The sequence below is a fragment of the Streptomyces sp. ITFR-21 genome (genome assembly GCF_031844685.1).
Classification (GTDB): Bacteria; Actinomycetota; Actinomycetes; order Streptomycetales; family Streptomycetaceae; genus Actinacidiphila.
Map to the genome: position 1 here is coordinate 1 of NZ_CP134607.1, position 53,160 is coordinate 53,160.

Below are 53,160 nucleotides of genomic sequence, written 5' to 3' on the forward strand. Positions count from 1 at the left end.
CCCGCGGAGCGGGTACCACATCGCTGCGCGATGTGCAAGCGAGACGCCTCGCTTCGCTCTGCGTGACCGCGCTCCGCGCGGTCTGCCCGGCGTAGCCGGGCCAACCCCTCCGCTTCGCTCCAGGGTTGACGGCCCGCCATGCGGCGGGCTCCGCCCGCCTCCTGGCGGGCCTTGGCCCCTCGCTCCGCTCGGGTCCTGGCGGTGCGCGTTGCGCCCCGCAACCGGTGCGGGAACAGCCGTTCGGCGCGGCCCGTACGGGGCGGGCAACAAGCAGGCTGGCTAGGAGGGGAGGGGTGGGCACGGTTGGCCGGCCCCGGGCGGGGACGGGGCCGGGGTGTGGGGGCGGTGGTGGCTGGGGTGGTCGGGTTCGAGCAGGGGTGGGTGGGGGGTGATCGGGTGTGCGTGGGGTGGGGGTCAGTTCCGGACAGTTCCGGTCGTGGGGGCGGATCGGTGGTGCGTCATCTTGGCAAGTGCGCTAGCCTCTGGACTCAGACACCACCCCCGGAGCACACCCGCCGGGGGCCGCGCATCGTCCCGGGATGGGGGAGCGTCAAACCATGGTGGCAGTAGTCACAGCAGAAGCGGAAAACACGGTCGTGGAGATGGACCCGCTTCCGCATCAGATCGAGGCGTCCGATGCAGCGGTGCGGAAACTCGAATTGCAGCCGGGTCAGGAAATGCCCGCGCAGGGTCTACGCACGCAGGTCATTGCGGCGACCGGATCGGGAAAAACCTTTATGGCGGTACTGACCGCACGGAAATTGCGGGCAGGTCGGGTATTGGTCCTGGTGCCGACTCTGGATCTGCTGACGCAGATGGCGGCCGCGTGGCGGGCCGGCGGGCGTACGGGGCCGTTCTACGGGATCTGCTCGCTGCGGGCGGATGAGGCGCAGGGGCTCGCGGCGTGCACGACGGACGTGGACGAGCTGGTGGCGTGGACCAAGGGCCTGGAGACCGTCACGGTGTTCGCCACGTACGCCAGCGTGGGTCTGGGGACGCTCCAGCGGGCGCATGAGGCGGGCCTTTCGCCTTGGTCGCTGGTGGTGGTGGACGAGGCCCACCGGGTCAGCGGCAGGGGCAGTAAGCCCTGGGCTGCGATCCACGACAACACCCGCATCCCGGCCGACCGCAGGCTCTACATGACGGCCACCCCGCGTGTGTGGGAGGCGCCGGAGGCCGAGGAGGGCGGCAGCGGTGCGCCGGTGCTGGTCGCGAGCATGGAAGACGACCCGGACGGGCTGTTCGGCAGTGTGGCGTACAAGTTGACGCTCTCGCAGGCCCGCAATTTGGGCTTGGTCGCGGCGTGGCAGGTGGTGTGCGTGGACGTGACCGACCCGGAGCTCCAGGCGGCCGCGCTGCTCGGGATCGAGGCCCGCTCGGACAACGTGCGTGGCTCCCGTCTCGCGGCGCTGCAGACCGCCGCGGTGAAGACCTCTGCGGAGCGGGGACTTCGCAGGATGCTCAGCTTCCACTACCGGACCAGCGAGGCGGAGGCGATGGCGGCCGGGGTGCCGGCCGTGGCGCAGAGGCTGTGGGAGGACGACCCCGAGACCTACCCGGAGCCGGATCGGGTGTGGTCGGACTGGTTGTGCGGTGAACACAGCCCCAAGCGCCGGCGGGCGACGCTGGCCACGTTCGCGGACCCGGTCGGCGAGCGCGTCGACGGCGACCTGGTCCCGATGCGGCTGCGGCTGCTGAGCAGTGTTCGAGTCCTTGGTGAGGGCGTGGACACGCCAGGTTGTGACTCTGTGTTCTTCGGGGACGTGCGCGGGTCCGCGGTCGACATCCTCCAGATCGTCGGCCGGGCGCTTCGGATGAAACCCGGAGAGGGCAAGGTCGCGTCCTTGGTGGTGCCAGTTTTCTTGGGCAAGGGCGAGGACCCGGACGCCATGCTGACGTCCAAGGGGTATGAGTCGTTGGCCCGGATTTTGGCTGCTCTCCGTAGTCATGACGCGGACACCGTGGAGGCTCTGGCGGAGCAGCAGTCGAACACCCGGAGTCGGAAGCCGTCGGCGGCGGAGCGTGACGCGGCGGGCCGGGGTGAGGAGCGCGGAACGTCGGCTCCCGCAAAGAGCCTGCTTTCCTTCTCCACCCCGCGTGATCCTGCCGTGCTGGCGCTGTTCATGAAACTCCGGATTCTCCAGCCGGAAAACACGTACTGGCGTCAGGGAATCCAGGCCGCGACCCGGTACGTGAAAGAGAACGGGGATCTGAAAGTCCCGTACAGCTTCACCACTCCGGAGGACTGGCAGCCCGCTGACTTTCCGCTGGGGACGTGGATTGCCGATCAGCGGAGGTTCTTCAATGCGGGTGAGATGAAGCCTTCGCGGGTCAAGGAACTCGAAGAGTTGCAAATGGTGTGGTCGCACTGGGACGTCGCTTTCCAGGAGGGGCTGTCAGCAGCGCAGGGGTGGGCGGCGGAACATGGTCACCTGCTGGCCCCCACGACAGCGGTCTTCAACGGCCATCCGGTGGGGGTATGGCTGAAAAATTTGCGGACTGCCGGTCGGCGGCTGGCGGAGATCGAGGCGCGGCGCGAGCAGGGGCTGCCGCTCGGCTCCACCACGGGTGCGCTGACCGAGGAACGCAGGGACGCCCTGGAGGCCATCGACCCATCGTGGTGCCCGGCGTGGCCGGTGACCTGGCAGCGCTGCTACAAGCTGTGCCGCAACTTGATCGAGGTCGGCGCCCCGCTGCCCGGGCCGGGCGAGGCCACGGTGCAGGGCGAGGACTTGGGCGCGTGGGTGCAGGCGCAGCGCCTGGACTGGGACCAGCTGCTGCCCGCGCAGGTCTGGATGCTGGAGAACATGCTGCACCTGTCCCCGGCAGAGGCGTCTGAGCGGCCGCCGGCACCCCGTACGCAGGCGGACAAGTGGAACGCGAACATGGCGGCGGCCCGGCAGTTCCACGCCCGTGAGGGCCACCTGCAGCCGTCCAGGAAGGCTGTGGAAGTCGTGGACGGCGTCGAACACAAGATCGGGCTGTTCGTCGACAACGCCCGGCGTAGGGCGGACAAGTTGAGCGCGGAGCGACGCCAGGAGCTGACCGAGCTGGGCATGCGCTGGTAGGACCGCGCGGCGAAGGGCCGGGCCCGGACTCCCTCGAGGGGTCCGGGCCCGGCCCTTGTGAGCGGCTGTGGCTGCCTCGCTGACGCGGGCTGACCAACCGGCCCGCGCTGCTGTCACCAGGCGGCCACAGGCCCGTACAGCGGCCCTGACGGGGTGTCCCGGTCGTATCGTCGGACCGGGTTACCTGTGTCCGATGCGGCTGAAGCCTGCGCCCGTCGGCGGTTGTGACCAGCGAGGTGAAAGTCTGTGCGCACGGTCGGCCGCTGCGGCTGCGCAGAGCTACTTTGCATGTTCGGCGTCAGGCTACGTGCCGATCACTGGTCCGCTCTCGCCTGCGACGGTCATGCCACTCCGCAAGTACCAGAAAAGCCGTGATGCCCACCGCCGGAAGCAGCGAGGCACGAACCCCTCGGGCCCAGCCGTCACCGAGCCACCACGGGCTGGTGAGCGTGCCCAGCCCCACGCACAGCACAAATCTGACCAGGGCCAACCCCCACACACGTGAACTCCCCACCACGACCCCGTCTCACCCGAAACCCATGACAACAGCGACATCCGAATGGCGGCCCGCTCCCGCCAAGGATGCGCAGCTGCCCCTGGCATCAGCAACCCCGTACCAGAGACAACAGCCTGCCCATCCGGTCAGCCGGTCCGGTGCGGCTGGAGTCTGCATCCGTTGGCGGTCGTGACCAGCGAGATGAAGGTCGTGTTCTGCGACTGGCCCAGCGGATGGTCAACCCGACTTGCATCTTCGGTGACCCACGGCCTACTTCGCGCTGTTCGACCACCACGACGGAGCCGACGTCACACGATTCGCAAGGTCACGCCAACGCTCGCAAGCCCCTTCGCAAGGTGGAACTGCAATCCGCAAGGTTCAGCCGTAAGGGACAACCTGTCGCAGACCTGGACAGCCCTTGACGCCCCCGCTACGCTCCAGGACCTCCCCCGAGCGGACGCGAAGGCTGGAGCGAGCAGCTCAGCGGCACTGTCGCGGCAGTGACACATCCGGCCCCCGCCACTGTCACCAGGCCGACATGCGCGGGCCCGAGGTTCACCGCTCGTCTCCGGTGGCGGCGTCGTCCCACAGGCGGGCGAGCTTCTTCATCTTCTTCTCCCGCTTGTCGAACCACTCCGAGCGCGCCCACTCCTCATCCAGCCGCTTCTGCTCGGCTGCCTCACGGCGCTGTTGCTCGGCTTCGGCGGCGCGCTCACCCTGCTTGCGGCGCTGGCGGTACTCGGCGGCTGTGTGGGTGTCGGTGAGCGCCTGGAGCAGCGGTTCGGGCTCGCCGCCGCGTTCCTGCGCGACGCGGAACCACACCGGCCCCATGGGCCCGTGCTCCTGGAGGCGGTCCAGGGTCGTCATCACCAGCGGGACCTTGCTGGTGAAGTCGAGGTAGAAGTCTTCGTCGATGGTCGATGCGTAGCCGTGCAGCCCGTAGCCCTGGTCGGCGTGTTTCTGCCCGGTCCAGTGCTCGCGGGACAGGTCGGCCACGGTGCGCATGCGGTTGGTCAGCGCGGTGGGGCCGGCCCCGGTGAGCACGATCGCCAGCGGCGGCAGTCCGGGCAGGCCGGTGCGGGGGTAGAGCGTGGTCCAGAACGGCACCGTGTTCATCTCGCCGCGGATCGTGCCGCGGCCTGTGCTCGAGGGCAGTGCCGGGTCGCGGACGCGGCGGGCGTAGAAGTCGGCGTAGGCGCCGACCTTGTCCGCCAGGACGTGCGCGGGCTCGGTGTAGCGGTCGACCTCCACCATCAGCAGCGGCAGCCCGGCGTCCTTGTCCTGGAACACCGCGTCGGCGCGGACGTTGCGCTTGCCCGAGGACGACAGCGGGTGCGGGACCTCGGTGCGCCAGGAGGTGACGCTGCCGATCCCGGCCGGGACGCCCGGCGACCTGCCGCCCCGGGTGAACGCCACGATCGTGGCGTTCACCGCCATCGCGTGCGGAGCGCCCCCGGTGCCCGCTCCCCGCGCGCGGCCGCCCATCACGTCCGGCTCGCGCTTGAGGTGGGTGGCTGCGGAGTCCAGGCCGACCGGGGTCAGGCCCCACAGCTTCTGTGACGGCTCACCGCGGCGGTCCGGCGCACCGAACTTCCCCGCCGGGCCCGCCGTGCTGCCCTCCGAGAGCACCTTGCCCTGGGCCTGGAGCACCAACAGGGCGTTGCGGATCGCCTTGTTGTCGGACAGGTGCGGGCGGACCAGCTCCATGATCTGCGTCGCGGTCGCCACCTTCAGCACACCCAGCACCCGCAGCACGTCCTCCTGGTCGCGCACCGTCGACCGCGGCCGCCGCGCCTTGTTCTCCCCCGGCTTGGTCACCGGGCCTGCCGTGTCCGCCACTTGCGCCTCCCCTGCGCCGTTGTGCTGTGGAGGCTGTCCATGGTCGCCCGAGCCGCCGACAGCCCGGCGGCGCCCCCTTGGTCGGCCGACGCATCAGCGGCGGCCAGCGGCCCGGCCAGGGCCCGCCGGAGGCCACATCCGCGCCTGGACCCCTCGCGCCCTTCCACCCGCCCCAGCCGCGCCGTCTCCTTTTCATCGGTGCGGCCAAGGAGGGTGGAGGGCAGAGGGGTTGTCGGCATCACCGGTGACCTCGGGGCAAGGGGCCTGACCAGGGGCAACGATCCGTCCGGGCGTGAAGGGGTCGGGTGCACTCGCGGGTGCTGGCTTGGGGACACCCATGAGGAACCGGCGGTAGTCGACCCCGCGCACCTGCTCCCGAGACCGGCCGACCGCGCACACAACCGCCGCCGCCGGCCGCCAGCCGGTGCCCGCCGTGCCGTTCGACCCGACCCCCGTGCACTTGACCCAGCCCGCTGACCTGCCCGAACCCCGGCCCGCGCCGCTCCCCCGTACTTTGCCGCGCCGCAGCAGTGCACTTCCGTGCCGCTGCGCGGGTCTCCCCAGCCTGCACCCCGCGCCAGCCCCGCCGACCACCGCCACGCACCCGTCACCGTGTCCACCACCGCGACTCCCTTCCGGCCCGCCGGCGGCCACCACCGTCGGGCCGCCGCAGCCTGCACGCGCACCCCTTGTCCGCGACCTGTACCCACCCCGCAACCCCAGCGGTCCAGGACAAACGCGGGCGCCGGCCGCCCACGGCGCGGCGTGGTCAAGGGGTCGGACAAGGGGTGGCCTGCCGTGGAAGCCCGCAGCGCGAGGTCCGCCCGAAAGTCACACCAGTCACGCCAGCCTCAAATTTGTTCACTGCCGCCGGGAAACGCCGCCGGTTGCCACGGGCGGCCTATGGGCGGGGGCGCAACCGGCTCCCGCTACCCGGCCAAAGGAGACGGCCATGAGGCGCAACCCGAGGATCGACCACCTGGCGCGACTGGTGGACAACCTGCTGGACGGCCTGGCCGCGCACGGCCGCCCCGCACCGACCGCACCCCAGATCCGCGCGGCGCTGCGGGAGCTCCAGCACGGCGGCCGCCGCGGCCGCCGCGCCCGCCGGCGGCCGGGCGCCCGCCGGTAACCGATACGCCGCACTGTTCCTTCGCGCCGCGATTGCCCAATTCCCCGCCCATACCCACCGTTCCCCACCGTTCCCCACCGATTCGGGCGGTTCGAGTGCACGCAGGTGAGCAGCTGGGGCGGTTGCCCACCTGCGTGCCCGGGTCACCGCTTTCCACCGTTCCACGGCTGTGACCTGCGGTAGTGATGTTCGTGGAACGCGCGATGGGTCCGTGGGAACGCGCCGTTCCACCGTGGAATCGAACGGGGAATCGAACTAGGTTGGAGGGGTGAGCGACGACCAGGAGCAGGAGCACGGCGTGGGGCAGCCGGCTGCGCTGCCGAAGGCAGACGGGCCGCTGGTCGACGTGACCCTGCCGGACGGGCAGCACCTGTTCGCCGTGGTGAAGTCCCGGATCCGGGAGCCGGACGGCTGGTGGTACGACCTGCAGATCCACGTGCCCCACCAGAGCAGCGAGCGGGGCCGGCTCCTGGCTCTCCCGGCCGCCGTGGACTTCCGCGCCCCCGCCGCCCTGTGCGAGCCGATCGACGGCCAGCCTTACGACCAGATCCCCACCGAACGACCCGGGGTCACCCCGGCCTGGAAGGTCGAAGAGAAGGTCTACTTCGGTCCGGAGCGGGGACCTGCCCGCATCGTGCACCGCGGCGACTGCCGCGCCGCCCGCGACCTCGCCCGCCCGGCGAGCACCGAGCAGGCCCGCGCCGCCCTCGAGCGGCCCGACGCCGCACCATGCCCGCTGTGCCGGCCCGACCGGCCGCTGCGCAGTGCGGCGTAGCCGCGCCCGGTGCCGTCAGCCGTCGTCCAAGGCCGGGAGCTGGAGGCCGTCCGGCAGCGCTGTAGTGGTGGCCTGGCCGTGCCAGGACCGCGCTCCCCGCGGGACCACCGCGCGGCGCAGCCGGAATTTCGCGCGGGCCCAAGAAGGGACTTCCTCGCAAAACGCTTCTCGCAGTCACACCGGGGCGTCGTCCTCAGGCCGTCGTCGACGGAGATGTCGCCTTGGCAGGGTCCCCCAGTTTCAAGGGCGCCGTTTTGCTGCAATGATCCGCATCCATGACAGTCGAAAGCCCCTCCCCCACTGACGAGTTCGCGGACGACACGCAGACCGCAGAGCGCGCCTCCGAGGCGATCAAGGTGATGGTCACCGCGTTGGACACCATGGTCAGCGCGGATGGAGTGCTCATAGCTCCGGGGGTGTCACCGCGCGTCTTTCCCATCGCCTACGGCTGGTTCGCCGCGGTCGTCCGCAACAGCCAGCTGATCGCGCTGGCACACCACCACGGGCTGCGCCATGAGTGCGCGGCCAACGCGCGCTTGATCCTGCAGCACACGCTCGCCCTGCAATGGCTTGTGGAGGGCGGAGAGCCGGCTGCCGCCGCAGTCGAGGACGCTCAGCACCGCCAGATGCATGCCCTGATCAAGGAGGTCGTGGACACCAAGTGGCCGGTCCCGGCCGGTCTGGAGGTGCCGTCCGGATCACCCCCGCCGAAGAAGGGCCGGCTCGCGGAGGATTTCGAGAACTTCAAACATATGTGCCAGCTTTACGACGGCGGGCCCCAGCTGTACGTGCCGTACAAACTGACCTCCAGCAACGCCCACCCCAGCTACACCGGCGCCATGGCGTATCTGGTGCCCGACACCGGCCAGCTGTCGACCACGGCCGTGACCGACACCTACGCTCATCTGATCGACTCCACCCGCTGTCTGATCCAGGCTGGACACGCTTTCGCGCCTCTGCTCGCCGACACAGCGGTGGCGGACGCGGTAGGGGAAGCCGAGAGGACGCTCGGCATGCAGTTTGGTCTGTGGCAGCGCCTGCCCTAGACACGGACGTGGGTCCGGCCTCGCCACAGCTGTGGCGACCTCAGCGGGCCGGCTTGGTGTTCGAAGGGGAGGCGCCCATCCTCCAGTCCGAAGGCTTGCGGGAGCGAAAGGTCTCTCCAGCCTCGATGCGCGCCTTGTTCCGGGCGAACTCCAACTCGGCACTGCTGGGAGCGCACTTCGGATGCCCCCAGCCCAGCCCGACTTTCCGGATCAGCTCACCCCGGCCGTACTCGCGCATGCAGGCCGGGCACGTCCCGCCGAACTGTGCCCGGATCGTGCCCCGCGGCACGGGTGCCTTCCCTGGCTGCTTGGCTGTGGTGACCGCGCTGCGACCGCCTGCTTTCTTCTTGCTGGCGGTAGTGCGCCCGGCCTCTCGCCACTGTTTGCCGGTGCGTTTCTTCGGCTGTACGGCCCGGGCGGCCTTGGCGGTCTTCTGTGCCGGGGTCTGTCCCACGTTCGTGAGCGTAACGGGGCCGACCGGCTGGCCGCGCTCGGCGCACCGCGGATCCACCGGATCCGGTGAACGTTGCGAAAGGCATCGACGTAAAGCTGGCGACCGCCGGCCCGCCTCGGAGGGATGATGCCGTTGGACATGGAGGCACACAGTTGATCATCTTCGATACGAATGCCGTGAATCTTCTCCCGACCGACGGGCCGAGAGCCGACATCCTCCGCAAGCTGCGGGGATCGGGCCACCACCGAGTGGTCGTGCCCTGGATGGTGTTGGAAGAGATGGCTGCCCATCAGGCGTTCTTCTATCCAGCCAGGTACCAGTCCGTCGAAGCGGTCCTGCATAAGTTGCAGGAGGTGCTCCCCTGGAAGGTGCAGAGCAATCTGGAACCGCTGGACGTGGAGCGTCTCCTCGAGCACTGGCGGCAGCTCTACAGGGAGATCTTCGAGGTCATCGAGACCAGCGGTGAAGCCGCGCAGAAGGCTCTGCAGCGCGAAGCCATGGCTCTTCCGCCGGCCAAGCGGGTCCAGCGCGGCAAGGATGAGTTTTCGATCGGCTCTCGCGATGCGGCTATCTGGTTTTCCGTCCTCGAATACCTGCGAGCCAACCCTGACGAGCACGTCTACTTCGTCACCAACAACAGCAGCGACTTCGGCGACGGGTCGCACTACCCGTATCCGATGAACGAGGACGTTGCGGGCATGGAGGACCGGCTCACGCGACTCACTGACTTCGATGACGTCGTCGCTGAGTTCACCAAAGAGGTCTCCGGTGCGGAAGCGGAAGCTGCGGCTGACCGGCTGCTGAGGTCGATCGCCATTCGGTCACAGGTGGCACAAACAGCGGTGGAGGTCTTGGATGCAGCGACAGGGTTCGTGGGCCTGGGCGGTACCGACAGCGCGGTGAGATGGCGCGCCTGGGTGGCGGCGCCTGAGACTGAACTGCTTGGCCTCAGTGGGGTCACCGGCCATGAAATCGAAGGTGAGATCTGGTACACCGCCAAGGCCCGGTGGCTGCTGTACGGGGCCGTGGACGGCGACAGCGACGATGCCGAATACATCGCGTGTGTGTGGGAGACGAAGATCCTTTTTTCCGCCGGGGAGGAGGACCAGACTCCGACCCTGCTCACGCAGGATCAGCCCTCACTGCCCGACACGGGTGATCAGCAGTGCATGGAAGTCCTGCGGAGGCTGAAAGCCACGACGGCTGAGGCTGCCCAGCGCGCCTTGGATGCCCTTACTACGCGATCTTCCGGTGCTGCCGCCTACATCGCTCAGCAGATGGCGGCCAAGCCGACCGCAACCATCGCGCAGATCGCGGGCGCTAAGCACGTCAACACGCTCATGGAGCAGGTGGCGGCCACCAACCTCAAGCTCGGCAGTGCGCAGTCGCTGTTCGGCCCGCTGCCGAAGTCCATTGACATCTCAAGCATCGGGATCGGCAAGACAGCGGCCGAGCAGGTCTTCGGGAGCATGCCGAAATCCACGCTCGACATCGCCAGCATCATGCCGAGCGTGAAGCTCGCGCAGTCGGCCATCGGCTCCCTACCCAAGTCCGTCATCGCCGACCTCGGGATCGGCAAGACAGCGGCCGAGCAGGTCTTCGGGAGCATGCCGAAATCCACGCTCGACATCGCCAGCATCATGCCGAGCGTGAAGCTCGCGCAGTCGGCCATCGGCTCCCTACCCAAGTCCGTCATCGCCGACCTCGGGATCGGCAAGACGGCAGTGGAACAGGCTTTCGGGACCATGGCAAAGGACAAACTCGCCGGCTACTCCTTCCCTTCCGAGGCGAAGCAGGCAGAGTCACAAGATGAGCAGGAACCTGACGATGGTGCCGAGGAAGCAGACCAACCCGAGGACCACAACTGAGGGGTCTGACTAAGTTGCGGTCTGCACCGATGCCGTCAGTCATGGCTGTGGGCTCGTTACCAGGCGCCGGTGTAGACGGATCCCAGCGGCCGCTGCGATGTGGCGATCCGATTGTCCAAGGCCGGCACCGGCGCGGCGGCCGCGCAGCTCGCGGGCAAGGTGACGGCCGGTCTCGGACCGAAGGTGCCCGCAATGCGCCGCGGAGCGGGACGGCACGAAGCGCCTTACCGGTCTTCAACGATGAAGCACGCCCGCTGGTAGAGCTCGTCGAACGTGATGATCTCGACGTCCTGGATCGATGTCCGGTACAGCTCGAAGGAACTGATCTTCTCTGAGTTCACGGCGCCGTTGTCGGTGAACTCGCGCAGGCTCCCGATCACCAAGACCTGCCGGGGCCTTGTGGTGGACAGTTCGACACCGGTCAGGGCGCCGTCCTCGTCGCGCATCCGGAAGAGGAACTCGTGGGAGATGAGCTGCAGGGCCCTGGAGACGGTCTTCTGCACCTGCGCCACGCCGCCGCCTAGTTCTTTCGACGCCTGGAAAACGCCCCGGCGGTACGGGGCCTTGGCGAGCAGCTCCGTGTCGTGGGTCTTGATCTCGCAGAAGAGCATGCTGCTGATCAGGCCCTTGGACCGCATGATGGCGTCGATGCGTTTTCCGGCTCCGCCGAAAATGTTGGCGCCAGCGGTGATGCGTTCCAGTTTGCCGTCGTCGATGGATTCGCAGGCGATGAGGTTGAGCCCGTAGCCGAAGATCCACTGGTTCGCCTCGAAGAATGCCTGCCAGACCGCTTCCGCCCCGCGTGTCGTTGCCCGGCTCTCCTCCTGCTGGAAGTAGTCCGGATCGTTAAGCAGCTGCTCGAACCTCTGGAGCTGTTCCTTGCGGTTGCTGATCAGCCGGATGTCCTCCTCGGTGAGGCCACCGCCGATCGCGGTCCGGACCGCCCCGAGGACCGTCGTCCGGTCATGGCCGGTCAGCAGTTGGGTCAGCTGGGCCTCGTCTGTGGCCACGAGCTGGAGGGAGTCGCCGGGTGTGTTCAGCCCGGCGCAGCCCTGGAGGAAGTTGATGACCTTCCAGAAGTTCTCGTGGACGTCCCCGGTATCGACGATCGCCTTGACGGCTCGGGTGATCCCGGTGTCGGGCACCGTCTGCTCGGCGGAGACCTCCCCCGGCTTCCTCTTGTCCTTCTTCCACAGCTTGATCCTCGGCGTGAAGGTGTCGCCCTTCTTGATGATGGTGACGCTGCACAAGGTGGCCACCCGGGGCCGGTCGTCGAGGACGAAGTCGGTGATCATCCGGCGTGCGCGGGTGTCGTAGAGGTAGTGGAACCCGCTGCTGTCCTGCGAGCTGCGGATCTCCAGGTCGGCGAAGTCCCTGCGGGTGACGTCGAACTCGGTGGTGGAGAAGGGGAGGCGCAGACCGCGAATGATGGGCGTAGCGGGCGCCGCGCCCTGGGTTCGCCAGTCCGGCGAGATGTTGGGCAGCGGCCGGGTGTCGCCTTCGACCACGAGGCCCCGGACGTCGGTGCGCCCGAGCTGGCTGAGCAGGGTCTCCAGTGTCCGCCAGATCACCTCCTTCACCTCCGGGGTGCAGGTGGGCTGGAGCTCGCGCTCCAAAGTCAGGACCGCCTCGTAGGTGTCCGCCGTCCAGTTGTCATCGGGCATGGGGTGGAAGAAGCCGCCGTCGCGGCGCAGCGTCAGGACAGCGGTGCGCAGCAGGTCGCGTGCGGTCTCCTCGCCGGTGCAGTCCAGGAGGCTGTAGGTCTGGCCGAGGACCAGGTCGAGCTTGCCCGCGTCGTCGTCGTTCAGCGGCAGTGGGACCAACGGGCCCGTGGGCGGTATTCGGACCGCTGTGTAGATGGGGCGGCCAGAGAGGGAGTCGTGGGGACGCAGGCTCCACCCGTCTGGTGCCAGCAGCCGGTTCAGCTCCTCGACCTGCTTCATCGCCTCCCCTACGTCGGCTGCGACCTCGGGATGGACGGTTCGTGCCAGGAAGTCGAGCAGCACCTTGTCCGGCCCGTCGCGCAGCTCCAGCCGAGGGTCCTCGAAGATCCAGTCGTCGTCCAGGTCGGGGTTGTTGAACCGGTGCTGCTGGATGTCGGCGCGGACAGTCGGGAGCCGGCCATTCAGGGACGGAGGTCGGTCCAGGTCGTAGAGGCCTTCCAGGAACGTGACCTCGTCTAGCTTCCCCCACCAGGGCCTCGATATCCCGCGCAGGTAGTCGAAGATGTCGCGCCGCGTCACCGCAGTAATCGATAGCTGCGCGGGTGCCGGGGCGGGGGCGCTGGACGTCATGCGCCCAGGATGGACGGCAGAGCAGCCAGCCGCCGGTCGATCGAGACTTTCCATCTCCCCGGACGCGCCGTCGCCCCACGTAAGCGGCCTGCTCCGGCGGCCGATGTCACTCCGGGAGTTCGCCCTCATCGACCATGCGCAGCAGCTGCTCGCGGACCTCTGCCAGCTTCACCGGATCGTCGGCGACCTCCGCCGTCACCACAGCCCAGCCCACGCTGGGGTCACCCTCCACGACCTCCACGACCCGGTCGTCCGTACGCCCGGTGGCCGCCATCGCCAGGACCGTCGCGAACTCGCGGCGCACTTCGTCGGTGAACAGCTCTTCGTTGACTTCGTAGCCCGTCCCGTCGAAGCCGGCCTCCGAGGCCTTCTTCATCCCCTTCAGCGCATCGGCCAGGGCGCCGAACTTGTCCGACTCCATACGCAGGCGCAGCGTCTCCAGGTACATCGCGCTCAGCGCACCCGCGTCCGGTCGTTCCATGCTGTCCTCATCGCTCATCTGCCCACCCTTCCCCCGGCGCCGCGGCGCGTCCAGACCAACTGCAGAGTGACGTGACCGGCCCGGTCTCGTCTCGTTGGTCAGGGCGGTGCCGCTCGAAGCGCTGCGACGGTGCCCCGGCTGAAGCACACCCGCACGCCGTGAGGCGGGAAGTAGGCCCCAGCTGCTCCGCGGCATCGCAGCACGCCGACGTGGCCTGCCCGGCCACAGTCGCAGATCACGGCGGCGGCACCGGAACCGGAAGGTTCACCATGTCCTCTCACGCACGCCACAACGACGCCCGCCGCTACCAGGAGACGTTCGGGGGCTCACACGCGCAGGCGCTGCGCCAGGTCCGCGAGCAGCTCCCGCCCGTCCGCGAGGCTTCCCGCGCCCTGACCAGCTCGGTGGGAGATGGCAAGGTGGTGCCGCCAGTGCTCCTGGTCGCTCAGAGCCTGTGTCTGAACCTCGGATTTGGGTAGCTTTGCGTCCTAGGCTGGGTTGATGTCGGATGGCGCCGGGGAAGTCGCTGAGCGGTTCTGTGAGGGCTGCGGGAGGCGGTTGTCGTTGGAGGCTCAGGCTTGGGCGAGGTTCTGTTCGTCGGCCTGTCGCGGCCGGAAGTGGCGGCAGGACCAGCGGTTTCGGAAGCGTGTGGCGGCGGAGTTGAGCGGGGCCGGGCGGGCTGAGTGCCCGGAGTGCGGGGCGACGTGGGTCGTCGGGGTGGATCGCCGTTCGAATGCGGTCTACTGCTCGCGGCGGTGTGTGACGCGGGCCTGGCGGGCGCGAAAGGAATCGTTCGGTGAACGGTCACAGTGACCGCATCGCGAACGCGCCTGAATCGCCTCTTCGGTCAGAAGTCGGTCATCTGCGGTCGTTCGTTGTGATCTTCGTATTTGCGGTCTGACGCTCGGTGGGAGAAGCGGGCCGGGTCTTGTCACGGCCGCGGGGCCGCGCCCCGGCTCCGCGGTAGGTGGTGGATGCCATGCCCGAAGAGACCGAAGTCGCCGACGACAAGGTCGGCAGTGTCAGCGCGAGCCGGTACGCGCAGATCGTGGCCGAGCTGCGGAAGCTGGTGGAGACCGCCACCGTCATCCAGTTCGCGATCGGCGACGCCGCCCTGGAGGTCGAACCGATGCGGGGCCGCGGCGGATCGGCCCCGGCCGACGAGCTGTTCACGGTCAGGGACTCCCTGCACCGCCTGGCCGAGGACATCGGCGTCTCCTACCGCACGGTGGAGGGCGCACGCTGGGCGGCGTCGAAGTGGCCGGCCGAGCACCGGGCGGCGGGGGTGTCGTTCACGATCCACAGGACGCTGGCCGGCATCTCCGACCCGGACGAGCGGTTCGCCGCGATCCACACCCCGCCCGAGGGCAAGGCCCGGTGGACACCGGACGAGGCCAGCCGGCGGGTCGGACGCCAGGTCGCCAAGCCGGTCACCCCGCAGGAGAAGATCAGCGCGATCCACACGCTGGCGAAGGACGAGGACGTCGCCGCGGCCGTCACGGGCGACCTGCTGCGGCGCCCGTCGGTGGTCGCGCAGGTCAGGCACGAGGACAAGGTCCGGGCAGTGACCGAGCTGACCCGCGAGGACCAGGTCGCGGCCGCGGTCGCCCCGGACTTCCTGCGGCGCCCGGCCGTCGTCGCCCAGGTCGCCCCGGCGGACAAGGTCCGCGCCGTCGAGGAACTCACCCGCGACGAGACCGTGGCGGCCGAGGTCACCACCGGCCTGCTCCGGCGCCCGGACGTCGCGTTCAAGGCGATGTCGGACGACACCGCCCGTCACCAGGTCAACCACGCCCAGGTCGAACGCGGCCGACAGGCCCGCGAGCACTTCGAGGACACCAGCCCCGTCGCGCCGGCGGTGAAGAACATCGACCGGTCGGTGGAATTCCTGGACCTGATCACCGCCTGCCACGCGTTCGTCGCCGCGGCCGGCCGGGTCGTCCCCGGCATGCGCGACCGGCAGCTCGGCGATGACGAACGCGTCATCGTCCACGAGAACGTCGCCCGAGTCCGCGCAACCCTGGACTGGATCGAGACCGCGGTGGACACCGGCAAGGTCGACGTCGACGGCGAGCTGGCCCGACTCCTGCAAGGCGAGTAACCGTGCCGCGCGCCTCCGAGCGCAGATCGCCGGCCGCCCAGCGACACGCCGACACCGTCCGCTTCGTGCTGTTCGAGGCACGGCCGGCCGGTCTGACCTTCCCCCAACTGGTCAGATCCAGCGAGCTGTCACCCAGCCAGACCCGATCTGGCCTTGCCTGCCTGCGGGACACCATCACCGAACGCAACTGGCCGCCGCTGATCTGGACCCTGAAAGACGGCTACCAGTTCTGCGCCGACCCCGACCAGCTCCAGGCATACGAGGTCGCGGTCATCCGCGGCAAGCTCACCGAGATCCGCCGGTTCATCACCGGCACCGTCGCCCCGCACGCGGCCCTCCAGCCCAAGGGCCGATGGATCAAGCACCTGAACACCCAGCTCAGTTCGGTGGAATCCACCCTCGACGTCATCGCCGACTACACCAGCGCCTGACCGGTGGGCCCGGCCGCGAAGAGGCCGGGCCCACCCCGTCGCGAAAGGGGAGGCAAGCCGATGCCGCGCAAGCGCTGCTACCCCTCGGATACCTGGGATGACGAGTGGGCCCTGATCGAACCGCTACTGCCGGTCCCGGCCTGCGACACCCCCACCGGCGGGCGGCCGGAGAAGCACCCGCGCCGCGAGATCGTGGACGCCATCCGCTACGTCGTGGACACCGGATGCAAATGGCGGGCCCTGCCCAAGGACTTCCCGCCCTGGCGGACCTGCTACGGCTTCATGGCCCGCTGGGCAGCCGCCGGTGTCATCGGGCAGATCCGTGACCAGCTCCGCAAGCGCATCCGCCGCGAGATGGGCCGGGCCCCCGGAGCGGTGGCCACCGTCATCGACTCCCAGTCGATCAAGGCCGCCGACACCGTCGGCAAGGACTCCCGCGGCTACGACGCGGGGAAGAAGATCAATGGCCGCAAGCGGCACCTGGTCGTGGACACCAAGGGCCTGCCGCTGTTCGTCATGGTCACCCCGGCCGACGTGACCGACCGCAACGCGGCCAAGGAAGTCCTCTTCCGGCTGCGGCTGATGCACCCCGAGATCACTATCGTCTGGGCCGACTCGGCCTATGCCGGACAGCTCGTGACCTGGGCGAAGACCTACCTGAACCTGACGATCAAGACTGTCAGCCGCCCGAAGAACACTCCCGGGTTCGTCGTCCTGCCCCGGCGCTGGGTCGTGGAGCGCTCGCACGCCTGGGTCATGCACGCCCGCCGGCACGCCCGCGACTACGAACGGCTCATCCAGCACTCGGAGTCGTTGATCACCTGGGCCGCGATCACCCTCATGACCAGGCGAATCACTCAACGGCAGTCCCGCAGAACCGGACAGCCGACCTCCCGCGAAGCCCAACGCGACTGATCATCTTCAATACGGCGGCCGCCGTATTGACCAATACCCCGCCGAAATCCCAACCGGTCCCATTGTCCCACCACGGGCGTCGGACTGTCTCGTACTCACCCCACCTCGCGGCCGAGATGGGGGCGATCGGCAACGGAGTCAGGCACTTACAGAAGGGGGGAGGGGTCATTGTGGAGGCAGTAGTCCGTCCAGGCCCTGAGATCGCTGCCCGATTGAAGTGAGTAACGTTCTTTGCCGCTCGGGTCTTGGCGTTCCAAGGCGTCGGCGAAGTTGTAGTTGTCGGCTGAGTCGGCCTTGAGGAGCTTGGCGAGCGCGGGGTCGCTGCTTGCAGTTGCGGCCTCGCCGAGCTGCTGTGCGTAGGCCCTGTACTGACCTATATGAGCGCTCAGGCTGTCCGTACTCGCGTTGCTCTCGATGTTCTGGGTTTGTGCCTGGTGCGCGCGGTGGCAGGCGTTGTGTATCGAGGCGGTTCTGGTGCTTTCCTGGGCCTTTCGCTGGTGGATCTGGTGATCATGGTGATCTTGCCAGAGCACACCGAAGACCACCGCGGCCGTCACGGCGAGGGACACAAGGGTGTTCTTTACCGTGATGCCGATCTTGCCCCACGGCAGATCCCTGAGCCACGAGCCTCCCCCCACGGTGAAGTTGTTGTGCTGAACGCCGTGGTCACCGGTATGGATTGCGGTGGGGCCATTGAACTCGGCCCGATCCTCTCCCTCGTTGCCGGCTCGGTCCGGCCTCTGGGCGGTCATACGCTCGGGCCGAAGTTGTTGTGCTGAACGCCGTGGTCTCCGGTATGGATTGCGGTGGGGCCGTGAAAGGTATTACCTACGACTGTGCCTTGGTCCGGTCGGCCCTGGGCGGAGTAACGCTCGGTAAGCGCTTGGAGTCCGGCGACCGCCTGGGCACGCTCAGTACCCTCCAAGCTCTCTAAAAGCGCCTCGAAGTGGCTTTGCCACAGGGCCTCCTGCCGAGTGACTGCCGCTTGTTCGGGCGCTGCCGCGAGTACGGTGGCAGTTCGGTCCATCTGCTGCAGCTCGACCAGTTCACGCTCAGGATTCCCCCGAGCCAGAAGGCGCGCCACGGCCTGTCGGATCTCCGCCCACCCATCGGTACCCGCCGCTTGGACCACTGCAGTCCCACCGGCCGCAGCCAGCGCCGCCAACGCCTCCGTGAGCATCCCGCGTCCCCCTTCGCAGTATGTCGATTACGACTGGTCACAAGGTTAGCGTCGGCCTCCACACGGCACCGCAATTACCGCCAGTCGTGCCCCGCACACTTGGCCGCCGCCCGCCGAAACTGCGAACCACTCAAGGGCGCCGACAGCCACAGTTACGCCGACCCTCGCGGCGACCAGGCGGTCGAAGTTTCACGCGTTCGATTTCTGGGCTTCGGAAGATGCCCATGCCTGGATCGAAAACAGGCACTCAAGCCGACCTGGCCCGGTGGGCTATCAAGCACCTCAACGAGGTGATCGCGCTCGGACAGCGGCTCCCCCACAACCTGTGCGAGTGGGCTCGCCTGTCCTCCTACGCCATGACCGACGCCCACGCCTACACGCAGATGATGGCGGGCACCAACGGTGCTTTCTTCCAGATGCTGGGCTGGGACGACGACCGGATCCGCCGCCACCTCCAGGACTGCGACGCTGACCGCTACGTCACCCGGGACGCGGTTGCCCACGCGGCCGGCCTGTTCGGTCAGCCCCTCCCGCCGGGCACCGACCTCGGCAGCTGGTGGACCATCGGCAGCCAGTACGCCGCCGAACGCCCCTGACCAACGCCTCCAGTGCCCCTGCGGTTCAGCCGCGCCCCCGGTAGCCGGGTCGGCGCGGCGGTGTCGCGGCCTGGTCGCGGTGCTCGCTCGGCTTGTGCTTCGGTGTCCCGCGGGCGAGTTCGCCGATCCGGCGCCGCAGTTCCTCGAGCCGGGCCAGCCGCTCCGGTGAGAGCACCAACTGCTGCTCCTGGTCCTCCTGGCCGTCGTCCTCCGCGTCGGCCGGATCGGCGAACTGCAGCTGCTCGTACAGCGCCGCGGCGGTCGCCTGGTCAGTCGGCGACGGCCGGCCCGCGCGTGCGGTGGGGGCCGGTTGGGCGGGTCTGGCCGGGGTCCTGGAGGCCCGCACAAGGGCCTGCAGGCTGATGCTGGTGGCCACCGCCCGGGCGTGGACGCTCAGCTGCGGCACGGCATCCTCCGCCAGCTCGAAGCGGTCTCGCCCGGCGGACAATGGCGGGTGCCAGCTGGCGGTGTAGAAGGTGTGCCCGGGCGGGCGCGGCCGACGGCCCGGCAGCTGGGGCGCGGTGACGTCGACGCAGTGCGCCCCGATCGCCGCGTCCACGATCCGGCTCTCCAGGCCGGGGGCGGCGCGGCGGCCCCGCAACTCGCGGGCGAGATGGCGGCGGGCTTCCGCCAGGAGGTGCCGGCGGCGGAAGTGCTCGCGGTGGGTGTAGACGGTCGCGGCGACGTCAACGGCCGCCAAGTCCACGTCGACGTCGTCGACAACAACCGCTCCGGGATCGGCCGGAGCGGGCCAGGCAGCGCGGATGGCGGCCGCGGCGCGGCGGCACAGCTCGAGCAGCCCGTCGACCAGCTCGGCCCCGAAGCGGCGGATCGCGTCGGCCCGCCAGCGACGGCGCAGCTCGGCAAGCGGCAGCGGCGTCTTCTTCGCCGGGCGGCTGTCGTCCGCGGCCCGCTTCATCAGCCGGCTGCGCACCCGCGCCGTGGGCGGGTACCCGTGGTCGGCGATGTAGTCCGCCTCCGCCTGCTCCAGCAGTACGGCAGTGTCGCGCTGCCGGGTGGACGTCCAGTCGATCAGCTCCGGCGGAACCCCCGCGATCTCCATCACCGGCCGCCGCCCCGGCGTGGGCGTGCGCGGCTCGGTCGCCAGCCCGAGCCGGTCGCAGACCTCCTCCAGCACCCGCTGGTTGTACAGGGCGCCGGCCGCCACCACGTGCGCGTACAGACGCCGCGAGTCCAGATGGCCCCACTTGCCGTCGGCGCGCAGCACCTTCACCGACACCACCAGGTGGTCGTGCAGCAGCGGCATCCGGTGCCGGGAGTCGTGGTGCCGGAACCGCGCGACGACCAGACCGCCCACCGGACGCTCCCACCGGATGCCACCCGGCCCGGAGTACACGACGATCGCTTCGTCCTCCAGCCACGCCAGCACGTCCGCGACCGCGACATCGTGGCTGGCGTCGATCACGGCGACGGTCGCATCGTCCCCCAGCGCCCGCAGCAGCGACACCGACGCCGGCGGCCGCGGCACCAGATCGAACGCGGCGACCGGCCCCCGCTTCATCTTCCGCCGACGCGCCGACCGCGTCTTGCCATCTTCGTCCGGCACCACCGCTTCCGGCTCCTGGTCGTCGTCCTGGTCGTCGTCCTGGTTGTCGACGTCGACGTACGTTGGCCGGATGAACTTCCGCCCCAACCGCACCGCCGGAACCTTCCCGGCCGGGACGCCGGGGGCCAGCAGTTCCGGGTGCGGGTGCAGGCCCTGCCCGAACAGCGCCTCCATCTCCGCCTCCGTCACCTCACCCGACAGACCCAGCAGCGGCGCCCCACGGCCAGTCCACTCCCCCGCCGGCACCCCAGCCAGCTCCTGGCCGACCGGGAGCGGCACCTTGCGGTCCCGGCCGCCGTCGCCCACTGCCACGCTCTTCAAGTAGTACCGGCGCATCCCCGGTGAAATCCGCGCTATCGCTGCTGTCACCCAGTCACCACACCCGGTATGGGCAGGGCAGAACAGCGCGGCCGGCATCAGGTCCCGGCAGACGGAAGGGACGGCCCGAAGACTTCTCGGACCGTCCCGTGGGGCGGGATCACGGCACGGCACGCGGGCAGGCCGACGAGGCCGTGTCCCAAAGCTCCGCAGCACCGGTCATGAACTACACGTCCCGCTCCGGACAGGCGGTGGGGGTGCCCTACAACCCGGGCTCGGCTCGACAAAACGCCTCCGCCCGAAGGCGCTCATACAGAGCAGCGTTTCGAACAGGGCTCGTCTGGTCGCTGAGGAAGCGCTCGTACATGCCGACGTCATCCCCTGGAACCGTCAGGCGTGCTTCGTTGTCGTGGAACCCGGTGACCCAACCGTGAGCCTCGGCAAGGTAGACGCTGAGACATGCGGCCTCGATGTCGAGACCAGTGGCTTCCGCTAGTTCCGACATTGTGCACCGAACTGCCTGGGGGTCGATGTGGGCGGCCGTACCGAGGTAGTCGGTGAGCACGTAGAGGCAGACCATGACCGAGTCCGGCAGATCGGCTTGGAGCATCTCACCGAGGTAGTAGTCGCGGATATCGGCGAGCTCTCCGGATTCACGTGCGGCTGCGCGCCAGCGCTCAACGCGCTGCGTGCGCAAGTCTTCCGTCGTCTTTGCTGCCTGCGCGCTGGCGCGGGCGGACTGCCGGTAGGTCAGACCCATACGGGCAGCCCTGGTGCGGACCCGCGTCTTGCCCCCGTTGGAACCGTTTTTCGTCACGTGCTTCTCCAGGGGGCCACACTCCGCCCGGGTCAGCAGAACACCATGAAGTGGAATCGTTGACACGGGCCCGCACCGGCAAGTACCGGGGGACCTTGGCCGAACTGGGTCGCAAGCGGTGTGGACGCTGTGCGACAGCGGCGAGCGGCGTTCGTGGCATGCCGCAGGAACAGTGTGAGCCTTGGGAGGGGCCGCATCGCCGCGGTCACCCGTAAGTGGGCGCGGCGCGTCCGGGTGTCCCATTCCACTTCGAACGGTCCCGGACCAATTGGTCCGGGACCGTTCGAAGGTGTACGAGTGCCTAGCCGTCAGGCGAGCGCGCACACGGTGGCCGACTTCACCGGCTACCGCCGCGCCCCCAAAAGACGCGGGACTTCCCCAATTGGGGAAGTCCCGCTCAACCCCGGGCTCAGTCCTCTACGAGTTCGGCATCCACGATGACTTCCCCGTCGACCGCGCCGGCGTCGGCGTCGACCTTCACCTTACTGAGGATGCGGCCAATGCGACGGATGGCGGCTTGCTGACGCTGTGCTTCCTCGCTGGTGCGGACTCTGCGGGCGGCCTTGTCCTCTGTGGCGTTCTCGATTGCCTGCCGTGCACGGTTCAGCAGCAGCACCGCAGCGTCCACCGGGTCTGAGCTCAGGTCGGACGTGTTGCCATGCTCGCCCTCCGCTTCGCCCCTTTGTGCAGGCATCGGTGCTTCGGGGGCGGTTGTCCACGCGGCGCTGACAGCCTGGCTGCGCTCAGCCGGATCGGCGACACCCTTGGATGCCGCCACTGCCTTCCTCACCCGCTGCTGGACCTGGTTGGCTACGAGTCGAACTCCGCCTTGCTGGTGGGCCCAGTACAGCCCGGCGTAGGCGCGCGCGGCCTCCTGGTCACTGGTGCGTTCCGCGTACGGCAGCAGCTTGCGCAGGTGACTGTCGGGCAGAGGTCGGCCCAGCTCTTTCTGCACGGTCTGCGCCAGGCGCCAGCTCTTCTGGAGTCGGTCGGCCTCGCTGGTGGAGAGACCGTCGTGCTCTGCGTTCAGGTACTCCTCCCAGGTGCGGGTGCCGTCGCCGCGGTACAGGCGGCGCCGTCGCACCACTTCCAGGGAGAAGCCGAGCATCCAGCGGGCGGAACGAGCGTTGTCGACCGCTCGGTGTGCCTCGGAAAGGAGACGCTGCTCCTGCTCATCGAGCGGGCCGTGTGCAGTCTCCGGCGTAGCGTCTACGTCCGGAAGGGACAGTCCCCAGTGCTCCATCGTGAAGGGCTGAGCGCGCATCTGTGGAGGGTCAGCGGGCCGGTCAGGCACAGCAACGCTGTCTGACACGGGGGTCGCGCTGCCGGCGGAAGACTGCTGGGCGCCTTGGGCGGCTGCCGCTCGGAAGTCACGACGCTTAGGCACTCTTGATCAGCCCCCGCGCCTGCAGCTCGGTGACCAGCTCACCGAACGGGCCCCGGCCCGCGTTGTCGACAGGAAAGCCCGTGGCCTGCTTGATGTCGTCCAGGACCGGGATCTTCACCGTGAGCACGTTGTAGTCGGCGTCGGTGAGCAGGCCCCGGATCTCGCCTTCGCTGCGGACGTTGGGACGCACCCGGTTGAGGAGCACCCACATCGGCGGGGCGGTACGCGAGGGCCTGTCGAACGCGGAGCGGCCGACCATGGTCTTGACCGGGGTGGAAGTGCGCGGCTGGTGGACGCGCTGGTAGTCGGCCATGGAGGGTTCCATGTGGACGAGGACCAGGTCGGCCACCTTGAGCACGCTGTCGGCGATGTGCGGGTGGTTCTCGGTGTGGCCGACGTCGACGATGTCGATCCCGTCTTCTCCGAGCGGCGTGTACTCCTCAGCGAACTTGGCGGAGGCGTTGTGCTCGACAGGGAAGGGGAAGCCGGCGAGTTCGGACCACTGCGTGAGGTGCTCGGATTCGTCCGCGTCCCACAGCTGCACGCGGTATCCAGCCTCGTGGAATGCGTGTCCCATCATGCCGGTGTCGGTCGTCTTGCCCATACTTCGTGGGCTGATGTTGGCGATGAGCACGGCGGGGTCTCTCCTCATGCGGTGGCTACCTTCCGCATGATGCTGCCACGTCTCCCGCTCCCCGAGGACGGGCACCACGTCACAAGTTGTGACCGCGCAGCATCAACCCGGCCCTGAACGCACGAAAGGCCCCGGCCCGCAGCAGAGTTGCTGCGGTCCGGGGCCTCGTCAGTGCTGGGTCAGATGCCGTAGAGCTTCTGCAGGGCGTTGGCGACTGCCCGCGGCTTGCGGGCGATGTCTCCGACGTTGATCGCGTCCGGACGTACGGGGTCGGCCTGGCGCGGGATGTTGACGGTCGGGCTGGGGGAGGGGGCGGGAGCGCTGTCCGGGGGGTCTTCGGCGGCGCGTCGGATGCGGATCATGGGTGTGCACTCCGTGTGAGTGTGGGGGGTGCGTGCTGGCTGTCCAGGCGGGGCACGCACCCCCGTTCGGTGTCAGGTGCGGGCGGCGGGCTTGGCGAGGTGGGTGCCGAAGTGGACGTCGCGCAGATACTCCAACTCCGCCCTGGTGCGGCGGGTGGCGGTCCAGTCGCCGGCCGAGCAGGTCGCGGTGTACGCCGCGCGGCCCGTGCACCCGGAGGCGGCGTCGCGGGGCTTGCCGGTGCTGGTGACCGGGTGGGTGCAGACGGTCTGGTCGACGTCGTCGTGGACGGGCCGGATGGTGGCGGTGATGCGGGCCACGGCGTTCCCTTCGGGTCAGGCGTCGCCGTAGGCGCGGCGCTGGTGGGTGTCGATGAGGTCGGTGCAGGTGTCGGGGTAGACGGCGGTGCCGAGCAGGTCGCCGTCCTTGGTCCACACGGTGTCGGCGCACAGGTCCGGGTCGGACCAGACGATGTACTGGCCGAACCGCTCCAGCCTCCCGACGTCGGACAGGGTGTCGCTCGAGGGCGTCACCGGACCGGCGGCGGCCGCCGTGCTGTCGTCGGCGTCGTCGTCGGGGTCGTCGTCCGTGGGGTCCAGGGGCAGGGTGCCGAGCAGTTCGAGGGTGAGGACCTGGAGCCACATCGGGTGTCCGCTGATGCGGGGCAGTCCGAGGTAGCCGGTGACGCGGATGTTGTCGCCGGGCCGCAGTTCGTGCAGCACGGCATTGGTCAGCTCGGGGTCGGAGACGCTGCACGGCAGCACCATCTCGTCGACGAGTTCGTCGGTGGGGGAGACGATCAGCCGGAAGCGGGCGCGGGTGCCCACCGTGTCGTCGGCGGCGACCTCTTCGTCCAGGTAGCCGTCCAGGACTATGCCGTCGGTCGTCATCGCTCAGCCCGCCTTCGCCAGCGTGGCCGGCTGCTGGTGGGCGGCGTCGTAGGCCTCCACGATCGAGGCCTTGATGACGCCCGCGGTGCCGACCTGGTGGCCGTTGGCGCGTGCCCAGGTGCGGATCGCGGCGAGCTCCTCGCGTGAGCGCTTCCCGCTGGCCGGGCGGATCGGGGTGGGCGCCTCGATCACCGCGGCGGCCCGGGGGCCGCCGGCCTTGAGCTGCCGCAGGCGCTCCTCTTCGGCCCTCAGATCGGCCCGCAGCTTGGCGATGCGGTCCTCGGCTTCGGCGGTGGCCTGCTCGGTGGCGAGGCGCTGGGTGAGGTCGGCGAGGTCCTGCCGTATGCGGGCGGCCTTCGCACGGACGCTGGCGAGCGGGTGCTGCTCCGCCCACGGCAGCAGCACGTCGGTGTCGGCGATGTCCGGCGCGGTGTGCTCGGGAGCGGTGGCGGCCGTGTCGCCCGTGGCGGTGTCGTCGGCGGTCACGGCGTCGGGGGTGGTCTCCGGCTCCGGCGCGTCGGCGGCCGGTGCGTCGTCGGCGGTCTGCGCGGGGGAGTGGGGCATGACGGGCTGGTCTCCTGACGGTTCAGGGTCGGCCGCGTCGGCGGCCGGATCGGGCGTGGGGATGAGGGGGAGCAGGGGAGTGGTCGCGTCGGGGTCGGCGGGCAGCCCGAGGGCGTCCAGGAGGACCAGGAGGTCGTCCTTGTCGCGGGAGTGGCGGGCCGTGAGCCGGGACGCGAGGATGTCCGCGCCTGCAGGCAGCTCGGAGGTGCCGAGGGCCAGGGCTTCGTCGGCGGCGCTGAGTTCGTCGAACACGGCCGCCTCCTAAGCGCCGGCGCGGCGGCGGCCGCGGGGCAGGTCGGAGACGAAGCGGTCCTTGCCGGGGTTGCGCTGGACCCAGCGTTCGGCGCAGACCTTGTGGACGTCCTCGCCTGCATGGGACCGCAGGACCGTGTGGCGGTTGCAGAGCACGCAGCGGCCGCCGCCGGTGAAGTGCCAGCCGTCGTGCCAGTCGAGCAGGACGGGGGGCGGGGCGGTGGCGGGCGGGTGTGTCGGGGTGGTGCCGGGCAGGCCGGCGGTGGTCATACTGGGCGTCCCTCCTCTTAGGTGAGGTGTGGAGCCCGGGACAGCCGTCAGCCGCCAAGCAAGGGCGGCTGTCCCGGGGCGTAGCTACTCCCGCTCCCCGGCCGGGTGCAGGGTGCGGGTGGCGTAGTGCAGGCGCAGGCCGGCGGAGTCGATGACGAACGCGGCCGCCTCTTCGAGCAGGCCGGACACCTCGCGGTCCTGGTCGTCCTCGATGCGGTCGGCGGCGCTGCCGGCGACGGCCAAGAGCTGCGCGAGGCTGCCGAACACCCCGGCCTGCGGGTCGTCCTCGCGGAAGAACTCGCGCGGGATCTCCGCCAGCGTCTCCGGTTCAGCGAGGTCGGCCAGGTCGTCCTCGATCTGCTGCAGCGCCATCAGCGCGATGCCGACCGACGCGCGAGCGCGGCCGATCCGCGGGTCCTCCGCCCCGTCGCCGGGACCGGTGGCGGTCACCGGGCGGCCCGGGTGGCGAGCCAGGTGGTGACGAGCGCGGCGGCGACGCCGATCGCGCGGTGCGCGGCCTCATCGAGCTCCATCAGCGCCGTGCCGGGGCCGGAGAGCTCCGGGGCGGCGTCGCCGGGCTTGCGCACGGCGGTGGCGTGCTGGATGTAGCCGGCCTTCCCGGCCCGGCCAGCCAACCACAGCAGCGGTTCCCTGCGGTCCAAAACGGCATGGGTCAGGCCGTTGATGGCGGCGCCGACCAGCAGCGCCCGGACGGGGACGCGCACGCCGAACGCGCGGGTGACGCCGATCGCGGCGAGCAGCTGCACGCCGCTGTAGGAGGCGACGTGGCGGGTGACGCAGGCACGGCCGTAGGCGCTGGCGGTGCAGGTGCGGCCTTCCTTGCCGTGGCGCCAGGGGTCGTCGGCGACGGGCTTCCCGTCCGCGGCGTACACCAGGTGCGTGCCGTGGGCGCCCTTGCCGGATGCGTCGCGGGACTGCTGGATCCAGTGGTCACCGAGTCCGTGCAGGGCCTCGAAGGTGGCGGTGAGGGCTGCGAACAGCGCGAGGCGTTCGCCGCGGGTGGGGGTGGTCATGAGGTGGGGTGGTCCCTTCTGGTGGGGGAGTGGGTCAGCCGACGAACAGCACGTCGTCGCAGCGGCCGCAGACGGCTTCGTCGTCGGGTTCGTCGCGGTAGGCGGCCAGGAGTTCGACCGGGGTGCCGACGGGGACCCACAGGTCTCCGCCGCAGTCGCAGGTCCCGCCGACGCGGGCCTGCCAGGTGCGGTCGTAGGGCTCGCCGCCGACGTAGCGCAGCTCGAGGTCGCGGCCGGCGATGGTGAAGCGGCCGTGCTCGCAGCCCGCGTCGGTGTACGCGAACGCCGCGGCGAGGTCGTCGCCGAACTGGACGCGGATCTCGTGCACCGGGTCGGGGTCGGCGGCCGCGGTCGCGGCGCGCTGCAGGGCGAGGTGGAGCAGGTCGATGGACGCGGCGTCGTGGACCTGGTCCCAGCCTTCGGCGAGCAGCTGCTCGTGGGTCGGCACGGCGGCGTGCTGCCAGGTGACGGCGTCCGGCGGTACCTGCTTGGTCTTGGGCCTGGTGTGCTGCCGGGCCAGGCATTCGTCCAGCGGGGTGCGGCACACGATCGCCACCGTGGGCACGCCGAAAAGTCCGCGCGCGCCGCAGAAGGTCCATGCGCACGGGGGTGTCGGTGTTGGTGGAGTCCACCACCACCGACAAGCCGCGCTCCAGGCGGGCGTCCAGCAGCACGCGGAAGGCGGCGACGGCGGCCGGGGTCGCGGACTGCTCACCGGGCGAGCCGGCCGCCAGGGCGCGCAGGGCGTCAAGCTCCAGCCGCCAGCTGGCGGGGAACGCCTTCGCAGCCGTCGACTTGCCGCTGCCGGCGGCGCCGACCATCGCGATCAAAGCCGGTTCGGGGAAGTGCACGGGAATTCTCCTTGGGAACGAGAAACGGCCCGCCGGGATGGCGGGCCGTGCGGGGTGCGGTGCTGTCAGCGGGTGCGGCCGGTCTTCTGCAGTTCCTGCGCGTGGCACAGGACGGGCGCGATCAGCGGGCTGATGCCCTTGACGGTCCAGCGGCCGCCGGTGAGCGGCCCGGGGGCGACGTCGTCCACGATGACGCCCGTGCGTCCGGCGGCGCGGGGGTCGTCCGCGCAGGAGGTGATGAGCACTTCGTCGCCTGCGGTGAACACGGCGGTGTCTCCTTCGGTCATGCGGCCAGGTGGTGGCCGGTGCGCGGGAGCGTGTAGTGGGTGGGGTCCGCTGGGACGTCGTCGTGACAGGGCACGCACATCCCGAGGGTTCTCAGAGGCAGGCAGTAGTAGTACCTGCGGCCGCAGAGCGGGCAGGTCTGCCTCGCGGCCATCGCCTTGTCCAGCGCGACTTCCTTCGCCAGCGTCATCGGCCGGACTTTCTTGGCGAGGTCGATGCGGAACAGCAGCGCCTTGTGCCGGCACTCGGTGCGCGGCTTGAACGAGCACTTCCGGCACTTCAGCTCCGCAGCCGGCCCGTGGCCGCCGGGGCGCAGACCCATCGCCCGCAGCTGGCGGCGTGTGGCGAGCTCCGCTTTCGGTGCCGTGTTCCAGTCGTACACCGGGATCCCGCCAGAGGTGCCGTTGCCGTACGGGTCGACGTCGACCAGGCCGCCGGCGACGTCGCTGGCCTTCCCGGCCGGGGCGGCCGCGGGCGCGGTCACCGTAAGCGGCGGGGCCAGGGCGCCGGGGTGCGGCGCGCGCGGTCGTTGAGGGCGGCGGCGGCCTTGCCGCGGTGCAGCTGCACGCGCAGGATCCGCGGCCGGGGCCGGCCGTCCTTGACGCGGCGGGTGCGGAAGGGCATCACGAAGTTCCCCCCGAGGGTGGTCAGCGGTTGACGACGGGCTTGTCGAGGTCGCGGTGGAAGACGTCGACCGGCCAGCCGTACGCGCGCACGGCGGCCGCGACCTGCTCAGCCACCACGGGGGCACGGTGCCGGCCGCCCGAGCAACCGGCCGCGATCGTCACGTCGAAGCCCTCGGTGAGCTCGAGGTGGGCGTGGAATGCGAGGCCGGTGATCTGGTCGGCGATGCCGGGGGTACGCAGCACGGTGTCGACCACCGCCTGGTCGCGGGCGGTCATCTCGCGCAGGGCCGGGTCGATGTGCGGGTCCTTGTATTCGCGCAGGTCGATGATGAGGTCGGCTTCGATGGGCGGTTCGGCGTGCAGGAAGCCGAAGCTGATGACGCACAGGCGCAGTTCGCGCTCGGACACGGTGTCCTCCTCAGCGATGAGCCGGGCTGTCCGGCCCCGTGGCCCGTCCCCGGCCCGCAGGCGCGCGGTACGGGGAGGGACCACGGGGCCGTCAGCGGCCGGTGCTGCGATGGACCGGGCGATGGAGGCGGGCGAACCTCCCGGTGATGCGGGCGACGGTGGCGGTGTTGCCGAGTAAGGAGGCGACGACGGCGACTGTCGCCAGGACCGGGATGTGGTGGGTGTGGAGCTGGACGGCGAAGGCGCCGGTCACGGCGAGGCCGGCGGTGAAGATGACAGCGCGGATCATGTGTTCCTCCTGGAGAAGGGGCATCGGTCGCAGGGCTGCGCGGGTGTACGCCGCGTGGGCTGGTGTGGGGGCCTGGCGGTACGTCAGGCTGGTGCCACCGCGAAATAAGGCGACGCAAGGTGAGCGAAGGGGGCGACGGCTATGGCGGTGGAATTCGAGTCCGTGATCGCGGACGGAGTGATCTGGCCCGCCTACACCGACGATGACGGCCGGTTGTTCATCGACGTCGACTACGAGGTCGACGTGCCGGTCGACCACGCGATCGTGGACGGTGTGATCTACCCGGCCTGGATCGACGACGACGGCCGCCTGCTGATCGACCTGGAGGGCTGACCGCCCCTGCTGCGAGCGGGGCGGTGTGGCCGGGCGGTCTGTCCCGCATCCGATCCGCCGCCCGTGCGGGCGGGGTTCGGATACGAGGCGGGCGGCCGGGTCACCGGTGGTGCGAGGTGTTGGCGCTGGCGTTGCTGGTGGTGGACTTCCCGAACCACCGGTTGTGGTTGGTCACGGTGGTGTGGGTCTCGTTGTGGATGTGTGTGCTCCCGCCGCTGCGGCCGGTGAGCTTGGCGAGCAGCAGCCCGGCGAGGATGACCGCCAGGGCGCTGCCGCCGGACAGCGCGCCGATACCGGCGGCGGCCTGGCCGATGCCCCAGCCGATGCCGGCCCCGGCGACTCCGGCACCGACGCCGGTCGCGGCGACCATCTGCGCGCGCGGATCGAGCAGCGGGACCGGGGCAAGGTCGCGGGGCTGCGCGGCGGGCATGACCTGCGTGTGCAGGTACCCGGCCGGGAGGCTGTCCTTGGGGACGCCGACGTAGCCGCTGCCGTGGGGCACGAAGACGATCTGTGCGCGCTCGCCGGACAGCTCCACCTGGCCCTGCAGGGGCGTGGCGTAGTGGACCAGGTCGGCGACCGGGGCCGGGTAGGCGGGGCCGGTCGGGGTGTGGGCGGTGGTGGTCTCGTACTCGTACACGGCGGTGGCCTTTCGGGGCGTGCCGCGTCCCCGCCGTGGCGGGGACGCGACGGACGGCGGGGAGTGGAGCGGAAGTTCAGCGGGCGGCTACAGCGAGGACACCCAGCCGGAGATCGACTCCAGGGTGTGGGTGATGCCGGGCGCGGCGCCGGTGGAGGCGATCGAGAAGCCGAACAGCGCGGTGGCGATGCCGGGCCACAGGCGCTGGTAGCCGAAGCGCCAGAGCAGGAAGATGATGATGCCGAGCAGGAGCGTGGCGGAGATCGTGATGACCACGGCGGGTGGCCTTTCGTGAGAAGGGCGGGCCGCCCGTGCGGCCCGCCGTCGACGTCCAGGGGTGGTCAGCCGCGCAGGTTGCTGAGGGTGTTGCGGACCGAGCCGAGCTTGACCTCGCGGCCGCCGTCGGCGTTGACGAGCTCCAGGACTTCCTTGGCGTCCAGGTGGTCGTCGTGGGCGTCCAGGACGGCCTGCACGCGGTCGGCGATGGTGCGGGACCGCTCGCGGGTGGCGGCGGGCATCGCCGCGGCGCGGGCCGGTGCGGATGATCCGGCCCGGCGACCGCCACCTCCACCGCCTCCACCTCCACCGCTGCCACCGGCGCCGGCGCCTTCCTCGCCTTCGTCCGGTTCGGGGAAGACCGCGGCGTAGGCCTCCTGGCCGTCCAGGCGGCCGGTGTAGGCCTCGCCGATCGCGTCCCATGCGGTCTGCTCGATCTCGGCGGGCTTGCCGTCGCCGTACAGGGCGAGGATTTCCGGGTCCAGGCCGTCGGTGGGGACCGGGGAGCCGGTGCGCCAGAACCGCATCCGGGAGCTGGGGTAGCGGCCGTTGACGAGGTAGCCGGTGCCCTGGGTGCCGGGCAGGTCTTCGTCGTCGACGTCCTCGTCGAACTGGCTGCGCAGGTCGACCTGGCCGGCGTACTTCGGAATGGGTGCGAGGGCCTGCCCGGCGGGTAGCAGACCGTCGGTGACCAGCTGCCGCATCATGCTGGACGTCCAGCGGAGCAGGACGACTTCGCCCTCCTTGAGCATGGATCGCAGGGTGTCGGAGCCGCCCATCTCCTCGAGGTGGCCAGCCTGCGCGAACAGTGCGATGCCGATGCCCAGCGAGCGGCCGGTGCGGCCGATGTCCTTGATGTAGAAGGTGGCCTCGTTGCGGAACGGGGCGCCCTTCTCCAGCAGCCGGTTGGCTTCGTCGATGACCTGGAAGACCAGCGGGTCGGGGCGGTCGCGCAGGAACTTGGAGCGGCCCATCGCGGCGTAGCGCTCCTGGCGCTCCTGCATGAGCGTCCAGGTGGTGTGGAGCTGCGCCATGGTGCCCTCTTGGGTGGTCACCCGCCAGCCGGTGTTGCCGTCGGCCCCGGACTCGGTCTGGCCGAAGGCTTCGGGTGCGGACTGGCCGCCCTTGAGGTCGGCGTAGTTGACCGCGATCCCGGCGCGCTTCATCGCGGCGAGGATGATCTGCCCGGCCGTGGACTTGCCGGCGCCGGTCGTGCCGAACAGCAGCAGCCGCTGCGCCGACCCGGAACTGGGGTCGTACAGGCGCAGTAAAGCGGGGCGGCCGTTGTGGTAGCGGCCGACCCAGATGCGGCCGCGGGCGTCCATGAGCAGCTGCTCGGGGTCGTTCAGCAGCACTTCGGCCAGCGGGTCGTCGGGGTAGATCGTCACCAGCGCCTTGGACGCGCCGTTCGTCTCGATCGCCAGGCGGTTGACGTCCTTGATGCCGAGCGCGTCGGCCAGGCGCATCGGGTGGTACTGGATGAGGTCGCCGGGCGGCGCCTCGACGGTGAGTTCGTAGATGGTGCGGCCGGTGGTCATTGGCTTCCTTCCTTGTCGAACGTGATGCCGCCGTCCGAGCTGACGTCGACGGTGCGGATCGAGGTGATGACGGTCCCGGGCATCCCCTTGGGGGCGATGTGCTGGGTCCAGCGCTCGAACAGGTCGCCGCTGTCGGCGGCGGCCTGGCCGACGGTCAGGCGGCGCTCATCGGCGCCGCGGCCGGGCACCGGGGAGACGGTGATCTCTTCCTCCGGCCAGTGCAGCAGCGCGGACAGGTGCGGGATCGAGATCACCGGCACCGGGGTGCCGTCGACGGTGGTCCGGATGATCGCGCGCAGCGCCTTGGGGCCGGTCTGCTCGACGTCGACCAGCGCGGTGCCGGGGGCGACGCCGCCCTCGACGGCGACGCGCTGCGCCCACCACGCGGTCATCGGGTGCTGCACTCCGGCCTGCCCGGCCGCGGCGGCGGCCTCGCGGGCGGCGCGGATCGCTTCCTCGGTCAGGTGCGGTTCGCGGCCGGCCAGGATGCGGGCGGTGCGGGCGGGGCGCAGCCACCACACGGCGGCCGCCCACGCGGCGTCGGCGACCAGCTGCCACCAGGTCGGGCCGTGGATGGCCCGCTCCACCGTGGCGATGACGCCCATGGTGATCGACGGGGTCAGGTACAGGGCGGCCGCGGTGTCGCGGACCCGGCCGGGGGGCAGGGTCCAGGCCCACAGCGCGCCGTAGGCGGCAGTGCCGATCGCGGCCAGGCCGGTGAAGGGGAACGGGTCGGGCATGAACGCGCCCGCCGTCAGCGCGGTGGCGCCGGCCAGCGTGGCGAGGCGGCCGACGCGGTCGCGGGCGACGGCGATGTGTCCGCGGATGTGTGCGAGGGGGATCACGGGCGTTGCTCCTCACGGGGGTTGGGCAGCGCGAAGGGCGGCAGGCCCGGTGGGTCTGCCGCCCTTCGGCGTGCTGCTGGTCAGCGGTTGCTGTAGAACTCGCGGTCGGCCATCTCGGCGTCCATCGCGTCGGCCGCGGCGGCGACGGTGCCGTAGTCGGCCTGGTGCGCCTCGGCGGCCTGCTCGAACAGGGTGCTGAGTTCGTCCAGTTCGTTGGCCATCGCTTCGGCCTCTTCAAGGACGGACCGCATGGTGGTCGCGGCGTCGCGGTGCTCGCCGACGGTGTCCTTGTCGACGTTGAGCGCGGCGGCCTGGTCGGCGAGCCGGTCGACGGATGCGGAGCAGTCCTCCACGTACTTGTACGTGGCGCGGACCTGCGCGGAGACGTGGGCGAGCTGCGCGCCGGCGGTGGTGAGCTGCACCAGGACGACGCCGTACCGGACGCCACTGGCGATGACGCTGCCGGCGGCCTGGATGACTCCGGCGGTGCGGGGGACCAGATCGGACACGGGGGTGTCCCTCCTACTCGTTGTGGTAGTCGCGCTCGGCCGGGGCGGTGTGCCCGGCGTCGCGGACCGCGTCGGCCAGCGGCTTGTGTCGCACGGCGGCCTTCTGGCCGGCCGACGCGATGGCCTCCGAGGCGGCCGGGATCGTCTCCGCCACCGCCTCCGCCCGGGCCTTGACGGTGCCGGCCTTCTCGAACAGCAGCAGGACCAGGCCCTCCAGTACGCCGGGGACCTTGAGGTCCTGGATCTTGGCGTGCAGGGCCTCCAGGCGGTTCATCAGGACCTCGCAGTCCTCGGCTGCCTGCCGGGCGTCGTCGGCGCCCTGCATGATCTCTTCGGCCATGTCCTCGTCGGACTCGATGACGTCGTAGATCGTCAGGTCGGCGTCGGCGTACTGGGTGTTCGGTGCGCCCATGGGCCGTGCTCCTCTCGTTGGTGCTGCGGCGGCCGGCAGGCCCGGCCGGGCCCGCGGGATCACGCGGGCGGGGCGGGCCGGCCTGCCGGGCTCGCCGTCCGCGCGTTCGACGGTGTAGGTGGCCGGTTCGGTGTAGCCCCAGCCCGGTGGCGGCCCGAATCCCGGCCCGCCACCGGCGGTGCTGGCACCGCCCGGACCGGTCGGCCCGGACGCGCCGGTCGACGTCCCGGCCGCGCCGGAACCGCCAGGGGAACTGGCGGGACCCGGCGGGGCACCGCCTGGTCCCGGTCCGGCGCCGGCCCCTGCGGTCGGCGTTGGGGGAGCGGTGCCCGGCCCTGGCGGCGGCCCCGCAGGACCACCGCCGGCCGAACCGGCCCCCGCGCCCGCCCTCGGCTTGCGCTTCTTGGTCAGGTCGACCTTGTACGCAGCCGCGGGCCTGGGCTTCTTGGTCAGGTCGACCTTCGGCCCGGGAGCTGCTGCCGCCGCCGGGGCGTCCGGCTTGGCGGGCTTGTTCGGCCAGTTGGTGATGTAGTCCGCGGCCCGTGCCCGCAGCGCGCCGCGGATGGTGTCGGGTCGCTTGGGTGTCTTGGTCAGCGACACGCCCGTCGTGCCGCCCTTGGCGGCGACCGGCTCCCAGGAGCCGGTGCTGATCCGGTCGGCGACCCGGTTGCGGACCGCGCCGCGGACCGTGTCCGGACCCTTGAGCGGCTTGTTGGCTGCCGGGGTTCGAGGGGACTTGCCGGGGGTGACGGAACCGCCGGCGGGCTGCCACGAACCGGAGGTGATCCGGTCGGCGACCCGGCCCCGGGCGGCGGCCCGGATTCCGCCCGGGGAGCCGCTGCGGTCCGGGCGGGACGGGGCGGTCTGGCGAGGCGCCGGGCCGTTGCGGATGCGGTCCGCGGCGCGGTCCCGAACGGCCCCTGAAACGCCGGAATTCCGGCCCCCGAGGCCATTTTTGACGCCGCTCGTACCGGACGCCCCCAGGGGGGTTCTGCGACTATCGGCGGCCCCGCCCCGGCCCAGCGTGCCTCCAGCGCCCGAACGGCCGCCAGAGGCCCCGCCAGGGGCCGTGTTGCGGCTGCCGGGGCCGGTGCCGCCCGGTGTCCTGCCGGGTGTCGCACCGGAACGGAAGGTGGCCGGAGTGTTGTTCCGGGCGGAATTCATCCGACCGCCGGAACCGCCTCCCATACCGCCGGAATTACGCACCTGATGCCGTCCGAATTCAGCTCCGGACTGCATACGCGGGCGAATGCCGCCCGCTCCGGTATTCGCTCTTCCATTGGCCCGGTCGGCGATTGTCCGGTGGTGCTCCTGGCGGGCGCGGAAATACGCGGCGACGTGGTAGGCGCCGCGCAGGGCGGCTACCGCGACCCCGGCCATCATGACCGTGGACATCACGCCGACGCCGTGCGCGGAACTGCCGGAATCGTCGGTGATTCCCGGCTGGTGATTGCCCGCATCGTCCTGTGTCGCGGCGGAGATGTCGGGCGCGGCGGCCAGCGAAAGCGAGGCGGGCGGGGCCAGCGGGGTGGACAGGGGAACCAGGGCCGGGATGGGGTCGGCCGCCGGCGGCGGGTCGTCGCCGACGGCTCCCGGGAGGGTGATCCGGGGGAAGCCCAGGACCGTCCCGGCCTCCGCCCCGGTGTCGTCATCGGCCATCGGCCGACCTCCGTTCGTTCGGTCACCGAGGGTGGCCCCGGACGGGGGCCCCTCGCGTGCGCGCACGTGTGCGCGCACCATGGGACCCCCGATTCACGGCCTCGCGGTGATGATGATGAGCAGTGATGTGCACGCGGTGTCACAGGCCGTTGCGCTCGGACCAGCCGCTCAGCAGGCGGACCAGGTCCGCCCACTTCGCGTCGTCGTCGCCGGCCAACTTCCGCGCCAGGTCCCACAGGGCACTGGCGCGGTCCTTGTTGGTCGTCGTCGACGCGATGCGCGGCTTCCAGTGCGCCGCCTGCCCGGGAGTCAACGGCACTGCCTCACCCCTGCTTCTGCAGGAAGTCCAGGAACGTCGGCTCCGGACCCTGCGCGGGCACCTGCTGCGCACCCGACTTGGCCAGGGTCTTTCCGTTTCCGTCGGCGTCCTGCATTCCCGTCGAGATTCCGGCGATCTGCTCGGCGGTGTTCAGTACGCGGCCGTTCACACCGCCCTTCCTGACGGACTTCTCCAGGGCCTTGTTCTCCGCCTTCTTCTGCCGCTTGGCGGGCAGTTCGACGTAGCGGCGCTGGAATTCCTTGTCCAGGCGCCCGATGGAATTCACCGCGTCCCGCAGGTCGCTTTCCAGTCGGGCCAGCGGACGCGAAGCGAGAAATGCCCGGATCTTGCGCTCGAACGGCTTGTCGCCGTCGATCCGGACGCCTTCCAGGTCCGCGCGGTACTCGCGCAGCAGCGCCTGGACCTCGTCGGCCATCTGCCGCAGCCGCTCGCGCTGCTGCGCGGCGTACAGGGCGGTGCCGCCCGGCGCGGTCAGGTGGTCCGAGGTCCACCGCGTGGTGTTGGTCTCGGTCATGCCGATGTCCTCCAGAGGATCGAGAAGGGGGGTTGCGGGGGATCGGCCTGCCGGCCGTGGCCGTCACCGGACCGGCGCCCGCTGGCTGCGGGCGCGGTCCGGTGGCGACCATGAGCGGCAGGGTGATCGGTGTACGGCGAGTGCTCACGCTCACGAACCCGTGAGCGCTCACCGAGCGCTCAGGCTGCTTCGGTCTCCGCCTGAGCGCGCAGTCGCTGAGCGGTCGGGCGGGACATGTCCGGCTCGGCAAGCCCGGCTTCCACGAGCGCGCTCACGATCTCCGTCGACGTGGGGCGGCGACCGAGCTTGGCGGCCAGGACCCGGATCGCGGTCACCCGGCGCTCAGTAAGCGCGGTGGCCTCACTGCGTGAGCGCCCGCCGTCCGCTCGCTCACCGCTCGCGCTCGCCGACGCACGCCCACCTTCGTGAGCGCCCGCCGTGAGCGCCTTGCGCTCGCGCTCACCGTGAGCGCGAACGGGGGTGAGCGCGGGCGCGCTCGCGCTCGCGTTGCCGTGAGCGCCGGGGGTGAGCGCGTCGGCCCGCTCGACGGTGAGCGCGCTCGCGTCGTCGGCGAGTGCGGTGGAGTCGGCCGCGGGGGCGAGCGCGTCGGCCAACTCCGCCGGGGCGGACCCGAGCTTGAGCGCCATCCGGTCGGCGAGCGGGGCCTTGCTGCGCCACCGCCACCCGTACTGCTCGCGGAGCTGGGCTCGCAGCAGCGTCTGCTCCTGCAGGCGGGTCAGCGCCTCGGTGTAGGAGGTGATCTCCCACAGGATCATCCGGCGGCGCAGCCGCGCGGTGGGGATCGGGGCCAGGACCCAGCGGGAGCGGCGGATCGACTCCATGCGCTCCTTGCCGGTGACCGCGCCGATCCGCGTGGCGTACACGTGGGAGGCGATCTCGGAGAAGGCCACCCACAGCAGCGTCAGGGCGGCGTGACCCAGACGCCCCGACATGCTGTTCGAGGCGTGCCAGTTCAGGTACACCGTCACCGCCGTCAGCCCCCGCGGCACCCAGCGGACCCAACGCAGCTCCATGCCCATGCGGATCAGGACCAGGTTGGCGCCGGTGAACGCGGGGATGGCGACGTCGATGCCGACCGGCAGCAGCCACGGCCAGGACCAGCCCCACCCGGCCGCCTTGGCCTCCAGCGCGGTGTAGGAGGACAGCAGACCGAGCGTGGACACGGCCACTGCCGCCACGACGATGGCGAGCACGCCCACCAGCTCCTGCCCGGACAGCGGCGGCACCGCGCCGGCGGGCCGGGCATCGGCCATCGCCTTGCGGCGCTTGGCGCGCGACTCGGTCCGGATCTCCCGGCGCCGGGCACGCTGCACGGTCCGCTCGGACGCGGCGGCCAGGATCCGCTCGGCTTCCGCCCGGTCGGCCGCGGCGGCGGCGCGATCGGCGGTCGCTTCCGCAGCCGCCTCGCGGGCGGTGCGGGCGTCGGCGCCTGCCTGCTCGCGCAGCCGCGCCGCGTCCTTCTCCGCCAGGGTCCGCACGTTGCCGGCATCGGTGCGGGCGTCGGCCAGTGCGCGGTCGGCGTCTTCCCGGATGCCCTTGGCGGCCCGCTCGGCAGCGGATCGGACCTGCGCGGCGTGCGCGTCGGCCGCCGTGCGGGTGCGGTCGGCGGCCGTGCGGACGTCGGCGGCCGCGGTGCGGGCCTGCTCCAGTACCTGGTCGGCCGCCGCCGTGGCGCGGGCCCGCAGTTCCTGCTCCTGGCGCCGCGCGTCGGCCAGCACCTGGTCGGCCTCGCGCTGCGCGTCGGCCGTGATCTGGCCGGCGGCGGTGCGGGCGTCGGCGGTGATGGCCTCGGCTCGGGTGCGGGCGTCGGCCAACGCCTGGTCGACGTCGGCGGCCGCGTCCGCGGCGTTGGCGGCGGCCTGCGCGCGGACCTGGTCGACCGCGGCCTGCGCGTCGGCCAGGAGGCGGTCGCGGTCGGCGGCCGCCGTGGTGATGATGGTGTCTGCCTCGCCGCGCGCCGCCTCGAGCAGCTGCTCGGCGCGGGCCTGGCCGTCGGCGAGGATGCGCTGCGCGTCGGCGGCGGCCTGCTCGCGCAAGGCCTCGGCGAGGTCGGCGGCGCGGTCGTTGGCGTCGGCCACGGCCGGGTCGGCCTCGAGCCGGACCGGGGGGTCGGCGACGGCTGGCTTGTCGGTGGTCTCGGGAAGCGCCGGCGGCGCGGTCGCGCGGCGCTGGCGCGGCGGCGCGGCCGCGGCCTTCCGGCGGCGGTTGGCGGTGGCGGACTTGGTCACCGGATGTCCTTCCTGGAACGCGCAGCGCCCCCGGCGAGTCGGCCGGGGGCGCTGGTGACGGGGGTCGGGTCGGGGTGGCACGCTGAGCGGTGCGCCCGGCCTCGGCACCTCAATTGCCGAGGGCGGGCGTTCCCGCGTCAGTCCGTGACGGGGAGTTGCGGCTGGCCGGTGTCGGTCCGCAGTACCTGGCGCAGCCAGGCGACGGCGGCCGGGGACATCGCCCCGGCGTCGGGGTCGCTCAGCGGCGCGGTGTCGATGTCGTGCATCGCGTCGACGGCCGGGAGCAGCCGCATGTAGTCGGGGTGGGCGGACAGGTAGCGCTTGGTCGCCACCTCCACCAGGTCGTACATCTTCTCGTTGGAGTTGACGTTGACCCAGCCGCGCTCCACCTTGCAGATGGTGGTGTGGCCCGGCTTGCCGGTCCAGAACTTCTCCGCGTCGCGGTACAGGACGTAGTCGCCCGCCTTGTAGCGGGTGCTGCGCGGGGCGGTGTCGGCGGTGCGCTGCTGGCGCGACTGGTCGGCCACGGCGCCTCCTTCGTATGTGGTGGTCCGGGCTGTCCGGCTCCCCTCTGCCCCGTCCGTCCCCGCGGGTGGCGGGACGGGCGGGGGAGGCAACCGACAGACGGTGCGGGTCAGTTGGCGGGGCTGTGCAGCGGCTCGGTGGCCGGCCGCGTGCGGCGGCCGGTCCGGCCGTGAGCGCTGCGCAGTGCGGCGCGCACCGCCCGGCGTACCGGGCGGGAGGCGCGGGCGCGGGAGACACGGGCCGCCGGGCGGCGGACTCCGGCGGCGACCAGGACCTCGAAGGAGTCGTAGTCGGCGGCGGTCCAGTCCTTGTACGGGGAGCTGCGGCGAAGGCTGATCCTCATACCGACACCTCCGTGTTCTTCGCGCGGTTGGCGGCGCGGTTGCGGGCGGCGCGGCGCCGCATGCTGCGGCGTTCGTCCTCCGACAGGCCGCCCCACACGCCGTGCTCCTGGCCCGACTCCAGCGCCCACTGCAGGCAGTGGTCCATCACCGGGCAGCGTCGGCACACGCTCTTGGCCTCCTCGATCTGCAGCAGCGCGGGGCCCGCGTTGCCGACCGGGAAGAACAGCTCGGGGTCTTCGTCCGTGCACTGTGCCTGGTGTCGCCAATCCATGGCGTCTCCTCAGTCGTGATCGTGCGTCAAGGGGTGTTCAGCAGGTCGGGGCGGCGGTGATCGCGGCTCTCCGGCGCGGCGTGCACGCCATCAACGGGCTGACCTCCCGGCCGCCCCGGCCGGTGCGCTGCTACTTCGTGTCCGCGACCAGGCGGCAGCGGATCTGCTTGCCGATCGGGCTGCGGTCGACGGTCCAGCCGGGGGCGAGCAGGTCCAGCAGGACCAGGCCGCGCCCGGACTCCGCCAGGCCGTCGCCCGCGGTGCGGTGCGGCAGCAGGTCCGGGGCCGGGTCGTGCACGGCCACCGTGATGCCGTCGCGGTTGCGGTAGACGTCGACGACCAGCGGGACGTGGTCGCCGCAGGCGCGCACCGCGTTGCCGATCAGCTCGGACAGCACCAGCTGCGCGGCGCCGGCCGACTCGAGGTCGGCGCCGTAGGCCTGGAGGACGTCCGCGGTCAGGTGCCGGACGGCGGTCAGGCTGTGCTCGCTGGCGGTGATGTGCGCGGTGAATCCGCCGGGCCGGCGGCGCAGGTACAGGCCGGGGACCGAGGCCGGAAGCGCCGGCCCCTGCTCGGTCATCGTGCCGGTGCCGTACGTCGTGGCGGCGGCCGGCGCGGTCACCGCGCTCCGCCCTTGTTGTCCTGCCGGACGCGGCGCAGTGCTTCGTCCATGTCCGGGTCGCTGTCCCCGCGCACGATCGGCGAGGGGGATGTCATGATGTACGTCAAGGTCGCACTCCTACTCGACTCTCTGGTGATGAGCTGGGGTGGAGCGACCGACGACGAAAGGCCCCGGGTAGCCGCCCGGGGCCTTCGCATGTTGCGTGTCGGTCCTGCATCCCCCGCCAGCGCCGCCCCGTGTGGTGCGGGCGGCGAAGACGGGCAGCACAGGAACGCTGCTTGAGTGGCGCGTCTTCTTCCTCGCGCCTGGCCACCTTTCGTCTGGGAGGTGGCGTGTCCCACGGCGGCGGTTCACCTTCCCCACCGTGCGATGTTGTTGACCGGTCACCGGCTGGAGAGCGTCTAAGGTCGCGCGGCCGCGCACCGAGGTGCGGGGGCGGGTGTATCGCTCGGCTCTCCGTGGCGCAGAACAGGGTCACTCTCGCTCCCCCGACCTGCACCGCCGTTAGCGGTGGCTGGGTTGTCTGGCCCCAGCCGGCCCTTCTGACGCGGATCAACCAGCCCCACAAGGACTGGCGCGCCGGTTACCTTCCCGCTCACCTCACCAGTCGCCTGGTCAGGGTCGGGTGTCGTCACCCAGCGATCCGCATCTTCAGTTCTTAAGGAACGAGCGCTGCCTTTCCCCGCCCACGAAGGGGAGGTCCGGGCGCCACATCTCGAAGGTAGTAGCACTGTGAGTGCGAGTCAACACCTCAAGTTCTATCTAGCACTCTCGCGCCTAGTGTGAGAATGTGTCCGTGACGACGCGACAGAGAGAGGGAGGCAGCACCGTGCCCAGCGGATACGCACTGGTAGTGCGCTTCACCCTGCGAGACACCACCGCTGCCCAGCAGTTCGATGAGCTGGTCGCCCAGACTGCGGTGGGCATCCGCACCGAGCCCGGCACGCTCGTCTACGCCGTGCACGAGCCGGTCGATGAACCGCTGGTGCGGGTCTTCTACGAGCTGTACGCCGACCGGGATGCCTTCCAAGCCCACGAGGACCAGCCGCACACCAAGCGTTTCCTCGCCGCCCGTAGCCAGTTCCTGGCTGGGACCGAGGTGACGTTCCTCAACGAGGTGGCCGGCCTCAGCAAGCGCCCCGGATCGGAGGGGTGATGAAGCCGACCGGAAGAGACGTCGACCCGGCAGACCGCGCCTTCGGGCAGCGGGTGCAGAAGTTCCGCAAGGAGCGGGGTCGCACTCAGGCTGAACTCGCAGCGGCACTCGGCAAGACGAGTAGCTGGATGTCGCAGGTAGAGCGTGGGGTGCAGCCGGTCCAGCGAGTCGATCTGCTCCAGCAGCTGGCCGACGAACTGGCCGTGTCTGTCCAGCAGTTGCTGCCCGACGCATCGACGGACCTTGGCGGGCCGTCATCGGCTCCCGCCCCGCTCTCCTTGTCGAACGACCTGGACGAGACGCGCCGGCTGATCTCCGGCCACCCGGCCCTTCGCACCCTGCTGTCCGGCCTCGGTGACGACGCCGACCGGCCGCTGGACGCACTTCGAGGCGACGTCGACGACCTGTGGGAGCTCACCCATGCGGGGCAGCTCGCTCAGGTCAGCGCCCTCGCGGTGGACCTGCTCCCGGAGCTCGAGCGGGTAGCCCGCACGATCGCGGAGCAGCACCAAGCCGACCTGCACCTGCTGCTGTCCCGCGCCTACCAGGCTCTGTCCGCCGCGTTCGTCCGACAGGGCGAAGCCGACGCTGCCTGGGTCGCGGCCGACCGCGCCGTCTTCGCCGCGGAGCGCTCCGGTGATCCGCTCCATGTCTGTGCCAGCGTCTTCCGCATGGTCCAGGCGTTCGTTCGCCTGCGCAGCCTTGGCCAGGCCGAACACGCCGCGCGCACCGCAATCGAGGCTCTGGAAGGCCGGGGCGTCGACGCACCGCCGGCGCTGTCCGTGCTCGGCTCCCTGCATTTGGCCCTGGCCCTGGTACACGCACGTGCTGGCGCCCGCGCCGAAGCCAAGGAAGAGATCGCACAGGCCCGGGTGATCGCCGATCGCCTGGGCGAGAACCGGAACGACTTCAACCTCGAGTTCGGCCCGGTCAACGTCGAAATCCAGGCGGTCAGCACGGCCGTCGATCTCGGCGACGCAGGCGAAGCCCTCGATATCGGCTTGGCCATCAACGCCGACGACCTCTCGCCTGAGCGCCAGGGGCGGTTGCTGATGGACCTGGGGCGAGCTCACGCGCAGCGGCGCCACGGGGGCGAAGCCCTCGACTGCCTGCTGCGCGCGGAAGCCGTAGCTCCCGAGACGATCCAGACTCACCAGGCCTCGCGCGCAACCATCCGTGAGCTGGTGCTGATCGCCGGTCCCAACGCACCGCGCGAGCTGCTCGAGCTGGCCGAACGGGCGGACGCTCTTGACTAAGCGGCAGCCGATCATTGTGAGCACCTCCTCCGTCGCATCCGCGGGGACTGGCGCTCACCGTGCTCTGTCGTTTCCGCTACGGAAAGTGACATGTGGGGGTGACATCTGAGATGTCACCAGCTCTTGTCACCTCCGCACCGTCAGGGCTGCGTGCCATGCTCGGCACCGGAAGGGCCGGCCAGCTCTGCGCGGGCGTTCCCGCGTCGCCGGGCTGGTCGCGCCGCACGACGTGCCCGGGGAAGAGGAGCCATGGCTGCTGACGAACGGCCCGACTGGGCACGCCGGATGGTTGAGGAGCGGGCAGCGCGCGACTGGTCCCAGACCGACGCGGTGCGCGCGCTGATGGCCCGCCTCCCCGATGACCAGGTGGTCGGAGAGCACGACCTGCTGCGGCAGTGGAAGCGCTGGGAGGCCGGGGACGCGCAGCCGGTCAAGTACCGATCGGCCATCGCTCAGACCTTCGGCACCACCACGGGTGCGTTCTTCCCCGAGCGCAGCCGCCGCGACGGCCGAGCGGAAGTGTTGCAGGTCAGCGGCATGGACACCGTGGACATCATCGCTCGGCTGCGAGCATCCGACGTCGACACCGCGACGCTGGACGCGCTGCGGATCACCGCAGACCGCCTGTGCTGCGAGTACGCCTACTTGCCCGCCGACCAGCTGCTCCTGGAGGGCAAGGCTTGGCTCGCGCGGGTCGTCGGGCTCCAGCACCAGCGGGTGAGCCTGGCGCAGCACCGCGAGATCATCGCGCTCGCCGGCAAGCTGTCGCTGCTGGTGGGCTGCGTGGAGTACGACTCCGGGCGGCCGCGGGACGCGGAGGCGACCCGGCAGGCCGCACTGATGCTCGGGCAGGAAGCTGGGGAGCTGAGCGTGCAGGGGTGGGCGCACGAGATGCGCGCCTGGTTCGCGCTGACCCGGGGTGACTACCGCGGCGTCATCGCGGCCTCGGAGGCCGGCGTCGCCGTGGCGCCGAACGAGTCCGTGGCCGCGCAGCTGTACGCGCAGCAGGCGAAGGCGTGGGCCCGACTCGGAGACCGGACGCAGACTGAGGTGGCGCTCGACAAGGGCCGCCAGTTGCTGGAGCGGTTGCCGTACCCGGAGAACATCGAGGACCACTTCGTCGTGGACCCCGGCAAGTACGACTTCTACCGGATGGACGCCCTGCGCAAGGTCGGCGAGAACCGGCTCGCGGAGCAGCTGGCGACCGAGGTGATCCGGGCGGGCACGGATTTCGACGGGGTGGAGCGCTCACCCATGCGGATCGCTGAGGCCCGCGTGACGTTGGGCGTGGTCGCGGCCCGCGAAGGCGACTTGGACACGGCGCTGGCGTACGGAGAGCAGGCGCTCAGTGGCACCCGCCGCTCGCTGCCGTCGCTGGCGATGGTCGCAGCCGACCTTGGACAGGTCCTCCAAGCCCAGTACGGACATGCTGACGAGGCTCGCGAGTTCGTCGCCCACCTGCGAGAACTGCGAGGTGGCCAGTGACACCAGCTCGCACGACGTCTTGCCTAGGCGGGCGGAGAGGAGGGATGGATGGCAAAGCACTACAGGTGCGCAGAGCCGATCACTCTGTCCGAACGGGAGCTGCGGTTCCTCTCGGAGATTCCGCACGCCGACGATTTGGTCGAGGCGGAGTTGTCGTGCGAGCTGGAGACTGCTCACCCAGGACCGCACCATGCGCTGGGGGACTGTTCGAAGCCGATTGGGGCCGGCCGTTTGGCCAACGGGGAAGCAGTGTCCTGGTGGGTCCGGTGGGAGGACCAGGATGGTCGTCGCGACGTAGTCCCAACAGCGAACTGCCCGGCGGAGACCATGCCGGGAGCAGTCATGTCCGAGGTGTGCTGCCTCTTCCTCGGTCATCCAGGACGCCACGAGTACGAACTAGAAATGCCGACTTGATCGTGCCTGGTCAGAGCGTTTTCACCCGGGGTTTGCAAAGTAAATGCTTTGTAGGCAGGGCCGCTTGGGTGGGCTACGGTCCGGGCCTGCCGTTGGATACACCCCTTGAGGTGTGTAGTCGAGCCGGTGTCCAGCGACGTACGGTCGCGATCTCGAAGGTCGGAAGGGAGGTAGCGGGCATGTTCGCCAACGTCGTCCCGTCACGCGGGACCTGGCGGAAGGTCAGCGCGCGCCTGGCGGGACCAGGGGAGGTCGTTCGGCGTGTTTGGCCCATCGGGCTGAATGCGGCACCGAGGATGGTGGGCATGACCACGCCCGTGGTGACGACACGTCACGACCCCGTGCACTCGCCGTGGCTGCGGAACGGTACAGTGACCACCGACGTTGATCAAAACGTGAGTGTGGCCCCGTCGATCGCCCTTGAGCAAGGCGAGCGGGGCCACGGGGCCGAGGACCTTGTGATGGGGGTCCGGTCGGCCGGCCGCACACCCTTGCAACGAAGGGATGGCGACGTGATCAGGGTACCCGCCCATTCGCGTTCCAAGACCGAACCCCGCCGTGGGGTCAGCAGCCATGGGTTGCTGGACCTTCGCCGGGCTGTTCGTGCTGCCCAAACGCACGTCATCCCGGTCCGCACCTCTGCTGAGGGGGCCGGGATGACGTAGGTCGGTGGCGGCAGAGCCGCCGGGGTTCTGGTCCACGGAGACGATCCCCATCGTCTCGGGCTGAGCACCCCACATGTCACCGGAGAGCTTGGCGGCTCTCCCGTGGTTCGCCGGTTGGCGCCGGTCGAACTATCCGATCTCTGGCCGAGATCAACAAAGCACCCGAGGGGCTTCGTCATGCCCTCATCCGTACGGAAGGAGGCGTCTGCCATTTTGCACGCGCACCGGTGGGTGCGCCAGTTCTGGCGTGCCCGCGTATCCCTGATTCAGCCATCCGAGCGGCCCCGCCGCGGTTACGCCGTGGCGGACATCACACGATGTGGTGTCCCCGGACCGGCCTGCGGAGCTGATCGAAAGTCGTTGCTCGCGGCCGTCACACGGTCAGCGATTCCGACACCTGTAGAAGACGTGAGCACCCCTTCGTCCACAGGCGGCCGCCTCGCGGCCCGCGTTCTCTGTCCTCTATCCACAGGCGATCTGTTCCACGGTCGCCGGATGACTTCTGTCCCGACGCCGGCCCGGGTGGGCCGATGAGCACCGCGGCGGCAACGGCCGCTGTGCGGGTTCCGTCGCCGCGCCGTCCCGGCCTGCCAGGCGACGACGCGGTCGACGTGCTGGCGGAGCTCCCGGAGCTGTTCGTGCCGGAGGCCTCGCACTGGCTGTCGACGTCGGCGAGCCGACTGGCGATGGACGGCTACAGCTGGATGCAGGCGGTGCACTGGGTGGCGGGCAGCGGCCTGTACGAGCCGCGTCGGCACCACAAGTCCGGGCCGCGCTCGTTCGGTCCCACGACGGTGCGCGTTGCCCAGGAGCTGGCGAAGTTCGTCCAGTGCCGTCCCGGGATCGAGCTGCTGATGGCGCGCACGGGTCTGTGCAAGCGGTCGGTGGAGAACCACCTGCGGATGCTGCGGGAGACGGGCCTGCTGGTGTGGGTGTTCCAGGGGACCCGGGCCAAGGGCGGGGACCGGAAGGCGAGCGAGTTCGTGCTGATGGTCCCGCCGGAGTTCGACGCTGCGCTGGGGATCCGCACGGTGCAGCGGTATGAGGCGGCGCCGGACTACACGCGGGCGGTGGCCGGGATGGGCGAGGCGGGCCGGGAGGCGATGGCGAAGCTGGCGAAGAAGGCGGCCCGGAAGGTCCGCAAGCCGAAGAAGAAGGCGGCCTCGAGGCGGTCGGCGAAGGTCTCGCCGGCGGCGTCGGCGCAGGGTGCAGCGGAGAGCGGGCAGCACGGCCAGGAGCCGGTTTCCGGGCCGGATTTGGGCGAGGGCCGTTGCACCCCAATGCAGGGTGGTACCTCAACTGTCTCCACTGCCGGTAGTACCCCTGATCCCTCTGAGGACAAGCTCGCAAGCGGGCAGCACGAGTCGTCTCACCCGAGGAAGGCCAAGCGCGGGCCGCGGAAGCTCAACCAGGTTGGGCAGCGGTTCTCCCTGGCAGGGGAGCTGATGCGGCGGGTGCCGTGGCTGCGTCCTGCCGACAAGGCGCGGATCGCGTGGGCGGTCAACGAGGTCTCCGACGCGGGCTGGACGGCCGATGAGGTCCTGGCTGTCCTGGACCTGCGCCAGGAGCCGCCCGGCGGCGTACGGCGGGCTTCCGGGTTCCTCGCGGCCCGGATGCGCGGCATGGCGACCATGCCCGGCTGGACCACCCGCCAGCAGCGCGCCGCGCAGGTCGACCACCGCAACGCCGCCGTCGATGCCGCCCGCAAGGACCGCATTCAGCAGGTCCGCAACAGCCAAGAACGCAGCGAGGGCGCCTGGCAGGCGCCGCGCAGCGCCGCCGTGCGAAGCGAGGTCGACCAGCTGCTCGGGCAGGCCTTCGCGCCCAAGCCGCGGGCAGCCGACGCCGAAGGGCTGCCGGAGCTTTCGGGCCCGCAGGATCTCACCGCGACCGAGATCGCGGAGATGCGCCGGGCGGCGGCCGCGGAGCTGATGAGGGGTGAGACGTCGCTGATCAGCATGGCCGTGGAGTGGTGGGGACCGGCGGCCGCGGAGCGCATCTACGGCACCGGCCTGGTCCACCGCGCCCGGCAGCTGGCCTCCATGACGTCGCTCAGCGAGTTCGGCATCGACAGGGGGCAGCAGTGACCAGCACCGACCCCAGCAGCGCCCCGCGGCCGCCAGAGTCCGCGGCGTCGACGGCACCGTCCGGTGTGGACCTGGCCCGGGTCGCGTTGCAGGCCGCCAAGGCCACCGCCCGCAAGCGCGGCGAGCAGCCCGGGGCGGGCAAGCCCCGCCGCGTCCGGGTCGGTCGGTCCGTACGCGGCGACGGCCGCGAACCGGTCGGCCTGGCGGCGGCGTTCCAGCAGCTCGTCACCGAGCGGGCGTGGGAGGTCCCGGCCGCCGGCGGGACCGTGCTGCAGCAGTGGCCGGCCATCGCGCCCGACCTCGCCCCGCACGTGAAGGCAGTCGCCTTCGACGCCGACACCGGCCGCCTGGACCTGCTGCCGGACTCGCCCGCCTACGCCACCCAACTGCGGATGAGCACCGCCCGCCTGGTCGCCATGGCCAACCAGGTCGCTGGCCGTGAAGCGGTGCGCAGCATCCGCGTCCTGCCGCCCGGCACCCGGACCTCCGCTCCGGCCGCCGAGGTGTCTCCGGCTGCCGCGCCGGAGCCGGCCGGGCCGGTGCGCACTCGCGAGGACGCCTCCGCCGGCTACCGCCAGGCGCTCACCGCCCTCCAGGCCGGCAAGGTGGAGCAGGGCGACAAGCTCGCCCCATCTGTCCGCGCCGCGATCGAGCGGCAGAACCAGGCGCTACGGGAACGCCGCGAGGCCGAAGAGGCGTTCGGCGACGGCCAGGCCGCGCTTGAGGAACTGCGCGCCAAAGCAAAAGGCCGTGGGTTCGAGTTTTCCGAAGTGGCCTCGTAGCCGAACTCACGGGTCGTGCGTTCAGAACGGTACCGGAGCAGGCTCGGGTTTCTCCGAGCCTGCCGAACCGAGGGGCACCGGTGTAGGGGTCGCTGGAACCTCGATGGAGCTGGCGATATTCGGCTGGAAGGGGCTGGCTGTGCACGAGGATCGGCGATTCAGGGCTGCGACTGGGGCGCGTAGCCTCATGTTCGCCCAACATGCGACGCTCCCGCTACGCGGAGGCAGTCATGGCCGCGGACAGCCCGCCGACGTGAGGAGCTGCTGGCCCCTTCCGGAGTGCACCAACTCGCCGCTTGCCCACGTCGCCCAGTCGTCGGGCACTGCTCGCTGTGTGGTCGCGTCTGGCTCAGCTCAAGAGGCCCCTGCGGTTCAGCGAGTTCATGAGTTCGATGCGCGCCTCAAGGAAAGCGTCACGAGCCTCGGACAGGTCGGCCAACATCTGCTGGTACCGCTCGGGGTCAGAGCGCTTCCACTCCGGGGGGACCTCTACGTAGGCCGGGGGGCTGGAGCCGTCATCCGGGTCGAACATGCCGTCAAGTTCGTCGATCACTCGGCGGAGGCTGTCCATGAACGTAGCGTGCGCGTCCACCAGTTCAGGATCGAGGAATTTGATGTCGTTGTCGGCGATGAGGCTATCCCAGGCCGTGTCGATCGCTCGCGTGACATCCGCCCTGACCCGGCGCATCGTTGGCCGGCCCTGGAGCATGCGGAGCCAGGGCGCGTCAAAGGGCATCGCAGCAAGGATCCGCTGCGCCTTGGACCGGTCCGCAGTGTTCCCGTGCAGTGCGACGGACCCCTCGGCCGCTCGACGCACGCCGCTGTCGTCGGTAGCCGGGGCTCCGATGGCCATCCACCCTGCGGACAGCTGGCGGTGAGTCTCCTGGCGGCTCCAGAAAACAGTCTGGTCTCCCCGTCGCACGGGGACAGCGAGACCTGCGACCGACGGCGAGTCCTTCCTGGTAGGCGGCGGAATCACGAACGGGCGCGCGCTGGCGGGCTGAGCTGGGATGTCAATGCTCAACACTCCTTTGCCGTTCCCGCACTCGACCCATTTCAGCTCCAGGCCCTCAATGTGCGGGTAGACCCGCTCGTCGATCAACTTGCGGTACGTCTCCGTGTCGACCAGCGTCCGTGGCACTGCGTTGACTTCCGAGACGGTCTCCACTCCGTTGGCCTTGATCGCCTTGAAGCCGATGATGAGCAGCCCACCGGTCGCGGTGTTGGCAAAGCCAGCGACGTCCTTGACGAGCTCTTCCTTGGGGCGAGGCCCTTCGTCGACCATGTAGGGCGCAGACTTCACGTCCATCCATCCGCACTCTTCAATGCCTATCAATGCCGCAAAGTCTCCGGCGCTGAGCGCCGCACGCACGTCTTCGATGTTCACGGGGCCTAGCATGGACGGCGCTGTGAACGGCGTAAACACCGTGCCCAGCGCCCTCCCACGCGTATATGGGGGACCTCCATCAGAGGTTCAAGACCGGGGGGGGTTCTGGCTCATCTGGTAATGCCTCTTACCCAGGCTCTGGTCTCGGTGCGGGTCCCGCAGTGCGGAGGCCGTGTTCGATGAGGCCGGGTTGGTCGATGGTGCCGGTGTAGCGCAGGGCCGCGCCGACGGACAGGCCGAACAGGTCGCAGATGCGGCGGGGGTCGCCACCGGTGGCCTCGGCTTCATGGAGGAGGCGGTCTTCGCGGAGCCGGCTGGTGGGCATGCCGAGCACGTCGTTGATCCAGACGTGGCTGACCGGTTCCACGCCGCAGCCTGTGGTCTGGGAGAGGAACAGGTGGGTGTTGGCGGTGCGGGGCCAGCGGTGGTTTCGGTAGTCCAGGTAGGCAGCCAGGCGGGTACGCACGGGGTCGGCGAGTAGGACCGTTCGGTTCGGCAGGAACAGGCGGCCGGGTCCGGCACCCAGGAGCCGGCCCGGTAGCTCTCGGGTGTTGAGGAACATCGGAACGAAAACCGGCGCTAAGCCCTCTCGGACCCTGATTGGGCGTTGAACTGGGAACGGGACACATCGGCAGGCGCGTAGGATCACCTCCCATTCCAAATCGACCCCCGGGGAGGCATCGCGCGATGGCATTGGTAGAAGGCGAGTACGAGTTCGAGTGCGACGAGTGCGACGGGGACGGGTCCGTACAAGTCATCTGGGCCGAGGTCGAGGATAGCGACGAGGTCGGGCCGGCCTGGGCCAAGTGCGAGGACTGCCGCGGCGAGGGCGTGGTGTGGGTGGACGAGAAGGTGGCGGCCGAGAAGATCCTGTACGGGCAGACACCGATCCGTACGCCTGCTGGCGCGTGAAGGTCGGCTTCGGAGGGTTGAGGGAACATCGGAACCAAGACAGGCTCATAACGGCCATGCCGCAGATAACGGGGGCGCTTCACGCACTCCTAATCTGGTGTAGCTGCAGCTCACGGTGGCCGGTGCCGCAGATAACAGCGCATTATCTGCGGCAGGGCGATCACGGAGCGTACAGACGCACGATCTTGCGCCGATGTTCCTCAACCCCCCTCTCCAGCAGCACCGCCGCATCGCGGCGCAGCGCCTCGCCCAGCGCCCTCGTGGTCGTTACGCACACCCAACGACACCCGCCCGGTCCGCGGCACGCCACCCCGGTTGCAACAACGGGAGCAGCAGCGTGCAGCACTGGTGTGCAGCAACCGCAGCAACCGGCGTGTGCTGCTCCGGTTGCTGCGGTTGCAGCACTGGTGTGCAGCAACCGCAGCAACCGGCGTGTGCTGCTCCGGTTGCTGCGGAGCTTTGGGACATGCCCACGGGCCAGGTGGCACAAGGGCGCTGCTCGTGCAGCACGCGGTTGCTGCACCCCCGTTTCCCGCCGGGGGGAACGATGCAACGCCCCGGTGCTGCGTGCCTGGTCACCGTGCAGCAACCGGAGCTCCTGGCGGCGGTGAAACCAGCCCGCTGCCTGCGAGTTTCCCGCCGGGGGGAACGATGCAACGCCCCCTCCGCCTCGCGGGCATGGCAACGGCGCCGCACCTCGGGAGTGCGGCGCCGTTGCCATGCCCGCGAGGCGGGTCAGCGGTGGCCGTGCAGCTGGTGGACGACCGCGAGGGGCGCGTCGACGTCGTCGTGGCCGTCGGCGGGCTGCTGGACGGCCGGGCCGATCGCAGCGGGACCGAGACGGTAGAACTTCACGCCGACGGCCGTGTACGCGAGCTGGAGCCAGCCGTGCTCTGCGAGCCGGCCGATGCTGCGCGAGGCGCTGGTGGTGCTCAGGCCCACCGACTTGCCGATGTCGGTCGCAGTGCTGGGCACCGGCTCGCCCATCGGGACGGCGGTGGCGTAGAACCACAGCACCTTCACGTCCGCGCCCTGCTTGAGCTGCGAGCGCAGCAGCAGGGCATTGAGCTCGCCGGCCTCCATGAAGCGCGGCTCTTCGAGCTGCTCAGCGGCGGGCGACGTCATGACGCGGCCTCCTCATTCATCTCAGGCGGGCACGGAACCACAGGGCGCGGAACCTTCTCGGCAGCCCTGCGCTGCCGCAGGGAGGACCCGTCGAAGGCGGCCCGGGCGTTGAGCTTGTAGAAGACCACCCGGCCAACGGTCTCCGCCAGCACCAGGTAACCCCCGCGGTGAAGATTACCCACCGACTTGCCCACAGCATTCGCACGCAACTCCAGCTCAGCGGCGATCTCGCGGAAACTCTGCCGCAGCGGCTGGTCACCCACGGGCGCGTTGAACAGGTAGTGGCCGTAGACCAGCTTGTCATTCTTCGTATACCCGCTGTCCTTCGCCCACAGCGCGGCGCCGTTGACCTTGCTTGCGTTCACGTGCCGGCCGCCACCGCTCCAGTCGTACGGCTCCTTGTCCTCATCGGCTCCGAGCAGCTCCAGCTGGACGTACTCGCCGGTGCTGGTGTTCACCGCTGGCCTGACCCGGCCCATGCTGCTCCTCACCTCGGGGTTTCCCCTCCAGGGGAACGATGTACGCGGGCCGACCGTAGCCCGCGGTTCCCCTCCAGGGGAACCCGACACGCCGAACCAGGGGCTCCTGACGCTCGATCATTTCCCCTACAGGGGAAAGGTGCGTCCCAGAGTGACATTCGAATAGCCCGCATTGATACACCCCGACGCCATGACCAGCGGCGATGATCGTCCGCCTCTTGATCTCCATCAGGTACGCGCACCCGCGCGGGCCGGACCCCGTCGTGGCGGAGGCGGCTTCGCGTGCGGCTGTGCGGCCACCCTGCGGGCCGTGGACGGCGCCAGCGGTCCCTGAGTCTCGGGCGGTGCCGGTCGTGACGGACAAACGCCAGCAGCGGGGCCGGCCACCGTGGACGGTTCCGCCGCGCGGCCTGGCGGCCACACAGCTCCTGTACCTCCGTACGCTGAATTCCGGCAGAAAGGACGAACGGGTTTCTGTTCTTCGGCTGAGGTAATTACCGGCCGCAGTAATGGGTTTCGCAAGCACATTTCCTCAGCGTGAATAGCGGGAATTCCGGCAGCGCGTCTATCAACGCGATCGGTGGATTCAGACGCCGCGATGCGCCCTGGGCGAGTGTGCTCCGGGGGTGGTGTCTGAGTCCAGAGGTTAGCGCAGTCGCCACGTTGACGCACCACGGATCAGCCCCCACAACCGGAACTGTCCGAAACCGATCCGCCCCTGCCCCCTGACCAGTCCCGACCCCCGCCGCACCCTGACCCGACCACACCCACCCCGGTCACCCTCACCGCCCCAACCCCCCACCACCCCCGGCCGGCCAACCGTGCCCACCCCTCCCCTCCTAGCCAGCCTGCTTGTTGCCCGCCCCGTACGGGCCGCGCCGAACGGCTGTTCCCGCACCGGTTGCGGGGCGCAACGCGCACCGCCAGGACCCGAGCGGAGCGAGGGGCCAAGGCCCGCCAGGAGGCGGGCGGAGCCCGCCGCATGGCGGGCCGTCAACCCTGGAGCGAAGCGGAGGGGTTGGCCCGGCTACGCCGGGCAGACCGCGCGGAGCGCGGTCACGCAGAGCGAAGCGAGGCGTCTCGCTTGCACATCGCGCAGCGATGTGG

General features: G+C 70.5%; 56 protein-coding genes and 1 pseudogene. 17 read left to right on the forward strand and 40 right to left on the reverse strand.

The features are described from left to right. The first annotated feature begins 557 nt into the window (after positions 1-557). Positions 558-3,068, forward strand: coding sequence for a DEAD/DEAH box helicase (locus RLT57_RS32230; protein WP_311301226.1), 2,511 nt, complete (start codon positions 558-560; stop codon positions 3,066-3,068). A 1,051-nt stretch (positions 3,069-4,119) separates the two neighbouring features. Here the strand turns inward: RLT57_RS32230 and RLT57_RS32235 are convergent. Further along, positions 4,120-5,403 carry a replication-relaxation family protein gene (locus RLT57_RS32235; RefSeq protein ID WP_311301227.1) on the reverse strand — a complete coding sequence of 428 codons (1,284 nt, stop codon included), beginning with the start codon at positions 5,401-5,403 and terminating at the stop codon, positions 4,120-4,122. Between the two features lie 952 nt (positions 5,404-6,355). On the opposite strand from RLT57_RS32235, the gene RLT57_RS32240 reads away from it, so the two are divergent. From RLT57_RS32240 to RLT57_RS32250, 3 genes are all read left to right on the forward strand, one after another. Continuing rightward, positions 6,356-6,535, forward strand: coding sequence for a hypothetical protein (locus RLT57_RS32240; protein WP_311301228.1), 180 nt, complete (start codon positions 6,356-6,358; stop codon positions 6,533-6,535). A gap of 268 nt (positions 6,536-6,803) precedes the next feature. Continuing rightward, positions 6,804-7,310 (forward strand): DUF6233 domain-containing protein, encoded by a 507-nt coding sequence (locus tag RLT57_RS32245; RefSeq protein ID WP_311301229.1) that lies wholly within the window; start codon positions 6,804-6,806, stop codon positions 7,308-7,310. Between the two features lie 275 nt (positions 7,311-7,585). Further along, positions 7,586-8,356 (forward strand): hypothetical protein, encoded by a 771-nt coding sequence (locus RLT57_RS32250; protein WP_311301230.1) that lies wholly within the window; start codon positions 7,586-7,588, stop codon positions 8,354-8,356. A 40-nt stretch (positions 8,357-8,396) separates the two neighbouring features. Here RLT57_RS32250 and RLT57_RS32255 read toward each other — a convergent pair whose 3' ends face one another. Then, positions 8,397-8,810, reverse strand: coding sequence for a hypothetical protein (locus tag RLT57_RS32255; protein ID WP_311301231.1), 414 nt, complete (start codon positions 8,808-8,810; stop codon positions 8,397-8,399). 152 nt (positions 8,811-8,962) lie between these two features. Here RLT57_RS32255 and RLT57_RS32260 point away from each other — a divergent pair, with 152 nt between their 5' ends. Continuing rightward, on the forward strand, positions 8,963-10,678 hold the full coding sequence (locus RLT57_RS32260; protein ID WP_311301232.1) for a PIN domain-containing protein: 1,716 nt from the start codon (positions 8,963-8,965) through the stop codon (positions 10,676-10,678). Between the two features lie 224 nt (positions 10,679-10,902). On the opposite strand, the gene RLT57_RS32265 is transcribed toward RLT57_RS32260, so the two are convergent. Then, entirely contained in the window at positions 10,903-12,972 is a 2,070-nt protein-coding gene (locus RLT57_RS32265) for a Shedu anti-phage system protein SduA domain-containing protein (protein WP_311301233.1), read from the reverse strand. Positions 12,973-13,078: 106 nt separating this feature from the next. Further along, positions 13,079-13,471 carry a hypothetical protein gene (locus RLT57_RS32270; protein WP_311301234.1) on the reverse strand — a complete coding sequence of 131 codons (393 nt, stop codon included), beginning with the start codon at positions 13,469-13,471 and terminating at the stop codon, positions 13,079-13,081. Positions 13,472-13,722: 251 nt separating this feature from the next. Here RLT57_RS32270 and RLT57_RS32275 point away from each other — a divergent pair, with 251 nt between their 5' ends. The 4 genes from RLT57_RS32275 to RLT57_RS32290 all read left to right on the forward strand — a co-directional run bounded on the left by RLT57_RS32275 (position 13,723) and on the right by RLT57_RS32290 (position 16,900). Next, positions 13,723-13,932 (forward strand): hypothetical protein, encoded by a 210-nt coding sequence (locus RLT57_RS32275; protein ID WP_311301235.1) that lies wholly within the window; start codon positions 13,723-13,725, stop codon positions 13,930-13,932. Between the two features lie 500 nt (positions 13,933-14,432). Beyond that, positions 14,433-15,554 (forward strand): DUF6192 family protein, encoded by a 1,122-nt coding sequence (locus RLT57_RS32280; protein WP_311301236.1) that lies wholly within the window; start codon positions 14,433-14,435, stop codon positions 15,552-15,554. Positions 15,555-15,556: 2 nt separating this feature from the next. After that, the gene (locus RLT57_RS32285) at positions 15,557-15,985 is read left to right on the forward strand and encodes a RacP protein (protein WP_311301237.1); all 429 of its coding nucleotides are present in this window, start codon (positions 15,557-15,559) and stop codon (positions 15,983-15,985) included. A gap of 60 nt (positions 15,986-16,045) precedes the next feature. Then, positions 16,046-16,900, forward strand: a complete 855-nt coding sequence (locus tag RLT57_RS32290; RefSeq protein WP_311301238.1) for an IS5 family transposase — start codon at positions 16,046-16,048, stop codon at positions 16,898-16,900. Between the two features lie 146 nt (positions 16,901-17,046). On the opposite strand, the gene RLT57_RS32295 is transcribed toward RLT57_RS32290, so the two are convergent. Further along, entirely contained in the window at positions 17,047-17,652 is a 606-nt protein-coding gene (locus tag RLT57_RS32295) for a hypothetical protein (RefSeq protein WP_311301239.1), read from the reverse strand. 652 nt (positions 17,653-18,304) lie between these two features. Here RLT57_RS32295 and RLT57_RS32300 point away from each other — a divergent pair. After that, positions 18,305-18,676 carry a hypothetical protein gene (locus RLT57_RS32300; RefSeq protein WP_311301240.1) on the forward strand — a complete coding sequence of 124 codons (372 nt, stop codon included), beginning with the start codon at positions 18,305-18,307 and terminating at the stop codon, positions 18,674-18,676. A gap of 25 nt (positions 18,677-18,701) precedes the next feature. Here RLT57_RS32300 and mobF read toward each other — a convergent pair whose 3' ends face one another. The 18 genes and pseudogenes from mobF to RLT57_RS32385 all read right to left on the reverse strand — a co-directional run bounded on the left by mobF (position 18,702) and on the right by RLT57_RS32385 (position 29,228). Continuing rightward, entirely contained in the window at positions 18,702-20,612 is a 1,911-nt protein-coding gene (gene mobF, locus RLT57_RS32305; protein WP_311301241.1) for a MobF family relaxase, read from the reverse strand. 211 nt (positions 20,613-20,823) lie between these two features. Then, positions 20,824-21,378 (reverse strand): hypothetical protein, encoded by a 555-nt coding sequence (locus RLT57_RS32310; RefSeq protein WP_311301242.1) that lies wholly within the window; start codon positions 21,376-21,378, stop codon positions 20,824-20,826. Between the two features lie 409 nt (positions 21,379-21,787). Then, positions 21,788-22,642: a hypothetical protein gene (locus tag RLT57_RS32315; RefSeq protein ID WP_311301243.1), complete on the reverse strand. Its 855-nt coding sequence runs from the start codon at positions 22,640-22,642 to the stop codon at positions 21,788-21,790. A 115-nt stretch (positions 22,643-22,757) separates the two neighbouring features. After that, on the reverse strand, positions 22,758-23,417 hold the full coding sequence (locus RLT57_RS32320; RefSeq protein WP_311301244.1) for a plasmid partition protein: 660 nt from the start codon (positions 23,415-23,417) through the stop codon (positions 22,758-22,760). Positions 23,418-23,578: 161 nt separating this feature from the next. Next, positions 23,579-23,761, reverse strand: coding sequence for a hypothetical protein (locus tag RLT57_RS32325; protein WP_311301245.1), 183 nt, complete (start codon positions 23,759-23,761; stop codon positions 23,579-23,581). A gap of 72 nt (positions 23,762-23,833) precedes the next feature. Continuing rightward, positions 23,834-24,079 carry a hypothetical protein gene (locus tag RLT57_RS32330; protein ID WP_311301246.1) on the reverse strand — a complete coding sequence of 82 codons (246 nt, stop codon included), beginning with the start codon at positions 24,077-24,079 and terminating at the stop codon, positions 23,834-23,836. A 15-nt stretch (positions 24,080-24,094) separates the two neighbouring features. Further along, a complete protein-coding gene (locus RLT57_RS32335; protein WP_311301247.1) occupies positions 24,095-24,649 on the reverse strand; it encodes a hypothetical protein in 555 nt (184 codons plus the stop codon). Between the two features lie 3 nt (positions 24,650-24,652). Further along, complete coding sequence (locus RLT57_RS32340) at positions 24,653-25,465, reverse strand: Lsr2 family DNA-binding protein (RefSeq protein ID WP_311301248.1); 813 nt, start codon at positions 25,463-25,465, stop codon at positions 24,653-24,655. A 9-nt stretch (positions 25,466-25,474) separates the two neighbouring features. Next, entirely contained in the window at positions 25,475-25,735 is a 261-nt protein-coding gene (locus tag RLT57_RS32345) for a hypothetical protein (RefSeq protein WP_311301249.1), read from the reverse strand. Between the two features lie 84 nt (positions 25,736-25,819). After that, positions 25,820-26,185, reverse strand: a complete 366-nt coding sequence (locus RLT57_RS32350; RefSeq protein WP_311301250.1) for a hypothetical protein — start codon at positions 26,183-26,185, stop codon at positions 25,820-25,822. Continuing rightward, entirely contained in the window at positions 26,182-26,769 is a 588-nt protein-coding gene (locus RLT57_RS32355; protein WP_311301251.1) for a hypothetical protein, read from the reverse strand. Before RLT57_RS32355 ends, RLT57_RS32350 begins: the two co-directional genes overlap by 4 nt. Positions 26,770-26,803: 34 nt before the next feature. After that, entirely contained in the window at positions 26,804-27,334 is a 531-nt protein-coding gene (locus RLT57_RS32360) for a hypothetical protein (protein ID WP_311301252.1), read from the reverse strand. Between the two features lie 19 nt (positions 27,335-27,353). After that, positions 27,354-27,590, reverse strand: a pseudogene (locus RLT57_RS33655) (AAA family ATPase); the annotation flags it as partial. Between the two features lie 95 nt (positions 27,591-27,685). Continuing rightward, a complete protein-coding gene (locus RLT57_RS32365) occupies positions 27,686-27,886 on the reverse strand; it encodes a hypothetical protein (protein WP_311301253.1) in 201 nt (66 codons plus the stop codon). Positions 27,887-27,903: 17 nt separating this feature from the next. Then, complete coding sequence (locus RLT57_RS32370; protein ID WP_311301254.1) at positions 27,904-28,389, reverse strand: RRQRL motif-containing zinc-binding protein; 486 nt, start codon at positions 28,387-28,389, stop codon at positions 27,904-27,906. Then, positions 28,386-28,529, reverse strand: a complete 144-nt coding sequence (locus RLT57_RS32375) for a hypothetical protein (RefSeq protein ID WP_311301255.1) — start codon at positions 28,527-28,529, stop codon at positions 28,386-28,388. Before RLT57_RS32375 ends, RLT57_RS32370 begins: the two co-directional genes overlap by 4 nt. A 23-nt stretch (positions 28,530-28,552) precedes the next feature. Further along, positions 28,553-28,939 carry a RapZ C-terminal domain-containing protein gene (locus tag RLT57_RS32380; RefSeq protein WP_311301256.1) on the reverse strand — a complete coding sequence of 129 codons (387 nt, stop codon included), beginning with the start codon at positions 28,937-28,939 and terminating at the stop codon, positions 28,553-28,555. A 91-nt stretch (positions 28,940-29,030) separates the two neighbouring features. After that, positions 29,031-29,228: a hypothetical protein gene (locus tag RLT57_RS32385; RefSeq protein WP_311301257.1), complete on the reverse strand. Its 198-nt coding sequence runs from the start codon at positions 29,226-29,228 to the stop codon at positions 29,031-29,033. A 141-nt stretch (positions 29,229-29,369) separates the two neighbouring features. Between RLT57_RS32385 and RLT57_RS32390 the strand changes: the two genes are divergently transcribed. After that, positions 29,370-29,561 (forward strand): hypothetical protein, encoded by a 192-nt coding sequence (locus tag RLT57_RS32390; protein WP_311301258.1) that lies wholly within the window; start codon positions 29,370-29,372, stop codon positions 29,559-29,561. A 100-nt stretch (positions 29,562-29,661) separates the two neighbouring features. Here RLT57_RS32390 and RLT57_RS32395 read toward each other — a convergent pair whose 3' ends face one another. The 13 genes from RLT57_RS32395 to RLT57_RS32455 all read right to left on the reverse strand — a co-directional run bounded on the left by RLT57_RS32395 (position 29,662) and on the right by RLT57_RS32455 (position 40,305). After that, a complete protein-coding gene (locus RLT57_RS32395) occupies positions 29,662-30,201 on the reverse strand; it encodes a hypothetical protein (RefSeq protein WP_311301259.1) in 540 nt (179 codons plus the stop codon). Positions 30,202-30,288: 87 nt separating this feature from the next. Continuing rightward, positions 30,289-30,477, reverse strand: a complete 189-nt coding sequence (locus RLT57_RS32400) for a hypothetical protein (protein WP_311301260.1) — start codon at positions 30,475-30,477, stop codon at positions 30,289-30,291. A gap of 65 nt (positions 30,478-30,542) precedes the next feature. Continuing rightward, positions 30,543-32,015, reverse strand: coding sequence for a transfer protein (locus RLT57_RS32405; RefSeq protein ID WP_311301261.1), 1,473 nt, complete (start codon positions 32,013-32,015; stop codon positions 30,543-30,545). Next, a complete protein-coding gene (locus RLT57_RS32410) occupies positions 32,012-32,860 on the reverse strand; it encodes a hypothetical protein (protein WP_311301262.1) in 849 nt (282 codons plus the stop codon). Before RLT57_RS32410 ends, RLT57_RS32405 begins: the two co-directional genes overlap by 4 nt. 80 nt (positions 32,861-32,940) lie before the next feature. Further along, positions 32,941-33,369 (reverse strand): hypothetical protein, encoded by a 429-nt coding sequence (locus RLT57_RS32415; protein WP_311301263.1) that lies wholly within the window; start codon positions 33,367-33,369, stop codon positions 32,941-32,943. Between the two features lie 13 nt (positions 33,370-33,382). After that, positions 33,383-35,440, reverse strand: a complete 2,058-nt coding sequence (locus RLT57_RS32420; protein ID WP_311301264.1) for a hypothetical protein — start codon at positions 35,438-35,440, stop codon at positions 33,383-33,385. A 139-nt stretch (positions 35,441-35,579) separates the two neighbouring features. After that, on the reverse strand, positions 35,580-35,759 hold the full coding sequence (locus RLT57_RS32425; protein ID WP_311301265.1) for a hypothetical protein: 180 nt from the start codon (positions 35,757-35,759) through the stop codon (positions 35,580-35,582). 4 nt (positions 35,760-35,763) lie between these two features. Continuing rightward, positions 35,764-36,294, reverse strand: coding sequence for a hypothetical protein (locus RLT57_RS32430; protein WP_311301266.1), 531 nt, complete (start codon positions 36,292-36,294; stop codon positions 35,764-35,766). Positions 36,295-36,473: 179 nt separating this feature from the next. Next, complete coding sequence (locus RLT57_RS32435) at positions 36,474-38,543, reverse strand: DUF2637 domain-containing protein (protein ID WP_311301267.1); 2,070 nt, start codon at positions 38,541-38,543, stop codon at positions 36,474-36,476. A 137-nt stretch (positions 38,544-38,680) separates the two neighbouring features. After that, positions 38,681-39,070, reverse strand: a complete 390-nt coding sequence (locus tag RLT57_RS32440) for a hypothetical protein (protein ID WP_311301268.1) — start codon at positions 39,068-39,070, stop codon at positions 38,681-38,683. Between the two features lie 107 nt (positions 39,071-39,177). Further along, complete coding sequence (locus RLT57_RS32445) at positions 39,178-39,411, reverse strand: hypothetical protein (RefSeq protein ID WP_311301269.1); 234 nt, start codon at positions 39,409-39,411, stop codon at positions 39,178-39,180. Next, on the reverse strand, positions 39,408-39,683 hold the full coding sequence (locus tag RLT57_RS32450) for a WhiB family transcriptional regulator (protein WP_311301270.1): 276 nt from the start codon (positions 39,681-39,683) through the stop codon (positions 39,408-39,410). The genes RLT57_RS32445 and RLT57_RS32450 overlap by 4 nt, the downstream gene beginning before the upstream one ends. A gap of 130 nt (positions 39,684-39,813) precedes the next feature. Then, on the reverse strand, positions 39,814-40,305 hold the full coding sequence (locus tag RLT57_RS32455) for an ATP-binding protein (protein ID WP_311301271.1): 492 nt from the start codon (positions 40,303-40,305) through the stop codon (positions 39,814-39,816). An 829-nt stretch (positions 40,306-41,134) separates the two neighbouring features. Here RLT57_RS32455 and RLT57_RS32460 point away from each other — a divergent pair. From RLT57_RS32460 to RLT57_RS32480, 5 genes are all read left to right on the forward strand, one after another. Continuing rightward, entirely contained in the window at positions 41,135-41,461 is a 327-nt protein-coding gene (locus RLT57_RS32460) for a putative quinol monooxygenase (protein WP_311301281.1), read from the forward strand. Then, complete coding sequence (locus RLT57_RS32465; protein WP_311301272.1) at positions 41,461-42,717, forward strand: helix-turn-helix domain-containing protein; 1,257 nt, start codon at positions 41,461-41,463, stop codon at positions 42,715-42,717. The genes RLT57_RS32460 and RLT57_RS32465 overlap by 1 nt, the downstream gene beginning before the upstream one ends. A gap of 249 nt (positions 42,718-42,966) precedes the next feature. Continuing rightward, positions 42,967-44,202: a tetratricopeptide repeat protein gene (locus RLT57_RS32470; RefSeq protein ID WP_311301273.1), complete on the forward strand. Its 1,236-nt coding sequence runs from the start codon at positions 42,967-42,969 to the stop codon at positions 44,200-44,202. Between the two features lie 1,609 nt (positions 44,203-45,811). Next, entirely contained in the window at positions 45,812-47,368 is a 1,557-nt protein-coding gene (locus RLT57_RS32475) for a transcriptional regulator (protein ID WP_311301274.1), read from the forward strand. Further along, complete coding sequence (locus RLT57_RS32480; protein ID WP_311301275.1) at positions 47,365-48,150, forward strand: DUF721 domain-containing protein; 786 nt, start codon at positions 47,365-47,367, stop codon at positions 48,148-48,150. The genes RLT57_RS32475 and RLT57_RS32480 overlap by 4 nt, the downstream gene beginning before the upstream one ends. Before the next feature lie 349 nt (positions 48,151-48,499). Here the strand turns inward: RLT57_RS32480 and RLT57_RS32485 are convergent, their stop codons facing one another. Together RLT57_RS32485 and RLT57_RS32490 are read right to left on the reverse strand one after the other, a co-directional pair. After that, positions 48,500-49,537: an AlbA family DNA-binding domain-containing protein gene (locus RLT57_RS32485; protein WP_311301276.1), complete on the reverse strand. Its 1,038-nt coding sequence runs from the start codon at positions 49,535-49,537 to the stop codon at positions 48,500-48,502. A gap of 127 nt (positions 49,538-49,664) precedes the next feature. Continuing rightward, positions 49,665-50,003, reverse strand: coding sequence for a hypothetical protein (locus RLT57_RS32490; protein ID WP_311301277.1), 339 nt, complete (start codon positions 50,001-50,003; stop codon positions 49,665-49,667). Positions 50,004-50,224: 221 nt separating this feature from the next. Here RLT57_RS32490 and RLT57_RS32495 point away from each other — a divergent pair, with 221 nt between their 5' ends. Next, positions 50,225-50,449 carry a hypothetical protein gene (locus RLT57_RS32495; RefSeq protein ID WP_311301278.1) on the forward strand — a complete coding sequence of 75 codons (225 nt, stop codon included), beginning with the start codon at positions 50,225-50,227 and terminating at the stop codon, positions 50,447-50,449. A 735-nt stretch (positions 50,450-51,184) separates the two neighbouring features. Here the strand turns inward: RLT57_RS32495 and RLT57_RS32500 are convergent. Together RLT57_RS32500 and RLT57_RS32505 are read right to left on the reverse strand one after the other, a co-directional pair. After that, positions 51,185-51,574, reverse strand: coding sequence for a hypothetical protein (locus tag RLT57_RS32500; RefSeq protein WP_311301279.1), 390 nt, complete (start codon positions 51,572-51,574; stop codon positions 51,185-51,187). Continuing rightward, positions 51,571-52,065, reverse strand: a complete 495-nt coding sequence (locus tag RLT57_RS32505) for a transcriptional regulator (protein WP_311301280.1) — start codon at positions 52,063-52,065, stop codon at positions 51,571-51,573. Before RLT57_RS32505 ends, RLT57_RS32500 begins: the two co-directional genes overlap by 4 nt. Positions 52,066-53,160 lie beyond the last annotated feature (1,095 nt).

Bases quoted from the DNA above. Each gene is read 5' to 3' on its own strand.
- RLT57_RS32320 (WP_311301244.1), bottom strand. From the start codon at position 23,417: ATGAGGAGAGACCCCGCCGTGCTCATCGCCAACATCAGCCCACGAAGT.
- RLT57_RS32270 (WP_311301234.1), bottom strand. From the start codon at position 13,471: ATGAGCGATGAGGACAGCATGGAACGACCGGACGCGGGTGCGCTGAGC.
- RLT57_RS32300 (WP_311301240.1), top strand. From the start codon at position 18,305: ATGCCTGGATCGAAAACAGGCACTCAAGCCGACCTGGCCCGGTGGGCT.
- RLT57_RS32465 (WP_311301272.1), top strand. From the start codon at position 41,461: ATGAAGCCGACCGGAAGAGACGTCGACCCGGCAGACCGCGCCTTCGGG.
- RLT57_RS32495 (WP_311301278.1), top strand. From the start codon at position 50,225: ATGGCATTGGTAGAAGGCGAGTACGAGTTCGAGTGCGACGAGTGCGAC.
- RLT57_RS32265 (WP_311301233.1), bottom strand. From the start codon at position 12,972: ATGACGTCCAGCGCCCCCGCCCCGGCACCCGCGCAGCTATCGATTACT.
- RLT57_RS32470 (WP_311301273.1), top strand. From the start codon at position 42,967: ATGGCTGCTGACGAACGGCCCGACTGGGCACGCCGGATGGTTGAGGAG.
- RLT57_RS32345 (WP_311301249.1), bottom strand. From the start codon at position 25,735: ATGACCACCGCCGGCCTGCCCGGCACCACCCCGACACACCCGCCCGCC.
- RLT57_RS32240 (WP_311301228.1), top strand. From the start codon at position 6,356: ATGAGGCGCAACCCGAGGATCGACCACCTGGCGCGACTGGTGGACAAC.
- RLT57_RS32420 (WP_311301264.1), bottom strand. From the start codon at position 35,440: ATGGCCGATGACGACACCGGGGCGGAGGCCGGGACGGTCCTGGGCTTC.
- RLT57_RS32315 (WP_311301243.1), bottom strand. From the start codon at position 22,642: ATGCGCGCTCAGCCCTTCACGATGGAGCACTGGGGACTGTCCCTTCCG.
- RLT57_RS32445 (WP_311301269.1), bottom strand. From the start codon at position 39,411: ATGAGGATCAGCCTTCGCCGCAGCTCCCCGTACAAGGACTGGACCGCC.
- RLT57_RS32295 (WP_311301239.1), bottom strand. From the start codon at position 17,652: ATGACCGCCCAGAGGCCGGACCGAGCCGGCAACGAGGGAGAGGATCGG.
- RLT57_RS32280 (WP_311301236.1), top strand. From the start codon at position 14,433: ATGCCCGAAGAGACCGAAGTCGCCGACGACAAGGTCGGCAGTGTCAGC.
- RLT57_RS32325 (WP_311301245.1), bottom strand. From the start codon at position 23,761: ATGATCCGCATCCGACGCGCCGCCGAAGACCCCCCGGACAGCGCTCCC.
- RLT57_RS32335 (WP_311301247.1), bottom strand. From the start codon at position 24,649: ATGACGACCGACGGCATAGTCCTGGACGGCTACCTGGACGAAGAGGTC.
- RLT57_RS32290 (WP_311301238.1), top strand. From the start codon at position 16,046: ATGCCGCGCAAGCGCTGCTACCCCTCGGATACCTGGGATGACGAGTGG.
- RLT57_RS32250 (WP_311301230.1), top strand. From the start codon at position 7,586: ATGACAGTCGAAAGCCCCTCCCCCACTGACGAGTTCGCGGACGACACG.
- RLT57_RS32355 (WP_311301251.1), bottom strand. From the start codon at position 26,769: ATGACCACCCCCACCCGCGGCGAACGCCTCGCGCTGTTCGCAGCCCTC.
- RLT57_RS32405 (WP_311301261.1), bottom strand. From the start codon at position 32,015: ATGACCACCGGCCGCACCATCTACGAACTCACCGTCGAGGCGCCGCCC.
- RLT57_RS32390 (WP_311301258.1), top strand. From the start codon at position 29,370: ATGGCGGTGGAATTCGAGTCCGTGATCGCGGACGGAGTGATCTGGCCC.
- RLT57_RS32500 (WP_311301279.1), bottom strand. From the start codon at position 51,574: ATGACGTCGCCCGCCGCTGAGCAGCTCGAAGAGCCGCGCTTCATGGAG.
- RLT57_RS32430 (WP_311301266.1), bottom strand. From the start codon at position 36,294: ATGACCGAGACCAACACCACGCGGTGGACCTCGGACCACCTGACCGCG.
- RLT57_RS32450 (WP_311301270.1), bottom strand. From the start codon at position 39,683: ATGGATTGGCGACACCAGGCACAGTGCACGGACGAAGACCCCGAGCTG.
- RLT57_RS32230 (WP_311301226.1), top strand. From the start codon at position 558: ATGGTGGCAGTAGTCACAGCAGAAGCGGAAAACACGGTCGTGGAGATG.
- RLT57_RS32375 (WP_311301255.1), bottom strand. From the start codon at position 28,529: ATGCCCTTCCGCACCCGCCGCGTCAAGGACGGCCGGCCCCGGCCGCGG.
- RLT57_RS32385 (WP_311301257.1), bottom strand. From the start codon at position 29,228: ATGATCCGCGCTGTCATCTTCACCGCCGGCCTCGCCGTGACCGGCGCC.
- RLT57_RS32475 (WP_311301274.1), top strand. From the start codon at position 45,812: ATGAGCACCGCGGCGGCAACGGCCGCTGTGCGGGTTCCGTCGCCGCGC.
- RLT57_RS32275 (WP_311301235.1), top strand. From the start codon at position 13,723: ATGTCCTCTCACGCACGCCACAACGACGCCCGCCGCTACCAGGAGACG.